The sequence below is a fragment of the Nocardia sp. NPDC003963 genome, assembly GCF_053605105.1.
In genome coordinates, this window is sequence record NZ_JBSGIP010000010.1 from 56,539 (window position 1) to 112,913 (window position 56,375).

Consider the following 56,375-nt stretch of genomic DNA (forward strand, 5'->3'; position numbering starts at 1 on the left):
GATATCCGCGCGCTCGACGCGGCCGATGCCCTCACCGACGATCGCGCGCAGCGGCATCACGCGAACCTGCGAGTCACGGGGTTCTACCCGTCGCTGCACCTGAACCTGGCCGACAACTATCGGCGCCTGGGATCGTGGGACGCCGCCACCGAACGGCTCGCCGCGGCACGGGAACGGCTGGACGCCCTCGCCGACGACGCCTACGGCACGATGATCCGCACCGCGCTCGACGAGGTGGCCGAGGCGGTCGCCCGGCGGTCCACCACGCCGCGGCCGAGCGCACCGGGCCCGCACTCCTGACACCGGCGCCCCGGCGGCTACCGCGTCACCCGGCCGGCACCGATCGGCCGGGTGACGCGATCACTGTGCGATGAGCTCGGCGAAATCGGGGGCGTAGACGGTCGTCCAGTGCGGACGCAGGCGGAAGAACACCACATCGTTGTCCCAGTCGAACGCGTCGTCACCGTAGAAATCCCGGAAGTAGGCGAGCAGTTCCGGCCACTCGGCATCCGGTTCGCCGCTCGCCGGGTTCAAGGTTTCGGCGGTGCCGTGCGTGAACACACCCAATCCCTCGCCGCGCATATGCGCGACACTGGCGGCCGGACGGGCCGCCAGATGCCGGGCCTTGGCGGCGCTGCGCGCGGTACCGAAGTACCACCGGCCGTGCAGGAAATGCCCGTCGACTCCGCTCACCCGCGGCTCGCCCTTGGCGGTCACGGTGGACAGGGTGAGCAGGCACATACCGGTGAGCACCGAGGTGAGCTGCTCGGCGGTCAAGGTGCGATCGGTGGCGATGATCGAGCGGAGATGACCCGTGGCACCCGCGAGCGAGGTGTCGAGCAGGGTCTGCAGTGCCGCCATTTCTTCGGAGGTTTCGCGCATTACTTCACCGTAAGCGCGCCGGACCGGGATCCGGTTGACCGGAATTGCTCTGTATCCGGTGTTCCGAGCAGCCGCCTTCGAGCGCGCGGAAGGCTACGCGAGGTCGTCGGGCAACAGCCGGAACGCCGCGTATCCGGTCAGCGGTCGCAGCGCCCGGAAGTCGCGGCGGTCGAGCGTGAGCACCGCATCGGTATCGAAGGCCTCTGCGAGACATACACACATCGCATCGACCAGATCGAGATTCATTGCCGAATAGCGCGCGCGGACCTCGACAGCCCGGCTGATCACCGATGCGTCGACCTCGGGCAGCACGATTCGCCTGGCCGCGACGCGATCGGCCACCAACCGGAGGATCCCGTCGGCGACGCGGCGGTCCGCACGGATACTCGCCACATGGTGCACCTCCGTGAGGGCGAACGGGCTCACGATGACGGCCCCTGCGGAATCAGCGGCCCGGCGGGCCGCGAAATGCTCGGGGTCGGAACGATTGAAAAGAGCCAGTAGTCCGGAGGTGTCCGCGACGACTATCACGCCGACCGGTTCATGGCATCGCGGATTTCGTCCTTGCCTATAGGCCCACCGAGGTCGAAGGTTTCCTCGTCGGTCAGCAGCGGCGTATCCCATCGCCGATGCCGCAGCAGGTAAGCACGGACCGCATCGCGGGTTATCTCGTGTTTGGAACGCCCCTCGGCATCGGCCTGCGCGTTGAGCGCCTGCTCTTCGTCGTCGGGTAAGCGCATCGTCCAGGCCATACCTCGATGATACCAATCGAGATACCAGCTAGGTCCGCACTCGGACCGAAGCGGCAGGCCATCCCGCTCGGCGCGCCACAGCGACCGTTCAGCGCAATCGTTACAGCGCCGAGTGGCCATCGGTTACGTTCATGTGACCGGCATGTCCGCTCGCTGTACAGGAGTTGCCCGATGGGGACTATCGAATACCTCAAGACCGACCCAGGCCTACCACCCGTGGGTGTGGTCGACCGGTCCCCGATCACGCCCGTGAAGAAAGCGATCTTCGCGGCCATCGGCGTGCTCGGAGCCGTGGCCTGGACAATCCTCGCGATCGCGCGTGGTGAATCGGTGAACGCCGTCTGGATCGTGATCGCGGCGGTGTGTACCTACATCATCGCGTACCGGTTCTACGCGCGGCTCATCGAATACAAGGTCGTGAAGCCCCGCGACGACCTGGCGACTCCGGCCGAGATCCTGGACAACGGCAAAGACTTCATGCCGATGGACCGGCGGGTGCTGTTCGGGCACCATTTCGCGGCCATCGCGGGTGCGGGCCCGCTGGTCGGGCCGGTGCTGGCCGCCCAGATGGGGTACCTGCCGGGCACGATCTGGATCATCGTCGGTGTCGTGTTCGCCGGCGCGGTCCAGGACTACCTGGTGCTGTGGGTGTCGATGAAACGGCGCGGGCGCAGCCTCGGACAGATGGCCCGCGACGAACTCGGCGTGATCGGCGGCGTGGCCGCGATCATCGGCGTGCTGGTGATCATGATGATCCTGCTCGCGGTCCTCGCGCTGGTCGTGGTGAACGCGCTGGCACACAGTCCCTGGGGTGTCTTCTCCATCGCGATGACCATTCCGATCGCCCTCTTCATGGGCGTGTACCTGCGGTATCTGCGGCCGGGCGCGGTCGGCGAGATCTCGGCCATCGGTTTCGTACTGCTGATCCTGGCGATCATCGCGGGCGGCTGGGTATCGCACAACGACACCTGGGCCGGGTGGTTCACCTTCCATCCGGTCACCATCTCCTGGATGCTGATCGGCTACGGCTTCGTGGCCTCGGTGCTGCCGGTCTGGCTGCTGCTGGCCCCGCGCGACTATCTGTCGACGTTCATGAAGATCGGCACCATCGGTCTGCTGGCGGTCGGCATTCTGGTGACCCTGCCGGTCCTGAAGGCGCCCGCGGTCTCGGAGTTCGCGACGTCCGGCACCGGCCCGGCCTTCGCCGGCAGCCTGTTCCCGTTCCTGTTCATCACCATCGCCTGCGGTGCGCTGTCCGGTTTCCACGCCTTGGTGTCGTCGGGTACGACACCGAAACTGCTGGAGAAGGAATCGCACGCCAAGATGATCGGCTACGGCGGCATGCTGATGGAGTCGTTCGTCGCGGTGATGGCGATCATCACCGCCTCGATCATCGATCAGCATCTGTACTTCGCCATGAACGCGCCGGCCGGTGCGACCGGCGGCACCGCGGAGACCGCCGCCGCCTACACCAACAGTCTCGGACTGTCCGGCCCGCCGACCACCGGCGCCGAACTGAGCCAGGCCGCGACCGATGTCGGCGAGGAATCGGTCATCTCCCGTACCGGCGGCGCGCCCACCCTGGCCATCGGTATCTCCGAGGTGTTCTCCGGATTCCTGGGCGGCGCCGGGATGAAGTCGTTCTGGTACCACTTCGCGATCATGTTCGAGGCGCTGTTCATCCTCACCACCATCGACGCGGGTACCCGTGTGGCGCGGTTCATGCTCTCCGATTCGCTCGGCAACCTGCGGGGTCCGGCGCGTAAGTTCGCCGATCCGTCGTGGCGGGTGGGCGCCTGGTTGTGCTCGGCGGTCGTGGTGGCGGCCTGGGGCTCGATCCTGCTGATGGGCGTAACCGATCCGCTGGGTGGTATCAACGCCCTGTTCCCGCTGTTCGGTATCGCCAACCAGCTGCTGGCCGCGATCGCGCTGACGGTGGTGCTGACCATCCTGGTGAAGAAGGGCCTGACGAAATGGGCCTGGATCCCCGGTATCGCGCTCGCGTTCGATCTCGTCGTCACCATGACCGCGTCCTGGCAGAAGATATTCTCCGCCGACCCGAAGGTGGGCTACTGGAAGCAGAACAGCATCTGCCGGGCCGCCCGGGATGCCGGCGAGCTGTGCCTGACGGCGAAAACCCCCGGTGATGTGGACGCGGTGATCCGCAATACCTTCATCCAGGGTGTGCTCTCCATCGTGTTCGCGGTGCTGGTGCTGATCGTGGTGCTGGCAGCGGCACGGGTCTGCTATCGGACCATCAGGTCCGGCGATACCTCGACCACCGAATCCCCGGAGGAACCCTCGAAGATCTTCGCGCCCAGTGGTTTCCTGAGCACTTCGGCCGAGAAGGATCTGCAGCGGCAGTGGGACGAGCGGATCGCCGCGGGTGAGGTCGCGGTGCCCGGCGCCGCGCACGCGGAGGTGCGGAGTTGACCGGGCGGGTCGTGGCCGGACCGGGTTCCCGCCTACCGACCGGGGCACCGGGCCGCTCGGGCCTGCGCGGCGTCCCGGCGGCGCTGGCCCGGGGCGTGCGGGCGGTGCTGTGGTACCTGGATTCCGTCGTCGGCGGGCAGGACTACCGGCGCTATGTGGCGCATATGCACCGGGTGCACCCCGGCCGGCCGGTCGCGAGTGAACGCGCGTACTGGCGCGAACGGTACGCCGACGCGGAACGGAATCCGGGCGCACGCTGCTGCTGAGTGTGTCGTGGATACGGCGGGGCCGGGTGGACCGGCCCCGCCGTCGTATTTCCGCGACCGGCCGCCTGACCTGCGCGGCACGATAAGACGGCCGCCACGCGACATTCGGTGCTGATGTCTGTTTTCCGCTAGCTCGGCGCCGCGTGAGCTGACATCGTGGGTGGGGTGAGCATCACGGCCCTGGATTTCGAACGCTGCTATCGCGCGGTCTCGGCCCGCGACTCCCGTTTCGACGGGCAGTTCTACACCGCCGTGCGCACCACCGGGATCTATTGCCGGCCATCCTGCCCGGCGATCACTCCGAAGCGCACCAATGTCACCTTCCTGCCCACCGCGGCCGCGGCCCAGCAGGCGGGCTACCGCGCCTGCCGCCGCTGCCTGCCCGATGCCGCACCCGGGTCGCCCCTGTGGAACACCCGGGCGGATCTCGCCGCCCGAGCCATGCGGCTCATCGGCGACGGTGTGGTGGAACGCGGCGGCGTACCCGCGCTCGCCTCGGCGCTCGGTTACTCTCAGCGCCAGCTCACCCGGGTACTCACCACCGAACTCGGCGCCGGACCGCTGGCCCTGGCCCGAGCACACCGAGCGCATACCGCGCGACTGCTGATCCAGACCACGGCCATGCCGATGTCGGATATCGCCTTCGCCGCGGGTTTCGCCAGTATCCGGCAGTTCAACGACACCGTGCGTGAGGTGTTCGCGGTCAGCCCGAGCACCATGCGCACCGAAGCGCAACGCACCGGCGATCGCGCCGCCGCGACCAACGGCACCCTCGCCCTGCGCCTGCCCTACCGGGCCCCGCTGGACCGCGACTGGCTGGACTGGTTCCTGTCCGCCCATATCGCACCCGGCCTGGAATCCCGGCAGACCACCGCCGACGGCGAAAACCACTACCTGCGCAATATCCGCACCCCGCACGGCCACGCCGGAGTACGGCTGGCGGTCCGGCCCGGATATGTCCACGCGGAACTGACATTGCGCGATATGCGCGACCTCGCGCCCACCGTGGCCCGCGTCCGGCATCTGCTCGACCTCGACGCCGACCCGGTGGCGATCGACGAAGCGCTCACCAGGACGGGTGCGGCCACCGGCGGGCCGCACGGTCCCGGCAGCCGTTTCGATCCGGGGATACGGGTGCCGGGATGTGTGGACGGCCCGGAATTGCTGCTGCGCACCATGATCGGTCAGCAGATCTCGGTGGCGGCGGCCAATACCCATACCGCGCGACTGGTCGCCGCGCTGGGCGATCCGGTGGACGGGCAACTGAGCCGTCTCTTCCCCGCCTCGGCGGTGATCGCCGAACGCGGCGCCGAAGTACTCACCGGGCCCGATCGTCGGATCCGCTCCATCACCGCCGCCGCGGCGGCACTCGCCTCCGGCGAGCTGGTCCTGCACCAGGGTCGTACCGCGGCCGAACTGCGGCGCGACCTCCTCGCGCTCGACGGGGTCGGTCCGTGGACCGCCGATTACGTCACGATGCGACTGCTCGCCGACCCCGACATCATGCTGCACACCGACCTGGTCATCCGCCGCGGCGCTGTCCGGCACGGTATCGACCTGACCGATACGACCCACTGGTCGCCCTGGCGGTCCTATCTCTGTATGCACCTGTGGCGGACCGAACTGCGCGCCCGGACCGAATCCGGGGACCCCGCCACCCCCACCACCGATTCCGAAGCGAAAGCGAGTACCGACTGATGTCCGCCTCCACCGCAACCCTGCCCGCCCCGGTCACCACCGGCACCGCGGATTTCGCGACCGTCGACACCCCGCTCGGCCCGTTCACCACGATCGTGGCGTCCGACGGCGCGGTCCTGGCATCCGGGTGGACGGCGGTGCCCGAAGAACTCCGCACCCTGGTCCATCCCGATCTACGCCCCGTCGATCTGCGCGCCCGGCATGAGCTCGGGGCAGTGACCGATGCGGTCACCGCCTACCACCAGGGGGACCTGACCGCGATCGATTCGGTGGCGGTGCGTCAACGGTCGGGCGAATTCCTCCAGCACGCATGGGATGTGCTGCGCACCGTCACCGCGGGCGATCCGATCACCTACACCGCCTTCGCCGCGCGGTCCGGTCGTCCGGCGGCCACCCGCGCCGCGGCGAGCGCCTGCGCCCGCAATGCGGCCGCGCTGTTCGTGCCCTGTCACCGGATCGTGCGCACCGACGGCACCCTCGGTGGTTTCCGCTGGGGCCTGGACATCAAGCGGAGACTCCTCGACCTCGAGGGCTGAGACCCGGTCAGGCGATGGTGGCGTGCAACTGGGAGCCGTTGCGGCCGCGCACCACGTGCAGGCGGCTGGGAATGCGCTGCCGCATCTCGTCGACATGGCTGACCAGACCGACCACCCGGCCCCCGGCGCGGAGTTCGTCGAGCACACCCATCACGGCGTCCAGGGTGTCCGCGTCGAGACTTCCGAACCCCTCATCGATGAACAGGGTGTCCAGGATGATGCCGCCGGCTTCGGCCGCGACGGTATCGGCCAGGCCCAGCGCCAAGGACAGGGACGCCATGAATGTCTCACCGCCGGAAAGGGTACGGGCGGGCCGGACGGCACCGGTGTAGTCGTCGCGGATGTCCAGGCCGAGCCCACCGCGCCGGCCGTGCGTACCGGCCCGGTCGGTGTGCACGAATTCGTACCGGCCACCCGACATCCGGCGCAGCCGGGCCGAACCCGCCACCGCGACCTCCTCCAGCCGCGCCGCGAGCACATAGGAACGCAGCGACATCCGCCGGTTGTTCTCGCCGCGACCCGCGACCACTTCGGCCAGCCCGGCCAGCTCCTGATACGCCCGCTGCGCCGGGGCGATCAGGTCCACCGCCGCCCACAACTGCCCGCACAGGGTCTCCAGCTGGGTGACCCGGTGCACGGCGGCCGAATGGGCGGCCACCGCCTCGTCCAGGGCGGTACGGGCGGTCCGCACCGCCGCGGCCAGGGCTTCCGGATCGCCCGGGGCCGCGGCCGCGGCCGCCCGGATATCGGGTTCGTCGAGTACCGCTTGGGCGGCGGCCCGGATCTCCTCCGCCGCGGCGAGGGCCGCGGTCAGCGCATCCTGCCGCTGCGGCGGCCGGGTGGCCGCACCGACGAGCGGGGAGTACACCCGCAGTGTCTCGAGAATCTCCCGCGATCCGGAATCGGGTTCGCCGCCGCGGCCACTCGGATCACCGGCCCCGCTGTCCGGCGCGGTAGCGACGGCACTCGTGGGTGGAACGAGTCCCGCCGATATCGCCAGCCGTTCGACTCGGTGCACACAGGCGGCCACCCGCTCCCACGCCGCCCGCACCGCGGCGTACGTATCCCGGCGATCACCGGCGGCGGCGATCAGCTTGTGCAGGCGCTCTCGACGACTCGCGATGGTCCCGTCCCGTCCGGCGGCGGTACGGAGTTTGCCCTCGATCTCGGTGAGCCGGGCCCCGGCCGCCCGGCTCCGCGCCGCCACGGCCCCGGCGCGCGTCTCGGTATCCCGCAGGGCGTCGTGCAGGCGGGTCTCGTCGGCGCGCAGCCGGGTGACCTCGGCGGCGCAGTCCGCGGCCGATCCGGCCAGTTCCTCCGCGTCACCGCATCTTTCGGTGGATTCCCGCAGGGCCGCCGCGAGTTCTACCCGGTCGGTATCGCCGCCGCGCGCGAGTAGTGCCTCGATCTCCCGCTCCACCTCGGCCAGTGCCGTCCGGGCACGATCGCGGGATGTTTCGGCCGCGTGTTCCGCGGCGGCCGCCGCCGCTTCCTCGTCTTTCGATACCGCACCGGCCGCCTGCCGCGCGGGGCGGGGATGTTCGGCCGACCCGCAGACCGCGCACGCCTGCCCGTCCACCAGGTTCCCGGCCAGTTCGGCCGCCATTCCGGCCAATCGTCGCTCCCGCAGATCCAGGACCCGCTCGCGGGCCTCCAGGTGCCGCGCCCGCGCGGTATCGAGATCCACCCGCAGCCGATCGAGCGAGGACCGTGACCGCGCCAGCTCCACGGCCGCGGTCGCGGCTTCCTGCAATCGCGCTCGCTCGGCCCGCAGGCCGGGCAGCGCCGCTTTCGCGTCGTCGGCCTCGCGCGCCCGAGCCTGCGCGTCGGCGATAACCGCGGGCAACCGGGCCCGGCGGTCGGTGAGTTCGGCCCCGCGTCGTGCGAGTTCTTCCGCCGCGGTGCGCAGTTCGGCCAGTTCGTCACGCAGGGTGCCGGCGGTCGCCGCGTCGGCGCGGATCTCCTCGAGTTTGCCCAGGACCGCACTCCATCCGCGGATCGCGGTGTCCAGGCGGAGGTCTTCGTCGTAGCCGGCGCGCTCGCCGGCCGGGCCGGGTTCGTCCGCGACCGGATCGGCTTCCTCCCGCCGTGGCTCTGCGCCGGAGACGTCGAACAGTGCGAATTCGTCCTGTTCGACGCTCCCCGGCCGGGCTTCGCGGAGTTCCTCGTCCGCGGCCGGGCCGACCCGATCGTCCGAATCCGCCGCGGACAGGCCGCGCACCAGATGGATTCCCGGGATATCGGCGCTGTCGGCTTCGGCGGCGAGCCGGGCCAGCCGTCCGGCCGCGGCCACGGATTCCGCCGCACGGCTACGCGCCGCACGGACCGCCGTCTCCGACTCCTGCAGCGCCGCGGCCACCGGTTCGGCGCGCCGGGCACGATCGAGTTCACCGCGATCCGCGTCGCGCGCCCGGGCATCGGCGGCGTACTGCGTGAGCTGCTGCCGGGCCGACTCCAGCCGGCGCCGCTGTTCGGCGGCCCGCCGTTCCCGTTCCGCCCGCTCGTCCGCATACGCCGACTCCGCGCGCCGCCGGTCGAGTTCGGGCTGCGCGGTCGCCAGCTCGCGACGGGCAGCTGTCAGCAGATCCTGCGACCATTCGACCGCGTCGAGGATATCGATCCGTTCGGTGCGATCGATCCCGGCCGTCACCGCGACCCGGGTGATCAGCTCCTCGACGTTGCGCTGCTGGGCGCCGATCTGTTCCCCGGACGCCTTGCGCTGGGCAGTCAGCCATTGTTCGGCGGATCCGAAACGCCCCGTATCGAAGAGCTTCTCGAGCAGTCGCTCGCGATCCTCGTTCTCCGCACGCAGGAACTTCGCGAAATCGCCCTGCGGTAACAGCACCACCTGGAAGAACTGGTCGGCGCTCATCCCCAGCAACCGGACGATCTCGTCGCCGATCTCGTTGATCCGCGACAGGTTGGTGCCCTGTCCGTCCAGCCATGCCAAGGTGGCCTTGGCGTTCTCCACCCGTGTTCCGCTGCCGCGCAGTTTCGGCCGTTCGAATTCCGGCTGCCGGGCGAGCCGGATCCGCCGCCCACCCAGCGTCGCCTCGAGCACCACCTCGGGGCGGATATTCGCGGCCGCGTGATCGGAATGCAGCCGTTTGTCACCCCGCGCTCCCGGCACCCGCCCGTAGAGCGCGTAGGCGATGGCGTCGAGCACCGTGGTCTTACCGGCGCCGGTCTGCCCGTGCAGCAGGAAGAGTCCGTCCGCGCCGAGTTCGTCGAAATCGACGGTGGCCGTCTCGGCGAACGGACCGAAGGCCGTCATCTCCAGCCGGTGCAACCTCATGCCGTGAGTTCCGTATCGGTATCCGCCGCGGCCGGGGCACCGAGATCGTCGCGGACCACCTCGGTTTCCCGGACGGCCGCCGCCATGGCCCGGGTCAGCCAGTCCAGCTCCGAGGTGCTCGGTTCACCGCGCACATCGGCGAGGAAGGTGCGGGCGATATCGGTATCGTCGCGCCCGCGCACCCGCTCCCGGTAGCGCAGCGCCGGGTCGCCCTGCGGTCGCTCCCATTCCACGTGCACCGCGTACGGGAAGCGCTCGCGCAGGGTGCGCATGGCGTCCACCGGGCGGGCGTAGTCGGTGAGCGTTACCGAGACGTAGTGCTCCTCGGCCGTCGCCCAGGCGGGGTCGGCCAGCAGATCCTCCAGCGTCCCGGTGAGATGGCTCAGCCCGCGGACCGACGGCAGTTCACAACTCCGGACCCGGGCGGCGGTGCCGGTGGCGCCGATATCCACCAGCCAGGCCTGTTTGCGGTGGGTGCTCTCCCCGAACGAATACGGAAGCGGCGACCCCGAATACCGCACCGCCTCGGCCAGGGTCTGCGGCGAATGCAGATGCCCGAGCGCGACATAGTCGAATCCGGGCTCGGTGAACATTCCCAGCGGCACCGTCTCCACCCCACCCACCGAGATGGACCGCTCCGAGCCGGTCGCCGCACCACCCACCACGAAGGCGTGGGCCAGCAGCACCGTCCGGGTATCGGGGCGCTGTTCGCTGTCGGCCCGGATCCGGTCCAGCACCGCCGCCAGTACCTCGGTGTGCGAACGCGCCTGCGGAACGCCGAGCTCGGCCCGGCATATCTCCGGCTCCAGATAGGGGATGCCGTAGAACGCGATCTCGCCGTATTGGTCGGCGAGCAGTACCGGCCGTGCCGAATCGGCCACCGTGGTCCGCAGATACAGTCCACCGGCGGCCGCGAAACTGGCACCCGCCCCGAGCCGGGTCGGCGAATCGTGGTTGCCGGAGGTCGCCACGATGCGCGCCCCCGCCGCGCGGATGGCCTCGAACCCCCTGTTGCACACCGCGATCGCGTCCGCGCTGGGAATGGATCGATCGTAGACGTCGCCGGGGAGCACCACGGTGTCCACGGCTTCGGCGGCGACGAGCTCGGCGATCGCTTCGAGTACCCGCGACTGGTCGGCCAGCAGGTCCACGCCGTGAAAGGTGCGACCGATATGCCAGTCCGACGTATGCAGGATTCGCATGACCGCGAATTTAGGGCAACTCACCGACAGCTTCAATGCCGGTATCGATACCCGGGACGCCACACCGGCAACACGCCGGGAGTCGCCCTACCCATGCCGGTACCGGACCCGCGACCAGCGCCGAATGTGTCTCGATTGCGCCATCGTGTTGCGCGCCACCCATATCCCTTGACGGTATGAATACCGCCGCCGACCACCGTTTCCGCACAATCGTGCGGCCGGACCCGCCGTGCCGTAACGCGGCCGACCCTTCCGGACGATAGTGTTCAATACGTGGCTGCTTCCCAACGAGTGAATTCCCGGGTGCCCGCGCCGCAACGTTCGTTATTGCCGACGGTGCCGGGTGTCCCGGCCTATGCCGCGGTTCTCATCGCTGCGGCCTGCACCTTCCTGGGTTTCCTCATCGATGCCCTCGGCGACGTCACGGACCTGACCGGCACCTTCAGCGCGTTCTACATCCTCGGATGTCTGGCGGCGGTGGCGGCGGTGCGGTTCCGCGGCCTGTTCACCACGATGGTGTTACCGCCGCTACTGCTGTTCGTGGCCGTACCGATCGCTTATCGTCAGCTCACCGGGACCAGCACCGCCTCCCTCAAGGACATCCTGCTGAACCTGGCGATCCCACTGGTGCACCGCTTCCCGCCGATGATGCTGGCCACTGTGCTGGTGCTGATCGTGGCCGGGATCCGGATCGCGCAGTTCCGGTCGGAGAACGCGGCCCGCGAAACCGCCGCCGCCCGACGGGGTACGAGCTGGGGCCGTAGCGAACGGCGCGCGACCCGCGGCGAATCGAAGGAACGGGCAGAGTCCCGGTCCCGTCGCGAAACCGCCAAGCGGCCGAGCCGCAACGGTGCGAAGCGTCCCGCGGGCGGCGAGGCCAAACCGGCCCGCGCGAACAAACTGTCCCGCGCCGAGACCCTGGCGGCCCGTTCGAAGGCCAACGGCAAAACGAAGGCGAAGACGCGGCCGAAGCGTCCCGAACACCCCGAGCCCGATTACACCCACGAATCGTTCGACGAACCCCCACGCCGCGGTGGCCGCGGCCGTCCGCCCGCCGAACCGGCCGCGCGGGGCGCCGCACCGCGTACCCGCGAAATGCGGCAGCACCGGCCCGCCCGCCCGGCGGCGCCGGTTCCGGAAGAGCCGGTACGCGCGAACCCGCGCCGCGGAGAACCGGCCCGGGCCCCGCAGGCCGCCCGCGTCCGGGAACCCATCCCGGAGCGGCGGCGACCCGAACGCAGGTGAGCGCGGCGGGTCAGCGCCGCGCGGCCCGCAGTTCCCGCGGCAGGGCGAAGACGAGCGTCTCGTTCGCCGTGGTCACCGGCTGGACCTCGCCGAATCCGTGTTCGGCGAGCATGTCCAGCACCCCACGCACGAGGATGTCGGGTACCGACGCGCCGGAGGTGATCCCGACCGTGCGCACGCCTTCGAGCCAGGCCGGGTCCACCTCGCGCGCGTAGTCCACCAGGTACGACGCCCGGGCGCCCGCGCCCAGCGCGACCTCCACCAGTCGCACGGAGTTCGACGAGTTGCGCGAGCCGACGACGATCACCAGATCGCATTCCGGCGCCATCGCCTTCACCGCGACCTGCCGGTTCTGGGTGGCGTAGCAGATATCGTCGCTGGGCGGATCCTGCAGCGCCGGGAACTTCTCCCGCAGCCGCGATACCGTCTCCATGGTCTCGTCCACGCTGAGCGTGGTCTGCGACAGCCAGATCACCTTGGCCTCGTCGCGCACGGTCACCTTCGCCACCGCGTCGGGCCCGTCGACCAGTTGTACGTGCTCGGGCGCCTCACCGGCGGTTCCCTCGACCTCCTCGTGCCCCTCGTGGCCGATCAGCAGGATGTCGTAGTCGTCGCGGGCGAAACGTTTGGCTTCCTGGTGGACCTTGGTCACCAGCGGACAGGTGGCGTCGATGGTGCGCAGGTTGCGTTCGGCGGCGGTCGCGTGCACCGCGGGCGAGACCCCGTGCGCGGAGAACACCACGAGTTCGCCCTCGGGCACCTCGTCGGTGGTGTCGACGAATATCACTCCGCGTTCGCGCAGAGTTTCGACCACATGGCGGTTGTGCACGATCTCCTTGCGGACATAGATCGGCGCGCCGTGTTTCTCGAGCGCTTTTTCGACGGTTTCGACCGCGCGGTCCACGCCCGCGCAGTATCCGCGCGGTTCGGCGAGCAGCACTCGTTTTCCTTCGGGGTCGGCGGTCGCGGCGCCGGCCGAGCGAGTGATTCCGACATTCAACGGTATTGCCGAGGACATGCCCCACAGAATACGTGCGTACCTCCGCGCCCGCTCCGGGCGTGCACTCCCGCGCTGCGCGGGAGTCCCACCCACCGTCCGGCCGCTTCTGCGCCGGTCAGCTGCCACCTCCGCCCCCACCACTCCACCCAGTGGACCACCGGGGACGCATCGGACGAGGGTGGGCGGATTCACCCACCGATGTGAATAATTTACGTTTCAATATCGGGGCCGCGTCTCCGGCGCAGGGTCCCCCGCCGACCATCGCGGCCTCCACTGCGCCACCCGCGGCTTGCCGAGTACGCGCACCCTCTTTTGCGGACCACGCCATATCGGGCAGGCTATTACCATGTTTCGACCACCGTTCCTGGCCCGAGTCGCCGCCGGTGCCGCCGTCTACGTCCTGGAGGAGACGCGACGGCTGCCCTCGACCGCGGCGAAATTACCCCTCACCGCGGTAAGCCAATTACTGCAGACGGGAATGCACGTCCAGCAGTTCGTCACCAGTCTCGCGATCAAGGGCGACGCCGTCTTCGACCGGATCGTCAACCGCCCGGAGGAACAGCCCGAATGGGCCACCTTCGACGAGGACGACGACCTGCCGACCCGCGAGCCGGGCACCACCGGCCGCAGCCGCAGCAGCGGTTTCGACCGCTTCGAATCCGATCCGGCCGAGGTGGAGCTGGCCCTGCAGGAAACCCTGGCGGGCCTGCGCGCGATCCAGAACAACGGCAGCACGGTATCCGCCGCGCACACCTTCGATACCGAGGCCACCTTCGATATCGGTGCCGCCCCCCTGAGCGATGAGGTGGTGGCCGAAGCCGCCGCGGTCGACGGCCCCGAATCCGCCGCCTCGGCGAATCCCGAACCCGTCGCCGAACCCGAGCCCGAACTCCCCGAGGTGGGCGTCCGCTACGACTACCCGAATATGACCCTCGCCCAGTTGCGTGGCCGGCTGCGCACACTCACGGTCGCCGATCTGGTCGCCCTGCTGGACTACGAGCAGCGCACCCGGGAGCGTGCGGCGTTCGTGACCATGCTGACCAATCGGATCGCCACCGTGCGAGCCCAGTGACCGAGGCCGATCCCGCGTCCGCGGCCGGCCGGACCGGTTCCGGCCGACCCGGGCAGGCACCCGCCCCCGCCAATTCCGCCGAGCAGCCGTGGCCGGTGCGCTCGGTGTCGATGAAGGTCGCCCAGTGGATCGACCGGCTCGGCAGTATCTGGGTCGAGGGGCAGCTGACCCAGATCAATCTGCGGCCCGGCACCCGCACCGCCTTCCTCGTCCTGCGCGACCCGGCCGCCGATATGTCGCTTTCGGTGACCTGCGATCCCGCGCTGCTGCGTAGCGCTGCCGTTCCGCTGCAGGAAGGCAGCCGGGTGGTGGTGTACGGCAAACTCTCCTTCTTTCCCGGCCGCGGCACGCTGTCCCTGCGGATCTCCGAGATCCGCCCGGTCGGCGTCGGCGAACTGCTGGCCCGGATCGAACGACTCAAGGCGTTACTGGACGCGGAGGGCCTGTTCGATCCGCGGCTCAAACGCCCGGTCCCGTTCCTGCCCGGCACGATCGGACTGATCACCGGGCGCGGTAGCGCCGCCGAACACGATGTACTGAGCGTGGCCCGGGACCGCTGGCCCGCGGTGCGCTTCGCGGTCCGCAACACCGCGGTGCAGGGACCGTCCGCCGTCCCGCAGATCCTGGACGCGCTGACCGCGCTGGATCGCGACCCGGCGGTCGAGGTGATCGTGCTGGCGCGCGGCGGCGGCAGCGTCGAGGATCTGCTGCCGTTCTCCGACGAGACCCTGTGCCGGGCCATCGTCGCCGCGACCACTCCGATCGTCAGCGCCATCGGCCACGAACCCGATTCCCCGATATCCGACCTGGTCGCCGATCTGCGGGCCGCGACGCCCACCGATGCCGCCAAACGGATCGTCCCCGACGCCGCGTCGGAGACCGCGACCGTGCGCGAACTGCGGGCCCGGTCCGCGGCCGCGCTGCGCGGCTGGGTCGAACGGGAGACCGCCGCGCTGAAACAACTGCGCTCACGGCCGGTACTGGCCGATCCACTGCGTGATCTCGGTCACCGGCATGACGAGGTCGAACGGCTGCGCACCGCGGCCCGCCGCAGCGTCGAGAACCTGGTCCGGGCGGAATCGGTGAACTCCGGCCATCTGCGCCGTCAGCTGACCGCGGTCGGTCCGGCCGCGACCCTGGCCCGCGGTTACGCTGTCGTACAGCGGGTGACCGGGCCCGAACGGCATGTGGTGCGCGAGATCGGCGAGGCCCCGGCCGGGAGCCAACTGCGTATCCGGGTCGGCGACGGGGCGATCTCCGCCGCCGTGCTCGGCACCACCCCGCTCGGCGACCACGGCTCCCCCGCCCGCCGGACCACCGGCCGCCCCGACGACTCCGAGAGGACCTGACCGTGTCCGACACCAGCGCCGAAGACCTGGCCGATATCGCGGGTCTCGGCTATGAACGCGCTCGTGACGAGCTGGCCAATGTGGTGAAGATGCTGGAACAGGGCGGGATGGATCTCGACGACGCCCTGGCGCTGTGGGAACGCGGCGAAGCGCTGGCCGACCGCTGCGAGGAACATCTCGCCGGCGCACGGCAGCGGATCGAGAACGCGCTCGCCGAATCCGGCGACAGCGACTGACCGGCGGTCTTCCCCGCGCGGTGCTGCCGGTCGCGGCTACGAGGCCTGCAGCGGCCGCGCCGCCCCCACCGCGGTGGCCAGAGTTTCGAAGGCTTCGGTATTACCGGCGCCCCTGATCAGCACGCGACTGGTACCGAAATCCGCGACCCATGCGGGTTCGGCACCGGGCTCTTCGTAGACGACCCATTTCTGCCCGGCGATATCCCGGGTGCCCGAGGGGTACCGGCCGCCCGCGATATGCCCGGCCAGTACTTCCTCGGTGGCGTCGCTCTGGTCGAGTTCCATATAGGTACCCGCACCGGTGACGTATCCGATGGTGCTCACCGTGCCGCCGCCGCGTTCGGTGATGGTGTCGCGACTACCGGAGTTGGGCTGCCAGTTCGGCGGCAACGCCGGTTCGCGGATCGGGAAATGCAGGTTCTGCGCGTCCGAGCGCAGCGCCGCGGGAGCGTCGAAACTGGGAATCGTGCCCTGTGTCGGGCCGGTCGCGGCGAAACTGCACTGACTGGTCAGTCCGGCGAACACCACGGCGATCAGCACCAACGGGATCAGCGACCAGACCAGATCCCGGTAGTCGTTCATGATGCGTGGCTTCTTGTTCGGCACGGTTCCAGTATCCATCGTGGTGGGGGCGGGGTCCCGCCGCCCCCGGTACTGCCGTACCAGGTGATCACCGGCGCGCATTCCGGCGATGCGACAATTACGGCAAGTTACACAACCTAGGAGGCACCCGCTATGACGGCATCTTCGAACGCTTCGAGCCGCCGCGAGGCACCCGATCGCAACCTCGCGCTCGAACTCGTCCGCGTCACCGAGGCCGGAGCCATGGCAGCGGGCCGCTGGGTGGGCAAGGGTGACAAGGAAGGCGGCGACGGAGCGGCCGTGGATGCCATGCGGCAGCTGGTCAGCTCGGTCTCCATGAGCGGCATCGTGGTGATCGGCGAGGGCGAGAAGGACGAAGCGCCCATGCTGTACAACGGCGAGAACGTGGGTGACGGCACCGGTCCCGAGGTCGATTTCGCCGTCGACCCGATCGACGGCACCACCCTGATGTCGAAGGGTTCGCCCGGCGCCATCTCGGTGCTCGCGGTCGCCGAACGCGGCGCCATGTTCGACCCGTCGGCCGTGTTCTACATGCAGAAGATCGCCGTCGGCCCCGATGCCGCCGATGTCATCGATATCTCGCTGCCGATCCGGGAGAACATCCGCCGGGTGGCCAAGGCCAAGAAGGCGTCGGTCTCCGATATCACCGTATGCGTGCTGGACCGGCCCCGGCACGGCGAGCTGATCCAGGAGATCCGCGACGCCGGCGCCCGCATCCGGCTGATCTCCGACGGTGACGTGGCCGGCGCCATCGCCGCCGCACGACCCGATTCGGGCACCGATATCCTCGTCGGCATCGGCGGCACTCCCGAGGGCATCATCGCCGCCGCCGCGATGCGCTGTATGGGCGGTGCGCTGCAGGGCAAACTGGCCCCCAAGGACGACGAGGAGCGGCAGAAGGCGATCGACGCGGGTCACGATCTGGACCGAGTGCTGAGCACCGAGGATCTGGTGGCCGGGGAGAACGTCTTCTTCTGCGCCACCGGCGTCACCGACGGCGATCTACTGCGCGGGGTCCGGTACTACGGCGGGGGCGCGTCCACCCATTCCATCGTGATGCGGTCCAAGTCGGGCACGGTGCGCATGATCGACGCCTACCACCGGCTCACCAAACTGCGCGAATACTCGTCGGTCGATTTCCACGGCGACGAGCACGCCGCTCCGCCGCTGCCCTGACTCCCCGCGTGGTCCGGGGCCGCCGGTTCCGGACCACGCCCCGGATTCCCCTCCGATCGCGGACGGCGGACCCGTTCGCCACACTCGGCAAATTTTCGGCATCCGGCCATTTCCTGGCCTGTTGCAGGTAATATCCGCGTGGCCACGGAACTGGCAGCGTCGCGGGTCTCGTTCTTGGTAGCCGTTGCGTTGCCGAACCCACAGCCGGAGTGATGAACCACCAGGACCAGTCCTCATCACGCCGGCCTGTCGCGAGAGGATGGACATGCACCACTTCGCTCGACGTTCGGCCGGATTCACCATGGCACTCGCCGCCGCGGGCCTGCTCGTCACCGGCTGCGGTGACGACGACACCTCGGTTTCGGACACAGTCGGCTCCATGACCTCGGCGGTCATGCCGGGCGGCGGCACCGGCGAACCGTCCACCTCTCCCGGCGCCGAGGGCTCGGCCACCGAGACGACGGGCGCCGAGGGTTCGGCGACCCCCGACGAGGACCCCAATGCCGATGCCGGCGAGACCACCGTGCAGACCCCGGACGGCAACGAGGTCACCGTGAAGGGCAGCATCTATCAGAAATACACCGAGGCGGGCGGCCCGACCGGCACCCTCGGGATGCCCGAAGGCGAAGAGCAGGTCGCCGGTGACGGCGGCAGGTACCAGAACTTCGTCGGCGGCACCATCTTCTTCAGTGAAGACACCGGAGCCCATATCGTCTGGGGCGATATCCGTGAAGCCTGGGAGTCCAACGGCGGCGCCGACGGCCAACTCGGCTTCCCGACCTCCGACGAGGAGAACACCCCCGAAGGCAAGCAGAGCCAGTTCGAGGGCGGCACCATCACCTGGAACTCCTCGGACCGTGCCACCACGGTCACCGAGAACTGAGAAACGACAGCGGCGGGGCGGCCACTACGGTAGCCGCCCCGCCGCTGTTCCGGGGTCCGGCGGCCCGCTGCCCGGAATCCGCGTTCACATCAGGTGGGCGGTGCCGATTGTGCGCGACCCCCACCCGGTGCGGCCCGATCGCCCATATCCCCCAACCCGACCCGGCGGCTCACCCCATATTCCGCGCGACCCGCTACCGTGTGTGCGTGCAGAAACTGTTGACCGACCGCGACCTGCTGGAATCACTCGCGGTAGAGGTGGAACTGACCATGCGGCGTCATACCGAGATCGCCGATGAATGGCAGCCGCACGACTTCGTCCCGTGGGACGACGGCCGCAACTTCGCCTTCCTCGGCGGCGAGGACTGGGATTCCTCGCAATCCGAGCTCGGCGATACGGCCCGGCTGGCGCTCACCGTGAGCGTGCTGATCGCCGACAATCTGCCCTCGTATCACCGAGAGGTCGGCAAATACCTGCGCACCGGTGCGTGGTGGCGCTGGGTCGGCCGCTGGACCGCGGAAGAGGCCCGGCACTCCATCCTGATCCGCAACTACCTGATGGTCACCCGCGCCTGCGACCCGGTGGAGCTGGAGCGGCTGCGGATGGGCCATATGACCGACGGTTTCCGGCGCGAGCCGCTACATCTGCTGGATGTGCTGGCCGCGGGCGCGTTCGAGGAGACCGCCGCCGCTATCCGGCACCGCAATACGGCCGCGCTCGGGGAGAACCCGCTGATCACCGCGATCAGCGAGCGGATCGCGACGGACGACGAGCGGCAGGCCGGTGTATTCGCCGACCTCGTCGCCGCCGGTTTCGCCGAAGCCCCCGACCAGGCCATGCGGGCCGTCGCCGACCAGGTCGCCGCGTTCCGGGTCCCGTCGCTCACCCTGCCCGACGGCCGGAGCAGCCACGAGGCGCTGGCCGACGCCGGTATCTACGATCCGGCGAAGCAGGACGAACTGGTTTTCGCGCCCCTGCTGCGGCGCTGGGATGTGTTCGGCCGCACCGATCTCGGCGAGACCGGCGAAGCGGCGCGCGAGGAACTCGCCCGGTTCCGGTCCTGAATCCGCCCGGGGCGGCGCAATCGCTGATCAGCGATCGCGCCGCCCCGGTAGCGGGCAGCGCAATCGGATGGCCGTCGGCGAGCCGTACCGATACCGCAGGCACCACGGACGGGTAGCCGAGCGCCGGCTTCCGGCGTTGCCGCTTCAGTCCTTGTCGATATTCGTCATGGACAGGACGTCCAGGCGGCGATCGAGTTCGGCCTCGCTCAGACCGTCCCCGATCAGCCCACGGTCGATCACCGTCCGCCGGATCGTCTTCTGCTCGCGCAGTGCCTGTTTGGCGACCGCCGCCGCCTCTTCGTAGCCGATCGCCGAGTTCAGCGGGGTCACGATCGACGGGGAGGATTCGGCCAGCGTCCGCAGCCGTTCGACATTCGCGGTGAGCCCGTGCACACACCGGTCGGCGAACAACCGTGACACCGCCGCCAGCAACCGGATCGATTCGAGCACATTACGTGCCATCACCGGGATGTAGACGTTCAGTTCGAAATGCCCGCCCGCACCGGCGAACGTGACCGCGGCATCGTTTCCGATCACCTGCGCCGCCACCTGGGTGACCGCCTCCGGCAGTACCGGATTCACCTTCCCCGGCATGATCGAACTACCCGGCTGCAGATCGGGCAGCTGCAGTTCGCCCAGCCCCGTCAGCGGACCCGACCCCATCCAGCGGATATCGTTGGCGATCTTGGTGAGGCTCACCGCGACCGTCCGCAATGCCCCGGATACCTCCACCAGGCCGTCCCGCGCCGCCTGCGCCTCGAAATGATCCTCGGCCTCGGTGAGCGCGTCGAGCCCGGTGACCCGGACCAGTTCGGCCACCACCTTCCCACCGAACTCGGCGGGTGCGTTCAAGCCGGTCCCGACCGCGGTACCACCGATCGGCAGTTCACCCAGCCGCGGCAGCGTCACCAGCAGGCGTTCCATTCCCGCCGCGATCTGCCGGGTGTAGCCACCGAACTCCTGACCGAGTGTCACCGGCACGGCGTCCATCAGGTGAGTACGCCCCGATTTCACCACCGTGCGCCATTCGGTCGCCTTGTCCAGCAGCGCCAGCCGCAGATGTTCGAGGGCGGGCAGCAGATCCTTGATCACGGCCTCGGTGGCGGCCAGATGCGTCGCGGTCGGGAAGGTGTCGTTCGACGACTGCGACATGTTCACATGGTCGTTCGGATGCACGGTGACCCCGTGGCCGGCCGCGATGGAGGCGATCACCTCGTTGGCGTTCATATTCGAACTGGTCCCCGACCCGGTCTGGAACACATCGATCGGGAACTGCTCGTCGTGGCGGCCCTCCGCGATCTCGGTGGCGGCCGCGACGATCGCCGCCGCCCGCTCCGCGTCGAGCAGTCCCAGGTCGCGGTTGACCACCGCGCAGGCCCCCTTCAACAATCCGAGCGCCCGGATCTGCGCCCGCTCCAGCCCGCGCCCGCTGATCGGAAAGTTCTCCACCGCCCGCTGAGTCTGGGCACGCCACAACGCGTCCACCGGAACGCGGACCTCGCCCATGGTGTCGTGCTCGATGCGGTACTGCTTCTCCTCGCTCATGATTCCGACCCTATGCCGCGTCCGGGCGATGTCGGCGTGCCACGCGTGAGGCATGGGTCACCGGGGCACCCTCCACCTAGTCGCGCCCGGTGGAGACGAGCCGGTCGAGTTCGCGCCCCAGATCGGCGTGCGAGATCGGATCGATATGGAAATCCTGATAGCGGTGCCGGTAGATGTAGCGGCCGTCGTCGACCACGTCGAACCAGCTCAGATAGCGGGGTGGCGGCGGATCCGGCTCCCGCAACCGATGGCGCGCCTCCAGGAAACCGGAGCCCGTCCGCGGCGCCTTCAGCAGCCGGCGCATCCGGTCCGCGGGCTGGGGTCTACCGCCGTTCCAGACCTCGTAGGTGTCCCGCAGCCGATCGATACTCTCCACGAGCGGCGCCCGAGTGCCCCTGGGCAGTTCACCGAGTATCTGCAGGAATATCTTGGGAACGATCGCCGGTGTACCGGTCTGGATCACGAACTTCCCGTCGAAATCCGTTGCGGTACCCGGAAACTGCACAGCGGTGACCGCGATGTTCCCGGCGAACCCACCGTAGGCGCGAATCCGGTGGCGCCGGCTACCGGACAGTGTGAGCGTGTACTCGGGGTCGGCGGCGAGGCGTAACGCGGCGGTGAGATCCGGATCGCCGCCACGCGGATACGCGGTCGCGATCCGCGCCACCAGCCGCTGGAACTCGTCCTCCCAGCGCACCGACGACCGTACTTCCAGCGGGTACGGATACCGGTCCTTACCCGTCTCCTGCCAGACGTGCATGAACTCGTCCGGGGTGAATTCCCATTTCACCGACGATCCCCGCGATCATCGGCCGGCTGCGCGGCGGGCGCGTCCGCACCGAGAACCCCGCCCAGCGCCACGATCCGAGGACCGAACAACTCCTCCTCCCGATCCTTGATCAGATAATCGGGAGTCTTGTGCTCGTCGTCGTCCTCACCACCGCGTTTACCCGCGCCCGGCGACATCATGCCGGGCATCCCGGACATCCCCCGTTTCGCGGCCGCGGCAGCCGCGGCCGGGCCGCCGGTGGAGGTGTTGGGAGTTCCGGGAGCTCCCGGAACGGTTTTGCCGGGGGCCTGGTTCTGCGGGGCGCCACCCGGAGTCCCGGACGGCGAACCCGACGGCACCGACGGCGAACCGGTCGTCGTGGTCGACGGGGTGGTGCGCTGCGGGTCGCCGGTCGGGGTACCGGTGGTGGTGTTCGGCTGCCGGGTGGCCGGATCCTCGGTCGCGCCCGCCGTCGTGGTCTGCGAATCCTCGTCGTCGCCGCCGGTTTCCGTGCTTTCGCCGGGATTCTCGCTCTCTCCGGGCGTTTCGGTACCCGGAGTGTCACCGGAGGCGGTCGTACCGGTTCCGTCCGGACCGGTGGTCGAGGTCCCGCCCGGGACGGGCGAATCCGTTCCGTCACCGGGCGCCTGAACCGGCACGAACGTCGGCACTCCGTCACCGGCCGGTTGATAGGTGGGCTTGTAGGCCAGGTTCATGGCTTCGACGGCGACCAACCGCTGTTCTTCCTTGAACCGGTCGAGCGCGGCGGCAGCGGCAGGGTCCGTAGCACCGACCACTGTCTGGGCGATCTGGGCCGGGTCGACCACGGACGTGGCGATCGCCGGGTTCCCGCTCGGTCCCTGGCCGGGAATGGGCGGGACCGACTTTCGCACAACCTCGGCGCCGTACGCAGCGGATTGGATCCGCAGACCTACAGCGCGGATTACTTCCTGCACGTCGGTTGCTTGGTCGTAGAACTTGCGCGCGGCCTCGTTTGCGGCGTCAGCGAACTGTCCGTCCATACCATCGGATAGTTCACGCTGCACAGCAAGATGAGCACCGAAGAGTGCCCCACCCAGAGAAGTTGCTATCAACTCGTATTTGTCTGCGACATCGTGCATCGCACGCGGCCGCATCTGGTCGACTTTGTCGAAGATCTCTTGATGCGAAAACCCTTCGAACTGTTCCATCCGTGTGATGTATGCCGCATCTTGCCCACCATGAGAGACCTGTGACCCGAAAAGCTGTGCGCCGGTGAAACTCTGCTGACCAGCAATGCGCTGCTGCACCGACTCTGGATTGATACCGAGCGGGGGGCCGAATTGTCCCAGCGGCGGATCGGTGTCGTCTGTGGTCACGCTAGTTACCCCCTCCGATCTCCGGCTCCAGAGCTGTGACGATCTCCAGAACTCCGTCGCATCGTTCGAGGCCCGCCTCGGATCCTTCGAATGTACGCGCGGAACTGAACATCACGAATCCGACCTCGGTACGCACGTGAATACTGCAGACTCTCTGCGCTTGCGGATCCTGTACGAGAAGTGCTTCCCTGCCGTTCACGGTGATCGGCTCGCTGTGCGAAGAATTCTTCTGCAGATCTTCTTCCCAGGAAACATTCCCGGAATTTATTTGCAGATCGCGCAGTGGACCCTTGAAATCACAGGTCAAGAAGGTGTACTCCGCCACAGTGTCATCGCCGCGCCGGCGTGAGACCGGATCGAGTCCCGCCTCACGAACAGCCGCGTCGCCGATCCATGTGCACGGGTCGAATACAACCTCGGGGCGACCTTCTTCGTTTTCCTGGGTCGGGGGCTGCAGTCGAGGTTCGGTCAGCGTGGGTCGGGCAGAAGAAGTCTGCGACGTCGAGGAAACCGGCACTTCGGCAGATGTCGAGACCTGGGATTGCGTCGACCCGGCACCGTCGGAACAACTAGCCAACGCAGCGACGAAAATGCCCGATATCGCTACCGAATTTACTTTCTGACGTTTATTCATACCGCGCCCTCACCGGCCGCCTGTATAGCGCGCCTATTCATGGAATCCGCTTCCTCGAATGCACCACCGGCTTGCAGAAAAGCCGCCGCCATTCGAAGCGCTGCCTCCTTCAGACCGACCAACGCTTCGACAGTCGAACTCCCCTTGCCTGCGAATCCCGCCTGAAGCTCTTGTGATGAGCCGAAACCCCCGAACCCAGCTGTCTCGTACAAACGATCCGCACGTCTGACCTGCTCGTCCAGACATGTATCGACCAACCGGGTGTATACCGCCGCGCACCGCTCCGCAGCCCCCCGCTCCATCCGGAATGTCCCCGCCACAGCTTGCTGATACAGCGCGGTAGCGGTCCCCTGCCCCACATCCATACCGCTCGGCCCGCCCTTCCGTTAACTTCACTCACCCTACTGGACGCAACCGATCCCACCTCGGTTCCGCCGATCCTCCGGAATCGCCGTCACCGCCGACCGAACCGCCGATCGGAGTTCGTCCGGCATCTCCGCACAATCGCTCGCCCGGTCTCGGCAGCCTGCGTCCGAGAACGGTGGCGGCACCGACGGGACATCCGGTGGCGGCCGGTCGAGCACCGCGGTCGCGAACGCTGTCGACCGAGCTCGCGACTCTGCGGGTTCGGTCGACAGCGGCTCCTTCGGCGGGCAACGCGTCGAATTGCCCGGTGATGCCCTCGATAGGTTCTCGATATGACCGGAGTAGCCGTTCAGACCCGGCCGCACTCCGTCCCCGTACGACCGTGCCCCACCGTTCACCGCCGTCAACTCGGGTTTTCCCACCCACCGGTGCGCGTACCTGCCACGATCTTTCCACCCGCGAAATCGGGCCTGCGATTCACCGCGAACGCCGCGTGCCGCCGCCACATAAGCGGCATAGTGAGGTACATCACTCTTTATCCGGCGTGCGTTCAGCGCCCGAGTCGACCGAGGAGTTCGTCATGATGCGATACCTCCGCCTTCGCTTCGGCCTCCGCGTACCGCATGAATCCACTTCGAGGAGTTCGTCATGACCTACGCCAAGCCCGGTGCCGACGGCAGCATCGTCAGCTATGCCGCCCGATACGACAATTTCATCGGCGGCGAGTGGACCGCGCCCGTCGAAGGTAAGTACTTCGACAATCCGTCACCGGTCGACGGCCGGACATTCTGCGAGGTAGCGCGTTCCACCGCGCCGGATGTGGAGTTGGCGCTCGATGCCGCGCATGCGGCCACCGACGGTTGGGGGGCCACCTCCACCACCGAGCGCGCGAATATCCTGAACAAGATCGCGGATCGGATAGAGGAGAATCTCGAGGCGCTCGCCGTCGCCGAGACGTGGGAAAACGGAAAACCGGTCCGGGAGACGAAGGCCGCGGATCTCCCGCTGGCCGTGGACCATTTCCGCTATTTCGCCGGTGCCATTCGCGCCCAGGAGGGCGGGATCAGCGAGATCGACGCCGATACGATCGCCTATCACTTCCACGAACCGCTCGGCGTGGTCGGGCAGATCATTCCGTGGAATTTCCCCATTCTCATGGCCACCTGGAAATTGGCTCCCGCGCTGGCGGCGGGCAATGCGGTGGTGCTGAAACCGGCCGAGCAGACCCCGGCGTCGATCCTGAAGGTGGTGGAGCTGATCGCGGATCTGCTGCCGCCGGGCGTGCTCAATGTGGTGAACGGGTTCGGGGTGGAGACCGGTAAACCGCTGGCGTCGAGTCCGCGGGTGGCGAAAGTGGCGTTCACCGGGGAGACCACCACGGGCCGGTTGATCATGCAGTATGCGAGCGAGAACATCATCCCGGTCACCTTGGAGCTGGGTGGTAAGAGCCCCAATATCTTCTTGCCGGACGTCATGGCCGCCGACGACGATTTCCTGGACAAGGCCGTCGAGGGGTTTGTGATGTTCGCGCTGAACCAGGGCGAGGTCTGCACCTGTCCGTCGCGGGCGCTCATCCATTCGTCGATCTACGACGAGTTCATGGCTCGCTGTGTGGAACGCACCAAGGCGATCGTCAGCGGTGATCCGCTCGACGACGCGACCATGATCGGCGCGCAGGCCAGCAACGACCAGTTCGAGAAGATCATGTCCTATATCGATATCGGCAGGAAGGAAGGCGCCGAGGTATTGACCGGCGGCGGTTCGCGATCGGTCGAGGGCTATCCGGACGGCTTCTATGTGGAGCCGACCATCTTCAAGGGCAGCAACGATATGCGTATCTTCCAGGAGGAGATCTTCGGGCCGGTGGTCTCGGTCGCCACCTTCGATTCCACCGAGGAGGCCCTGAAGATCGCCAACGACACCCTGTACGGTCTGGGCGCCGGGGTGTGGACCCGCGACGGTAATACCGCCTATCGGCTCGGTCGCGGTATCAAAGCCGGGCGGGTGTGGACGAACTGCTATCACGCCTATCCGGCGCATGCGGCGTTCGGCGGCTACAAGAAATCGGGTATCGGCCGCGAGAACCACGCGCAGATGCTGGACCACTATCAGCAGACCAAGAACCTGCTGGTCAGCTATTCACCGCAGAAGCTCGGGTTCTTCTGATGCCGGACCCGAACCGGGTGGAACTCACCGGCGCCGCCGCCGATCTGCTGCACGAGTTGATCGAGCGGCACGGTCCGGTGATGTTCCACCAGTCCGGCGGCTGCTGCGACGGCAGCGCACCCATGTGTTATCCGCGCGGTGAGTTCCGGGTCGGCGCACAGGATGTGCTGCTCGGCCGGGTGGATGTGGACACCCCGTTCTGGATGAGTGCGGATCAGTACGAGTACTGGAAGCACACCCATCTGACGGTGGACGTGGTGCCCGGGCGCGGGAGCGGGTTCTCCCTGGAGGCGCCCGAGGGCGTCCGGTTCCTGATCCGGTCGCGGTTGCTCACCGACGAGGAGTTCCTCCGCCTCGAAGCCGCCCGGCCACCGCTGACGGGCGCGGATATCTCCGACTGACGAGCCCAGCCGGGCCCTGATCGCGATCGACCGGGCCCGGCGGGTCGGGCCGTATGCGCCGGGCCGGTACCGGATCATCGATCGGATCCCGCCGGAGCCGATCAATTCCCGCTCCGGGTTCCGTCGTCAGTGCAACCAGCCGTTCGCCGAGGAGGTTCGCCATGCAGAAGATCGTCACCAATCTCTGGTACGACACCCAGGCCGAGGAGGCCGCGGAATTCTATTGTTCGTTGTTCCCGGACGGGAAGATCACCACGGTCCAGCGCTATACCGAGGCGGGGATGCGGGAGGCGGGAACGGTGATGCTGGTCGATTTCGAACTCGCCGGCCAGCAGTTCACCGCGATAAACGGGGGTGGTGACTACCACTACACACATGCGATGTCGCTGCTGGTCAACTGCGACGATCAGGCCGAGGTGGACCGGTTGTGGGAGGCATTGCTCGCCGACGGCGGCGCCGAGGTCCAGTGCGGCTGGCTCAACGACAAATACGGTGTGCCGTGGCAGATCTGGCCCAGTGAGGCCAACGAGTTGCTCTCCGGTGACGATCCGGCGGCCGTCGACCGCGCACTGGCCGCCATGTACCAGATGAAGAAGATCGATCTGCGAGTGATGCGGGCGGCCTACGCCGGCGAACAGCGCGGCTGATCCGATCCCCCACCGGGCCGGGTGACGTTCAGGCGCGTTTCTTCCAGCGCCAGGCGAATTCACCCGGTCGCGGTGGTGGACCGGGCAGATCGCCGTCCGCGGTCAATCCGTCGATCAGCACGGCCAGTACCCGGCGACGTAATTGCGCGGCGCGCTCCTTGTCCGGCAGGGCGACGGCGGCGCACGCCTCCAGGACGAGACCGATGTCCTGCGGTGTCACACCCTCCCGCAGCCTGCCGGTTTCGTGCGCACGGCGCACCAGCTCGGTATTCACCGTGTCGGCATGCTCGGCGTCGGGCCGCATTCCGGGGTCGGGCGTGAAGGTGCCGGCCAGATGGACCGTCAACGAGTGCACATCGGCGTCCACGACCCGCTCCAGGAATCCCACCAGCGCCTGCCAGCCGTCCGGTTCGGCCAGCGCGGCGTCGGCCTCCGCGTTGTAGCGGCGCAGCCCTTCGTGGCAGAGGGTGCGCAGTAGGGCCTCCTTGCTGGGGTAGCGCCGGTAGAGCGCACTGATCCCGACCCCCGCCCGTTCCGCGACGGCCGCGATCGGCGCTTTCGGTTCGGCCAGGAACACCTCCCGGGCCGCCTCGAGAACGAGGCTGTCGTTACGCGCGGCCTGCGCCCTGCGGCCGGACAGAGGCTTGTGAGCTGGTGTTTCCGTGGATCTCGGCATGTACCGAGCATAGCACTTGAAACGGAATGTTCCGTTCTGCTACTCTTCAAACAGAACAAAACATTCCGTTCCAATGACAGGATTCGATATGGCCACCATCCAGCCCTTCCGCATCGAGGTCCCGCAGGCCGATATCGACGATCTGCACGACCGGCTCCGGCGCACTCGCTGGACTGATCAGATCGCGGGTTCCGGCGACGAATACGGCGTCGGCGTCGACCGGGTACGCGCACTGGCCGACTACTGGCTGCAACTCGATTGGCGGAAGTTGGAGGACCGGCTCAATACCCATCCCCAGTTCGTCACCGAGATCGACGGACAGCGGATCCATTTCCTGCAGGTACGCGCACAGCGGGGAGCCGGCTTCCCGCTCGTCCTGACCCACGGCTGGCCCGGGACCTTCCTCGAGTTCGTGGATCTGATCGACCCACTGACCGCCGCGGGTTTCGATCTCGTGATCCCCTCGGTACCCGGTTACGGCTTCTCCGGACCCACGACCGAGAAGGGCTGGAACGATCAGCGGATCGCCCGGGCGTGGGCGGAACTCATGAGTCGGCTGGGCTATGAACGCTTCGGCGCGGTGGGCAACGACGGTGGCTCGTCGATCTCGGTCGAACTGGGCCGGGTCGCACCCGACCGGGTAGTGGGTATGCATGTGGCACAGGTGTATTCGTTCCCGTCGGGTGACCCTTCCGAAATGGCGGACCTGGATGCCGACGAGCAGCAGTCGCTGGCGACGCTGAACTGGTTCGTCGAGAACAAGATGGGATTCAATGTGCTGCAGTCACAGCAACCGCAAACGCTCGCGCACGCGCTGGCGGATTCGCCGGCGGGCCTGTTGGGCTGGAACAGCCAGTTGCTGGGCCCGGATCTGGACGACGAGTTCGTGATCGCCAATATCGCGGTGCACTGGTTCACCGGCACCGCGGGTTCGGCTATCCGGCACTACTTCGAGAAGAGCAGGGCCGCCGCTCCGGGCGAACCGTCGACCGTACCGCTGGCACTGTGCGGATCCACCGGCGATTTCCACGGAATCCGCCGGTTCGCCGAACGCGACCACAACATCGTGTCCTGGCGGACACACGAGGTGCACAGCCATTACCTGCATCATGTCGCGGCGGATCTCATGGCCACCGAGATCACCGAGTTCTTCGGCGAGCAGCGGGGCGCGTGATCCGTCCGATCGATGGGTGGCGAGCACACGGTGTTCGCCACCCATCGGCGTGGGCGAACCCCGGCCCGCCGCGAACATGTCAGGAATGCTGGTTCAGATACTCCAGATAGAACCCGCGCAGTGCTTCGGCGAGTTCACCTTCGCCGGCGTGCGCGTAGTCGTCGAGCATGGGCACCACCCATTTGATATCGGCTTCGCTCTCCCCCGTCCGTCCCGCGGTGGCCTCCGCGGCCGGGATACGGGTCAGCAGGTCCCAGAGGAAGCGGATATCACCGTGACGCACCGCGAGCTTGACCGCGCGGTCGTGCAACTCCTTCGACGAGAGCTTGTCCAACTCCTCGTGCTGGGTCATATCGCCGACTCTAATCCCGAAACGGCGTCCCGGCCCGTTTTCGGTGCGAGATGCCGGGACGACGCCGCGTGGCGCACCCACATCCGCCGGCCACCGTGCTGCGATGACCGGATGACCGACGAAACCCCGACCCCACCGCCCGGCTTCCAGGTCAAACGTGTCTACGAAGCGCCCGAACCGGGCGACGGATACCGGGTGCTCGTCGACCGCCTGTGGCCGCGTGGGGTTGCCAAGGCCGCGGCGCGGATCGACGAATGGGCCAAGGACATCACCCCCTCCACCGAGCTGCGCCGGTGGTTCCACGAGGATCCCGAGCACCGCCGCGCCGAATTCACCGAACGCTATCGCGATGAACTCGCCGCCCCGGCGGCCCGCGACATCCTGGACCGATTGCGGGAGCGTGTCGCGGCCGACCCACCGGTCACTCTGCTGACCGCGGTCAAGGAGCCGGGTCACAGCCATGTTCCGGTGCTCGTGGAGCAGCTGCGCGACTGACCGGCGCGCGACACGAAGGCGAATCCGGAGCGAACACGCCGTCTCCGTGAGCGAACCGGACGAATTGGACCCATACCCGATCCGAATCGATCGAGGGCCGCCGATACCCGACTTGACCTGCGCGAAACCGGTGGAACCGGGCAGCGTTCACAGCGAATTCATCAAAGCCTCCCGCATTTCTGCGAGCGCTCAGGGGTGGTGAGGAGGTAGCTTCGGAGTGGCGGGTCGCACGTTGCGGCTCGCTCGGGAGGTCCAGACCGTGACTGAGAAACTCAGTACGAGGGGGCCGGCACCCGGTCCTCGTGGCCGCTGACGCACTCCGTCGGCAGCCATCCGGACCTACCGGCCCAGCGAGACTGTCTGTGTGGGTGCCGCGCAGACCCTAGGAGCCTACCGTGACTGATAATCGCTCCGTATCCGCCCCATCGGCGAATTCTCGCTTCGTTCAGAAAGGTTTGAAAACCTTCGTCATCGATACCTCGGTACTGCTGTCCGATCCCTGGGCAGTGACCCGGTTCGGCGAACACCATGTGGTGTTACCGCTGGTCGTGATCAGCGAACTCGAAGGTAAACGGCACCACCACGAACTCGGCTGGTTCGCCCGCGAGGCCCTGCGCATGCTCGACGATCTGCGGGTGGCCCACGGACGACTCGACGAGCCGCTGCCGATAGGCACCGAGGGCGGCACGTTGCAGGTGGAACTGAACCACACCGACCCCTCGGTGCTACCGGTCGGTTTCCGCACCGAGAGCAACGATTCCCGCATCCTGGCCTGTGCGCTGAACTTCGCGGCCGAGGGATCCCAGGTGGTGCTGGTGTCCAAGGACATCCCGATGCGGGTGAAGGCCAGCGCGGTAGGTCTGACGGCGGAGGGGTACCACGCACAGGATGTGGTGACCTCCGGCTGGACCGGCATGGTCGAAATAGATACCGCCTCCGAAATCGTCGACCGGCTCTACAGCGAATCGGTCGTGGATCTCGACGAGGCACGAGAACTGCCCTGCCACACCGGAATCCGGCTGTTGGGCAGTAGTTCCAGCGCGCTCGGCCGGATCACCCCGGACAAGCGGGTACAGCTGGTACGGGAACGGGAGGCGTTCGGCCTGCACGGCCGCTCCGCGGAACAGCGGGTGGCGCTGGATCTGCTGCTCGACGAGAGTGTCGGGATCGTTTCGCTGGGTGGCCGGGCCGGTACCGGTAAATCGGCACTGGCGCTCACCGCCGGTCTGGAAGCGGTGCTGGAGAAGCGCACTCAACGCAAGGTCGTCGTGTTCCGGCCGCTCTACGCGGTGGGCGGACAGGAACTCGGCTACCTGCCCGGCACCGAGAACGAGAAGATGGGCCCGTGGGCGCAGGCCGTCTTCGACACGCTGGACGGTCTGGCCAGCCGGGAGGTGATGGAGGAGGTACTCAGCCGTGGGATGCTCGAAGTCCTTCCGCTGACCCATATCCGGGGTCGTTCACTGCACGATTCGTTCGTGATCGTCGACGAGGCCCAGTCACTGGAACGCAATGTTCTGCTGACAGTGCTGAGCCGGCTCGGCGGGGGCTCCCGGGTGGTCCTCACCCACGATGTGGCCCAGCGCGACAATCTGCGGGTCGGCCGGCACGACGGTGTCGCCGCGGTGATCGAAAAGCTCAAGGGACACCCCTTGTTCGCGCATATCACCCTGACCCGCAGCGAACGGTCGCCGATCGCCGCACTGGTCACCGAGATGCTGGAGGAGTACGGGCCCAACGCCTAGGGTCCGGCGCACGACCCGGCCGTTCGGGAGCGTTTCGCGGCGCTCCCGAACGGCCTGCGCCGTACAGCGATATGACGGGTCAGCGGCCGAAGAGCGCTTTCAGCACCCCGACCGCGGTACCGCGCACGAAGTTCTCCCAGCTGAAATGGTCGTGCCACAGCACGATTCGGCCGTCACGCAGTTCGAACGTCCCCATCACCCAGAACGAGATGTTCACCGGCCCGAACCGCAGCACATCGGTGCGATCGGTGAGTACCACCGAACCCTCCGCCGCGATATGGTGCATCTCCGCGGAGAACCCGAACTGCTCCCGGTCCAGACCGCGCAGCAGCTTCCCGACCCGGCGCGCCCCGCGCACATCGGGCAGCGAGGTGTTCTTCCAGACGATATCGGGATGCACCAGTTCCAGCGCCTCGTCGAGCGCGCCGATCTCCATCGCGTCGAAGAACTCGCGGACGGTGGTGACCGCGTCCTGATTCAGGTCGGTATCCATGTTCCGAGCCTAGAGCCGGCACCCGGCCGGGGCCAGGGTGAGCATCGAATCCACGAACCCGGTTCCGATCCAGATCGGAACCGAGCCGTTCAGAACCCTGCGGGGTGGTCGGCCACAGGACCACCACAGGACCACCACCGGACCCACTCCTCCTCCGAACTGCAAACCGCCAAGGCGGGGCCCGCCCCGGTTCTGGAGCGACAGAGCGAAGGAACGCAGCGACTGAGCGGCGGAGTGAAGAACCGGGGTCGATAGGGCCCCGCCCCGCCGAAGGCGGGGCCGGAATTACAGCAGGTTCCAGTCCTCCAGGCCCTGGTACAGCGGGAGGTCGTTGGCCAGTTTCTTGACCCGGCCGCGCAGGGCGTCCAGGTCGGCGCCGCCGGCCAGCGCCGTTGCGATGATATCGGCGACCTCGGTGAATTCGGTATCGCCGAAACCACGGGTGGCCAGTGCGGCGGTACCGATACGCAGACCGGAGGTGACCATCGGCGGGCGGGGGTCGAAGGGAACCGCGTTGCGGTTGACCGTGATACCGACCTCGTGCAGCAGATCTTCGCCCTGCTGACCGTCGAGATCGGAATTACGCAGATCCACCAGGACCAGATGTACATCGGTGCCGCCGGTCAGCACGCTGATGCCCTTACCCGCGACATCGGCGCCGGTGAGGCGTTCGGCGAGAATCTTCGCGCCGGTCAGCGTGCGCTGCTGACGTTCGGCGAACTCGGGCGTTCCAGCGATCTTGAACGCGACCGCTTTCGCCGCGATGACATGCATCAGCGGCCCGCCCTGCTGACCCGGGAACACCGAGCTGTTGAGCTTCTTCGCGTAGTCCTGCTTGGCCAGGATCAGGCCCGAACGAGGACCACCGAGAGTCTTGTGGACCGTCGAGGACACGACATCGGCGTGCGGTACCGGCGAGGGATGCAGACCGGCGGCGACCAAGCCGGCGAAATGCGCCATATCCACCCACAGGTAGGCGCCCACCTCGTCGGCGATCTCGCGGAACGCCGCGAAATCCTGCTGCCGCGGATACGCCGACCACCCGGCGACGATCACCTTCGGCCGCGACTCCCGCGCGATGGCCCGCACATTGTCCATATCCACCCGGTGGTCTTCTTTGGAGACACCGTAGGAGTGGACTTCGTAGAGCTTGCCGGAGAAGTTCAGCCGCATACCGTGGGTGAGGTGGCCGCCGTGGGCCAGATCGAGGCCGAGCAGACGATCGCCCGGATCGAGCAGCGACATGAGCACCGCGGCATTGGCCTGGGCTCCGGAATGCGGCTGCACATTCGCGAAATCGGCACCGAACAGCGCCTTGGCGCGCTCCCGGGCGAGGTTCTCGACGACATCGACGTGTTCACAACCGCCGTAGTAGCGACGGCCGGGATAACCCTCGGCGTACTTGTTGGTGAGCACACTGCCCTGCGCCTGCAGCACCGCACGCGGCACGAAGTTCTCCGACGCGATCATTTCCAGGGTGTCGCGTTCGCGGGCGAGCTCGCCCGCCATCGCGGCGGCGAGTTCCGGATCGAGCTCACCGAGAGACTGGGTATTGACAGAGGCGGTCGTCTGCGTCACCAGGTCAGTGTATGAGCCGTACCCGCGCTGTGTTTATCTGCCCCGCCTTCGGCGGGGCGGGCGGGGCCCGCCTGCGAATGCCGACCGGCTGGGGAAGTGGAGGAGGGACTTCGCGAGTTCGGGACCTTCTCGGATGGGTCACGACACAATGCGCGGTGGGCAGTCGCCGGTCCTGGCGGCTTAACTCATGCGCTCGGCGTCGCATTTCTCCCACTTTCAGAGCTCGTTCGCGAAGGCGGTGGGCACGAGATGTGGTCTCTCGAGCCCGCGGCCGAACCCGCCGTCTATTCGTCCGGGGTGTTGAGGTGCCGGGCGAAGAAACGCTCGATCGCGTGGTACATCTCGATCTGGTTGCCGGGGTTCACGAAGCCGTGGCCTTCGTCTTCTTTGACCATGTACTCGACCTCGACCCCACGGGCCCGGAGCGCCGCGACGAGGTTGTCGGACTCCGCGCGGACGACGCGGACGTCGTTGGCGCCCTGGATCACCAGCAGCGGTGTACGGATCCGGTCGGCGTAGGTGACCGGTGAGCGGGCGAGCATATCGGCTTCCTGTTCGGGATCGTCGGGGTTACCGACGAACAGGTGCCAGTTGTTGGCCACGTGGTGCGCGGAGAACGGGGGGATGGTGCGCGGGAAGTTCGCCGGGTCGGAGATACCGACGTAGTCGACGGCCGCGGCGAAGACATCCGGGTGAAGGTGACACCGACGAGGGATGCGTATCCGCCGTAGGAGCCGCCGAAGATCGCCACCGGCGTAGCCCGCGGCGACGGCCCAGCGCACACCGTCGATGACATCGTCGTGCATCTCGCCGGCGAATTCACCGATGGCGGCCTCGACGAAGGCCTTCCCGTAACCGGTGGACCCACGGAAGTTGATCTGCAACACCGCGTATCCACGGTTGGCCATGAGCTGCGCGGCGGGGACGAAACTCCAGCGGACGATCTCCAGATCGCCGTCCGGAGTGACGCGCGCGCGTACACCTCGCCGCCGGGGCGATCACGACCCCGCGGAACAGCCGCGATCCGGGATCCGGTCAGGCAGCCGCGCGGAGTGTGGACGGGATGAGGGGTTCGTCGAGCAGGCGGCGGAAGCGGTCAGCGCGTTCGTCCTCGTCCACGGCACGGTCCAGCCAGCCGCCCAGCAGTTTGTATCCCTCCACGTAGGTGCTGACATAGGCCCGCCACAGCGGCGAGGACAGGAAGCGCAGCGATTGCCGCGCCCGGTCGGCGGTGGTGAGCGACCAGCGCTCCAGGAAGGCCGCTACTTCGTCGGCGTCCCGGCCCTGGTCGTGCAGCATCAGCGCGGCATCCTGCCGGACGCCGAGTAGCTGCCCGGAGGCTTCGGAGAGCCGTTCGGCGCGTTCGCCGTCGAACCGCAACCCAAGATCGGCATAGATCTCCTGCGCCCACCGGCCCCAGCCGGGTCCGACGATCGAGCGCAACGCCAGATCGGCCAGTCCCTCGGCCATCAGGCACTGCGGGGTGTTCACCAGGAAGATGGTCTGCTCGGCCTGACCGGCGGCGACCAACCCGGATTCTTTACGGCAGTGTTCGGTGTGGTGGCCGGGGTAGGACTCGTGCGAGATGAGCCGCGGGAGATTCGCCATGTGCTGGCGCAGATCGGAGTTGATCGCGACCGTGGACCGGTAGTTGCCGAGGTAGTAGTTGAATCCGGACCACGGCTTGTCGCCGACCACCTCGTAGGTGACGTGTTCGTGATCGGGCAGCGGATACCGGGCGCGCACCAGTTCGCGGAGCGCACCGGAGAACGCCTCGACGCAGGCCGCCAGCCGGTCCGGCGGGATCTCGTCGGCCTTGCGGTGGGCGGCCATCCGTTCGATCAGCGGTCCCGACCCGCCCAGGACCTCGTCGATCTTGCGGTGCGCGTCCTGATAGTCCGCGGGGTCGCCGGGCGCGATCTCGACATCGAAGTAGGCGCTGACCTCGTCGACGAACCCGATCTCGTCGCCGGCGAATTTGCGGCCCGAACACTCCAGTGCCCGCAGATGCGCGTCGATGAACTCGGTCCGTTCCGGGGACAGTCCGGCGTTCGGCAGTTCCGCGCGCAGGCGCGCGGCCGTCCGCGCCAGCTCCCGCGGTTCGGGTTTCGGCGCGTTCTCGATCTCCTGCCGCAACCGGGGATCGGCGGTGTAGGCGTCGACGAATCCCTCTTCGATCCGGTCGAAGGCCAGACCGAGCCGCAGATAATCGATCACCAAGGGATGGGCTTCCATGGCACCGACCCTAATGCGCGCGACCGGACTACGGCGGCCCGCTGCGCGGGTCGGCCACCGTTTGTCGGCCCTACCTCCCGGTCCCCGCCGGACACCCGCGCCGGGACACCCGGTAATGGACCCCCTCGCTCACCCGCTCCCCTATGAGGGGCAGAATTCAGCCATGAGGGCACAGCCAGAGCGCCGGACCTGCCGGGGTCGCGACAGCCGCAGCGGCGGCGTCCCACGAGAGCGGCACCGTGAACACGAGTGTCCGGCAGAGTGGAGCGCTGAGTAGATGGCCAAGGCGAGCGAGCCGAGTCCGTATGTGGAATTCGACCGGAAACGGTGGCGGGAACTGCGCAAATCGACTCCGCTGGTGCTCACCGAAGAGGAACTGATCGGGCTGCGGGGTCTGGGCGAACAGATCGATCTGGAAGAAGTGGCCGAGGTCTACCTGCCCTTGGCCCGACTGATCCATCTGCAGGTGGCGGCGAGACAGCGGCTGTTCGCGGCCACCGCCACCTTCCTCGGGGAATCCCATCCGGACAAACAGGTGCCCTTCGTGATCGGGGTCGCCGGCAGTGTGGCGGTGGGTAAATCCACCACGGCCCGCGTGCTGCAGGCGCTGCTGGCCCGCTGGGATCACCACCCTCGCGTCGACCTGGTGACCACCGACGGATTCCTCTATCCCACGGCGGAACTCACCCGGCGCGGCATCATGCACCGTAAGGGGTTCCCGGAGAGTTACGACCGCCGCAAACTGCTGCGATTCGTCACCGAGGTGAAATCGGGCGCCGAAGAAGTATGCGCACCGGTCTATTCACATATCTCCTACGATATCGTCCCGGGCGAATTCCACTGTGTACGCCAGCCGGATATCCTCATCGTCGAGGGCCTCAATGTATTGCAGACGGGCCCCCGGCTGATGGTCTCCGATCTCTTCGACTTCTCGATCTATGTCGACGCCCGGATCGAGGATATCGAAACCTGGTATGTACGAAGGTTCCTCAGCCTGCGGGCCACGGGATTCGCGGACCCGAAAGCTCATTTCCACCACTACGCCAAGTTCACCGACGTCGAAGCGACGGCCGCGGCGAAGGATATCTGGAACTCCACGAACCGCCCCAACCTGGTGGACAACATCCTGCCCACGCGGCCCCGGGCCACGCTGGTCCTTCGCAAGGACTCCGACCACACGATCAACCGGTTGCGATTGCGGAAGCTGTGACCCCCGTCGCCGAGCACACCTCTCGCCCCCGGATCGCGAAACACGACATGGGCGGGCGGTGCCCCTTTGGCGCCGAGCCCTACGAGGCCCACAAAGGTCGAGGCCCGTCCGGCCCCTTGGCCGAAGGTGCTCAGAGGTCACATTCCGCGGACGGCCGACCGCACATCGCATGAGCCGAAGGCTCGAGTCCCGAGGGCTGAACGGCGGGACCTCAGGGGCCTCGACCCGCGGCGCCGCAGGCGCCGCCGAACAACCACAGTTCAGGTGCCGTAGCGGCGGTGGCGGGCGGCGTAGTCGCGGAGGGCGCGGAGGAAGTCGACGCGGCGGAATTCGGGCCAGTAGACCTCGGTGAACCAGATCTCGGAGTAGGCGCTCTGCCAGAGCAGGAAGCCGGAGAGGCGCTGTTCGCCGGAGGTGCGGATCACCAGGTCGGGGTCGGGTTGGCCGGAGGTGTAGAGATGCTGGCCGATGGCGCTGACCGTAATGGATTGGACCAGGTCTTCGCCGGTTTCCCCGGCCGATATCTCCTGGCGGACCAGTTGGCGGACCGCGTCGGCGATCTCCTGCCGGCCGCCGTAGCCGATGGCGACATTGACGTGGGTGCCGGTGCGTTCACGGGTACGTTCGGTGGCGGTGCGCATACGTTTTGCGACCAGGTCGGGGAGGCCGTCGAGGGTACCGACGATCCGGACCCGCCAGTTCTGTTCCGGTGCGGCCAGTTCTTCCACGACGTCGGTGATGACTTCGAAGAGGGTTTCCAGCTCCTCTTGGCCACGGCTGAGGTTCTCGGTGGAGAGCAGGTAGACGGTGACGAGCTCGATTCCTTCGGCTTCGCACCAGCTGACCAGTTCGGCGACTTTCAGGGCACCGACGCGATGCCCGTGCGTGATATCGGTGAACCCGTTCTCCCGGGCCCAGCGGCGATTGCCGTCACACACCACCGCCACATGCCGCGGATGCTGTTTATCCGCAAGCTGCTTGGCCAGACGGGCCTCGTAGATGCGATACGGAAAGCCCCGCAGCCGACTCGGAAATTCCACGACGACCTACAGTACGCCTTTTCCGTTCCAGGTCCCTAGTTGTCGCGGAATGCGGTGGCGCCCATGCCAGGGGCGACACCGCCCGCGTCCGGGGCCGAGCCGGTACAGTAGCCGGAGAGAGAAACCTACGCCGCCGTAGGTTACCCACGGGTTGCGTTCCGCTCGCAGACCGGGCCGCTACTGCCCGCGGACCGGCCCGGCGGCCGGACCCGCCGCGCTGTCGTCGACGGCGGCCCAGCCCAGAACCGACCAGGAGGTCACGTGCCCGACCAGTCCCCCGGCGGTCTCCCGGACCCCGGCGATCTCGATCCGCCCGGCACCGTTCTGGAAACCGGGGTCGATCAGCGGACCGGCCCGGACGGCGACGATCCCGTCCCCAATCCGGCCGATTCCCTGGTCGCGCTGGTCAAACCCCGGATGCGCGGCTGGATCCACACCTGGGCCACCGGGTTCGCCGCGCTGGCCGTGATCGCCCTGGTCGCGGTGGCGGCCACGGTATCGGCGACGGCGGTGGTGGCGACGGCGATCTACGGGCTCACCATCTGCGCGCTGTTCGGGGTCAGCGCGGTGTACCACCGCATCACCTGGCCAACCGTCCAGGCGCGCACCCGGATGAAACGCGCCGACCACTCGATGATCTTCCTCTTCATCGCGGGCACCTACACCCCGTTCGCACTGCTCGGCCTGCCCGCCCCGACCGGCCCGATCCTGCTCGCCGTGGTGTGGACGGGCGCGCTGGCCGGGGTGGCGTTGAAGGTGCTGTGGCCCCATGCCCCGCGGTGGGTGGGCGTCCCGCTGTATCTGCTGCTGGGCTGGGCGGTGGTACCGGTGGGCGGCGAACTCTATCGGTCGGTCGGCCTGCCCGCGGTCCTGTTGCTGGTCGCCGGTGGACTGGCCTACAGCGGCGGCGCGATCCTCTACGCGACCCGCTGGCCGAATCCGTGGCCGAGCACCTTCGGCCACCACGAGTTCTTCCACGCCGCCACCGTGGTGGCCGCGCTCTGCCACTACGCGGCGGTCTGGCTGGTGCTGCTCGGATGACCGGATCGCGACAGCCGGGAGAGGTCGTTCACGGGCATCTGCCCAGCTGCGTCGATTAGGCTCCTGATTCGTGTCCTTCGATACCGGCCGCCGGTACTCCAGCGGCCACCGCGGGTAGCTCGACGATGGCCTACAGTCTCGGATCCCGGCCCCGGTCCAGGGTGATCACCCGGCTGATGCAGTGGACCGTCCGGGCCCGCTGGGGCCTGGCGTCGGTTGTCATCGCCGCGCATCTGAGCGGCCTCGCGGTGATCGTCACCGAACTGGTGCTCATCGGCTTCCCCGGTCGCGTCGGCTCCGACCAGCTGACCGGGCTGATCATGGTCGCCGTCTACCCGGCCATCGCGTCACTGTTCGGGATCGCGCTCGCCATCCGGGACCGGATGAGCTATTTCGCCTGGCTGGACGGCTCCCGTAAACCGACCCCGGAGGAGGCGCGGCGGATACTGCATCTGCCCCTCGCGATCACCATCCGCTCGCTGTTGATGTGGGCCCCCGGGGTGGTGCTGTCGGCGATCCTGCTCGCCCGGCTCACCACCGAGAACGATGTCACCGTCCTGCTGGCGATGTTCTCCATCGGCGGGCTCGAATCCGCCGGTATCACCTATCTGGTCGTGGATCGCGTGATCCGGCCCGTGGTACCGATCGTCGCCGGAGTACTCGGCGCGACCATGCACTGGAGTTCCTCGGTATTCATCCGGGTGGCCCTGGCCTGGGCCGTCTCGGGTGCTATGCCGCTCAGTGCGCTGATCGTGGTACTGGCCGACCCCGCCACCACCATGGAACATCGCATCCGGACCGGTATCTATCTCGCGGCCATCAGCCTCCTCGTCGGTGTCCTGGCGACCTGGGCGCTGGCCCGCGCCGTGGCCGCGCCGCTGCGGACCCTGCGAATCGCCGTGGACCGGATCACCCGGGGCGATCTCGATGTCCGGGTCTCGGTCGGCAGCGCCAGCGAGATCGGGCGGCTCGAACATTCGGTCAACGAGATGTCGGCGAATCTGCGCGAGCGGCTGCGCATGCGCGATGTGTTCGGGCGTCATGTGGGCGAGGAGGTGGCCGAACGGGCGCTGGCCGGTGGTATCGATCTCACCGGTGATGTGCGGGAGGTTTCGGCGCTGTTCGTGGATGTCACCGGCTCGGTGGCGATCTCCACCGGACTGCCACCGCAGGAGTTCGTGGCCATGCTCAACCGGTTGATGACTACCGTGGTCGCCGCGACCGAGGAGAACGACGGCCTGGTGAACAAGTTCGAGGGTGACGCGGCGCTGTGTATCTTCGGCGCCCCGATCGCGTTGGCCGACAATGCGACTCCCGCCCTGCGCGCGGCTCGCCGGATCCGGGACGAGATCCTGGCGGCGGGCGAGCTCGATATCGGGATCGGCGTGGCCCGCGGCCGGGTGTTCGCCGGGGATATCGGGACCGACACCCGCCGCGAGTACACGGTGATCGGGGACGCGGTGAACGCGGCGGCGCGGCTCACCACCCGGGCCAAGGAGGTCCCCCGGCGCATCCTGGTCTCCCAGAGTGTGATCGACGCCGCCGATACCGCCGAACGCGCCGAATGGGTGAAGTACGGCTCCGTCGCACTGCGCGGTATCGACGCCCCGACCCCCTCCTGGACCGACCGCGAGAGCACCGCACCGCACTGACGCACGGGCAAGAGACGGCCGGACCAATCCGGAGCGGGACCACCGGGCCACCCTGCCCACCCGGCGGACACCGAACCGCCCGACTCCTACGTCGAGGCCACCGGTCCGGTCAGCGCGGCCCGCAACGCGGCGGCGGTGGTCACCGGCAGATCGCAGACCGAACCCCGGCATACATAAGCCGCCGCCGTACCCTCGATCGAGGGCCGGTCGGCGAGCAGCGGGACGGTATCCACATCGGCCCGGATGACGACGGCCCCGCCGGGCGCGCATTCCCGGGCGACCTCCAGCAGCTCCGTGTCACCCACCGGCCGGTAGCCCGTGGTGGAGATGGCGATCTGCAGCGGACCCTGGAGTGCCGCCTCGGCCACCGTCAGCCACTGCCCCGCCGACCGAGGTGCCTTCGCCAGCACCACCGCCCCGCGCGCCAGGGTGTGTTCGGCCAGTTCGCGGTAGCGGCCGGCGCGGTCGGGTTCGGCAACAGCCGATGCGGTCAGCAGCGCTTCGGCCAGTACCGATGCCCCGGCGGGGGTGGCGCCGTCGACCGGATCCCGGGGGCGCGCGATGAGCGTTTCGGCATCGTCGGCGGTATCGAACCAGCTACCGGGCTCGTCCGGATCGGCGAAATGCGTAACGGCCGCATCCAGGATCCGGTGGATATCCGGTAGCCAGCCGGCCGAACCGGAGTACTGGTGCAGGGCCAGCAGCGCGGTGGCCAGCCAGGCGTAGTCCTCGAGGACGCCCGGTGCGCTACCGGCGACGCCCCCCAGCGCAGCGCGCAACACCCGGCCGTCGACGACGTGCCGGTCGAGGATCACCCGGGCGAGATCGTAGGCGGCGTCGAACCAGTCGCGCCGGTCGAGTGCGCGGGCGGCCTCGCAGAGCGCGGTGATCGCCATACAGTTCCAGGCGGTGACCGCCTTGTCGTCGCGGTCGGGCTGCGGGCGGCGTCCCCGGGCGGCGCGCAACGCGGTGCGGGCCCGTTCGAACCGTGTACTGTCGTCCGGATCGGCGCGCAGGGTGAGCACCGAACAGCCCTGCTCGAAATTCCCCGCCGTCGTGACCCCGAAAACCTCCCCGGCCCACGCGCCGTCGATCGGACCGAGCGCCCCGGCCAACTCGGCGGGGTTCCAGACGTAGGTCGCGCCCTCCACGCCGGGCTCGCCCGGCTCCACATGGGTGTCGGCGTCCAGCGCGGAGGCGAGACCGTGCGCCGTGGACAGGTCGTCCAGCAGGAAACCCACCACTTCCTCGGTGATCCGGCGTGGCAGCCGGTCGCCGGGACTCCGGCGGGCGAGATGCGCGTAGAAACGCAGCAGTTGCGCGTTGTCGTAGAGCATCTTCTCGAAATGCGGGACCACCCAGGCCGCATCCACCGAATAGCGGGCGAAACCACCGCGCAACTGGTCGTAGATACCGCCGCGGGCCATGGCCTCGGCCGTCCGGTCCACCACCGCTCGCACCGCGGGGTCACCGGTCCGTTCCCAGTTGCGCAACAGGCCCTCCAGCAGCGCGGCCGGTGGGAATTTCGGTGCGCCGCCGAAACCACCGTTGGTCTCGTCGAAATCGCGCAGGACAGCGGCGACCGCATGGTCCAGTAGTTCGGCGGTAACGGTGAGTTCGGTTTTCGGGATCCCGCCCGCCTGCTCGCGCAATGCCGCGGCCACCTGTTCGGACGCGGTATCGACATCGGCCCGGCGGTTACGCCAGGTGTCGGTGATCGCGGTGAGCAACTGGGTGAACGACGGCATTCCACCGCGCGGCACCTTCGGGTAGTAGGTCCCGCAGTAGAACGGTTCACCCGCCGGGGTCAGGAAACAGGTCATCGGCCAGCCGCCCTGCCCGGTCATCGCGACCGTGGCGTTCATATAGACGGCGTCCAGGTCCGGGCGCTCCTCGCGGTCGACCTTGATACAGACGAATTCGTCGTTCATCTGCGCGGCGGTGGTTTCGTCGGCGAACGATTCGTGGGCCATCACATGACACCAGTGACAGGACGCGTACCCGATGGACAGCAGGATCGGTACATCGCGCGCCGCGGCTTCGGCGAGCGCGTCGGCATCCCATTCCCGCCAGTGCACGGGATTGTCCGCGTGCTGACGCAGATACGGTGAGGTCGCGCGTCCCAGACGATTCACACTTCCACCCTCTCACGGCCGTCACCGCCCTGCCGAGCCCCGCGCCTCCACCGGCTCCTACGGTGGACCCGTGATCAGAACCGCCGCCCTGGCCCATATCCGTGACCGCCGCCTGATCCAGACCCGCTCGACCGGAAAAACCGTCTTCTACATGGCCGGCGGGAAGATCGATGCCGGGGAGAGCGCACTACAGGCGCTGCACCGGGAGGTCCGTGAGGAACTCGGCGTCGGTGTCGCCGAGGTGAGCGAACTGGGAGTTTTCGAAGCGGAGGCATACGGGCACACCGCCGGCACGCGGCTGCATATGACCTGTTTCCTGGCCGAGGTCACCGCCGAACCCAGCGCCCTCGGCGAGATCGCCGAATTCCGCTATTTCACCGGCGCTGAATACGCCGCCATGGCCGAGGTCGCGCCGGGTTCACTACTGGTCTTCGAACATCTGCACCGGCTGGACCTGATCGACTGGTAACCCACGTGACCACCGGCTCGCCGGTCATCCGATCGATAACGCTCCGGCCGGCCGCGACAGCCACCGCGGAAAGCCGATGGCCCCACCGGGAAGCCCGGTTCCCGGTGGCCGCCGCTACGAAGGACGGTCGCGGTCGTCGCCGCCACCGTTCGTGCTCGGCTCCGCACGCCGTGCCACCCCGTGTTCGGTGCCCTCGTCGGCCTCCTGATCCGGTTCCGGATGTTCGGGCTCGAAGGTCTCCGGCAGATTCTTCAGATGTTTGTTCATCGAGCGGACCAGCAGGAAGGTACCGGCCAGCAGGATCAGCACGATCGCCAAGCCGAGCGGCGACGCCTTCCCGAACTCCGGACCGGTCGGCGTACCGGGTGTCTGCGCGAGCAGCGTGGTCGCGAATACGGAGAGCTGCGCGGTCGCCATCAGCGGTTCTCGTCGGTGATACCGGCGAACAGATCGGTCTCCGGAATATCGGTGCTCACCCGGGTACGCGCCAGCTCGAATTCCTCGGTCGGCCACAGCCGCTGCTGCATCTCCAGCGGAATGGCGAAGAACGCGCCGTTCGGGTCCACCTGGGTGGCGTGCGCGCGCAGCGCGTCGTCGCGGCGCGGAAAGTATTTACCGCATTCGACCTGGGTGGTGACCCGAGCCATGATGTCACCGCGTTCCACCGCGTACTTCCGGGACCGGTCCAGCCACTCCTGCAACGGAAAGGGTTCGCCCAGCTTCTCGTACTCCTCGGCGAACACCTCCATCCGCCGGATCGAGAAGCCGTGGTCGTAGTACAACTTCAGCGGTGTCCACGGCGCACCCGCATCCGGGAACTTCTCCGGATCGCCCGCGGCCTCGTAGGCGGCCACCGAGACTTCGTGGCAGCGGATATGGTCCGGGTGCGGATAGCCACCCATCTCGTCGTAGGTGGTGATGACATGCGGTTTGAACTCGCGGACCACCCGAACCAGCGCCTCGGTGGCCTCCTCGAGCGGGACCAGCGCGAACGACCCCTCCGGCACCGGCGGCAGCGGATCACCCTCGGGCAATCCCGAGTCCACGAAACCCAGCCAGGTCTGCCGGACCCCCAGCGCGGCGGCCGCGGCCGCCATCTCCTCGCGCCGGATCTCGTCCATCCGTTCCAGCACCCCGGGGGTGTCCATGGCCGGGTTGAGGATGCTGCCACGTTCCCCTCCGGTCAGCGTGACGACGAGGACATCGTGTCCTTCGTCGGCATAGCGGGCCGTGGTCGCACCACCCTTGCTGGATTCGTCGTCGGGGTGGGCGTGCACCGCCATGAGGCGAAGGCCACTCACTTCTCGTTCACCGTCGCTCTCGGTCGCGGGTGTTCGGACTTCATTACCTATAGTTCCATCTGGACCGATTCTGTTCCGACCTACCCCCCGGGAGCGCGAAATCATGACCGAGCCCACGCCGGACCCCGGGCACGCCGACTCCACCGGCTCCCCCGCCACGACTTCCCCGGAAGCCGGCGATTCCGCGCGGGACCGGTACGCCGACCGCTACGGCCGACGCGGCGCGCGGCCGAATCGCCGCATGATCGGCGCGCTGCTCACGGGCCTGGTGGTCCTGGCCGGGGTCGGTATCGCCTACCTGGGCTGGGCGCAGTTCGGTCCGAAGGACATCGAATCCGAAGAACTCGGCTACACCGTGCTCGACGATTCGTCGGTCGAGGTACAGATCCGGCTCACCCGCGACGACCCGTCGAAACCGGTGGTGTGCCTGGTGCGCGCCATGTCCCGGGATCTCCAGGAGGTGGGCCGGCGGGAAGTGCTGGTCCAGCCGACCGAGCGCGACAAGACGGTCAAGGTGAGCACGGTCGTCGAAGCCTCCGAACGCCCGGCCTCCGCGGCCGTCTACACCTGCACCGACCAAGTCCCCGGGTACCTGCGCACCGAATGAGCTGTGTTTATGGCGGCGCCTCCGGCGCCGCAGGGGCGGGGCCCTATCAACCCCGGTTCTTCACTCCGCCGCTCAGTCGCTGCGCTCCTTCGCTCTGTCGCTCCAGAACCGGGGCGCCGTTGGGGTGGACCATCCGGAAGATGAGGGGTTGGGTTTGTGGTCCGCCTCGGTCGGGCGGGGATTGCGGATTCGGCGGGAGGTGCCGGGTTCAGGCCGGGCGGTAAGGGGTGGTGCTTGGCGCCTGCAGCGGGCCCGAATAGCTGACCCGCCGGTAAAAGCTTCCCCGACCTGCATCTTTGTGAATCATGCTAAAATGGCCTGACACACGGTTCCGGGGCTCGGAGCCGTGTTTGCTGCATTGGCGGCCAGCGCGATAGATATCGGGGAGGGTCCCGGCATCAGACCTGTCGGGGTTTTTCGAACCCGCAGATCGCGATAGCCGTCTGCTGAAGCATGCCTGCCTGCGGGTGGGACTGCCGCAGTGATCAGGGAATCCCGGCCTGCCGGGGACAACTACTAGGGAGTGATCGAGATGACTGAGACCCAAGTGACCTGGCTGACCCCGGAGTCGCACGACAGGCTCAAGAGCGAACTCGACGCGCTCATCGCCAATCGTCCGGTCATCGCCGCCGAGATCAACGAGCGTCGCGAAGAAGGCGACCTCAAGGAGAACGGTGGCTACCACGCGGCGCGCGAGGAACAGGGCCAGCAGGAAGCCCGGATCCGGCAGCTGCAGGAACTGCTGAACAACGCCAAGGTCGGCGTGGCCCCCACCAAGTCCGGTGTCGCGCTGCCCGGGTCCGTGGTGAAGGTCTACTACGACGGTGACGAATCCGATACCGAGACCTTCCTCATCGCGACCCGCGAAGAAGGTCTGGGCAACCCGGACCTGGAGACCTACTCCCCCAGCTCCCCGCTCGGCGGTGCGCTGATCGACGCGAAGGTCGGCGAGACCCGCGAGTACAACCTGCCCAACGGCAACCTCATGAAGGTGACGCTGGTCAGCGCCGAGCCGTACCACAGCTGAGACCACCGGCCGGCTCGCGGTACGTACCGCGGGCCGGCCGTATGACGACGCGAGCGGCCGTATCCGAATTCCCGGATACGGCCGCTCGTTCATATCCCGCGTGTTCTCCCGGCTGCTCGGTGGCGCCCCGGCGGGTTCAGCTCAGGGCTTGTTCGAGGTCGGCCAGCAGGTCGCTGATGTCCTCGATTCCTACAGACAGCCTTACCAGATCGGCCGGAACCTCGAGATCCGACCCCTCCGTGGAGGCGTGGGTCATGGCCGCCGGATGTTCGATCAGCGATTCCACCCCGCCCAGCGATTCGGCGAGTGTGAACACCTTCGTACGCGAGCACAGATCCCGGGCCGCCTCGACACCGCCGGCCAGCCGCACCGAGATCATTCCGCCGAAACGGCGCATCTGCTTGTCGGCGACGGCGTGACCGGGATGTTCGGGCAGACCCGGATAGATCACATGACTGATGGCGGGGCTGCGGGACAGGAATTCGGCCAGCGTCTCGGCATTGTCGCAGTGCCGGTCCATCCGCAGCGCCAGAGTTTTGGTGCCGCGCAGGGTGAGGAAGGCATCGAAGGGACCCGGCACCGCGCCGGCACCGTTCTGCAGGAACGCGAACGCGGAGTCGAGTTCGGCGTCGTCGGTGACGAGCGCGCCACCGATGACGTCGGAGTGCCCGCCCAGGTATTTCGTCGTCGAATGCACCACGACATCGGCGCCGAGCAGCAGCGGCTGTTGCAGGTACGGGGTGGCGAAGGTGTTGTCGACGACCAATTTGGCGCCCGAGGTGTGCGCGATATCGGCCAGTGCCGGGATATCACCGATATTGAGCAGCGGGTTGGTGGGCGATTCCACCCAGATGAGTTTCGTATTCGGCCGGATGGCGGCGCGCATGGCGTCGATATCGGTGACCGCGGCCGGGGAATGTTCGATACCCCACCGAGTGAACACCTTGTCGATCAACCGGAAAGTGCCGCCGTAGGCGTCGTCGGGAATGACGATATGGTCGCCGGGCCGCAGCATGGCGCGCAGCGCACAATCGGTGGCGGCCATTCCGGAGGCGAATGCCCGGCCGTAGCGGCCGGACTCCAGGGCCGCCAGATTGGCCTCCAGCACCGTGCGGGTCGGGTTGCCGGTACGGGCGTATTCGTAGCCGTCCCGCAGTCCACCCACCCCGTCCTGGGCGAAGGTGGAACTGGCATAGATGGGCACGTTCACCGCGCCGGTACGGGGGTCGGGATCGTAACCGGCGTGCACAGCCCTGGTGGTGAATCCCAGTTCGCTCATACCACCACCCTAAACGGACGGTGCCGGGTACCCGTACGCCGGTGGGCCTTCGGGTGAAGCATTTCACGTGCTGGTCCGCGCCGGCTGCGCGGCGGCCGTCCCGGTTACCCTTGCCCCATGCCGACCGTCGCCGAACTGTTCGCCACAGATTCACTGCTGACCGGGGAGGAACGGGAGATCCGCGATACCGTCGCGGCCTTCACCGAACGCCATATCCGGCCGAATATCGCGCAGTGGTTCGAAGCGGGTGAATTCCCGGTCCGCGATATCGCACCGGAGCTCGGAAAGCTGGGCGTACTCGGGATGCATCTCGAGGGTTACGGGTGCGCCGGCCTCCCGGCGACCGGCTACGGACTGGCCTGCCAGGAATTGGAGGCGGCCGACTCCGGGCTCCGGTCGCTGGTTTCGGTACAGGGCTCGCTGGCGATGACGGCGGTGCACAGGTTCGGCTCCGAGGAACAGAAACAACAGTGGCTACCCGAGCTGGCGGCGGGCCGGAAACTGGGTTGTTTCGGTCTCACCGAACCGGATTTCGGTTCCGACCCCGGCGGGATGCGCACACGTGCCCGGCGTGACGGCAGCGATTGGGTACTCGACGGCTCGAAGATGTGGATCACCAATGGGTCGGTGGCCGATATCGCCGTGGTGTGGGCGCGGACCGAATCCGACGGAAAGAACGCTGTGCGTGGTTTCCTGGTGCCCGCGGATACTCCCGGATTCACGGCGCGGGAAATGAAGGGGAAGCTCTCCCTGCGGGCCTCGATCACGGCCGAACTGGATCTCGACGGGGTACGCCTGCCCGCCGATGCGGCACTACCCGGCGCATCCGGCCTGTCGAGTCCGCTGTCCTGCCTGAACGAGGCCCGGTTCGGCATAATCTTCGGCGCACTCGGCGCGGCTCGGGACTGTCTGAGTACCGCGATCGAATATTCGCGCACCCGAGAGGTTTTCGAGAAACCGCTGGCGGCCTATCAACTCACCCAGGCCAAATTGGCCGATATGGCATTGGAATTGGGTAAGGGTCAGCTGCTGGCATTGCACCTGGGCAGGCTCAAGGATCGTGGTGAACTGACTCCGGAGCAGGTGAGCGCCGGCAAACTCAACAGCTCCCGCGAAGCCATCGCGATCGCCCGGGAATGCCGCACCATATTGGGCGCCAACGGAATCACGCTGGACTATCCGGTGCTGCGGCACGCGAACAACCTCGAATCGGTCCTCACCTACGAGGGCACCGCGGAGGTCCACCAACTGGTGCTCGGCAAGGCACTGACCGACGTATCCGCCTTTCGCTGAGTCAGCCGAGCACTCGGGTCCACTAGCCCTTTCGTGGGCACAAACTCCGTTATCGGCGAATACACTGCCTCACAACGTCTCCCGCGCCGACGGAGGATATTGTTACCAACCGTCATCGGCGAGCCATCTCCCTGTCACCCACGAGCCCGACCGGGGGCGCACCCTGATATTCGCACCCGGAGCGGATTCGAGAACGCCCGGTGTGAAGTACACGGAGGTGCGTTATGAACTCGCAGTCGCCCGGACCGGGCAATCGGCGACCGTCCACCACAGCGAAATCGGCGTTCGGCGTCAAAGCCGTACGGAATTCGCGCGAACGCATTCCCGCACACCGACTACCCGATCAGCGTGAGCTGGTGGCCGCGTTCGCCGGCGGCGGCGAACGCGAATCCGGGCGACCACTGCTCGCCTGGGCGAACACCCTCGCCGATCTGCATCGGCGCCGCCACGGAGATCCGCTCGCGACAGCCGGGATAGATTGCCGGCGGGCCGAGCTCGTCGCGGTGATCGACCGCTGGATCGAGGCCGAGCTGACCGGTCGCCGAGCCCACCGGCCGCGAGCCGATTCCCTCGGCGCCACCATCGACCGGATGGCCGCCGCGCATGTCCACGCCAACCATCTGCTGCACAGCGCCGAATGCGTCTCCGACGATCGGGTGCACGCCGCGTGGTACCGGCTCGCGCTGCTGGCCGACGAATGGACCGATCTGGTGACCGGCGCCGAGCCTGTGCGGCGCCGGATCTGATCCAGTTACCCACAGCCACCTGCGAGGATGCGTAAAAAATCACAATACGATAAAAGACGGCGCGTTGTTACCATCGAGTTATGTTCGCCCTGGGTCCCCGTCTGTTCGAAGTTTCCGCCCGCCGTTATCTGGAGGGTATCCACCGGACCCACGGGGCGCCCGCGTTCGCCGCGGCCGCCGCGCTCCCCGGTCTGTCCGCGGAGCTGGATCAGCACGCGGCGGCAGTGCGCGACATTCTCGATCTCGGCGTGGATAGGCCGGCCGGGGTCGCGCCGACCGTACTGCTGGCCGGTTATATGCGCGGATTGCTCGACGACCGGACCACGCCGGTCACCGAACCCGCGGACTGGGCATGCGCCGAATGGCTGCATCTGCGCCTGGCCGGCGCCTGCCTGCAGGCGGATCTGCCGGCCCGCTGAACGACTTCTGCCGTGGACCGGAGATCCGGTCCACGGCAGAAACGAGTCGATGAGACGCTCAGCGCAGGTGGCGCGGTTCGCCGCCACCGTAGGGTGACCGACCGCCTTCCCCATAGGGCGGCTGTCCGCCGTCGCCGTAGTTCGTGGACTGACCGTACGGCGTCTGGGGACCGCCGTAGGGCGACTGCCCGCCCCGGTAGGGGTTGCCGAACTGGCGGTACTCACCACCGGACATCTGCTGTCCGTAACCGCTGCCTTCCTCCGGCTCGCCCCGGTAACCGCCGCCCCGCGCGGGCTGGGGCTCATCCCACTGCTCCGGCTCACGGCTGCCCGGCGCCTGTCCACGCCCCGCCTGCTGCGCGCCCGTCCGCTGCCGCTCCCGCGACGCGTCCTCCCGGCCGCGCTGATAGGCCTCGGCGTGGCCACGCACCGCCGGCATCTCCTCCTCGAACCCGGTCAGCCACGATTCCCAGCGCTGCTGCATCGGCCGCACCAGACCGCCACCGACACCGACGACCAGGATGCCGCCCAGGGTCGCCAGCACCGCGATGAGGACCGGCGTGGTGACCGTGGTGGCGACGCCGATCTGGTTCAGCGCGGCGATGATGCCGATACCCCAGATGAAGACCGCGGCGATCCGGCCGAGCATCGGGCCGTAGCTCAGGCCGCCTAGCGCGTTGCGCACCAGATCGTTGACCGCGTGCGCGATGGCGCCCGCGACCACGATGATCAGGATGGCCACGGCCGCCCGCGGCAGCCAGGCGACGATCCCGTTGATCAGATTGCTGACCGGGTTGGGCCCGAAGACCCCGAAACCCATCTGCAGCGCGATCAGCAGAATCGCGTAGAAGGCCAGCCGTCCCAGGAGATCGGACGCGTCGTATTTGCTGCGCGACAGCATCCGCTGGATTCCGCCCCGCTCGACGAGCCGATCGAAACCTACTCGCTCGAGAACTTTGTCGACGATCTTCTCGACCACTTTGGCGATGACCCAGCCGACGAGCAGGATGACCAGGAAGCCGAGGAGCTTGGGTACGAATGTCGCGATCGAACTCCACGCGTCAGAGAAACCCTGCTGGAAATCGATTGCCAAACTTGAGGTTTGCACAAGCCCTTCCCTTCGCTCTCCGATCGGACGCAGCGTTTGCCACGAACGGCACTACGCCACGTTATACCCCGGTGGAGCTGGTTGGACCTGTGATTGCGGAATAATTGCTAATGCGCCGTGCGGCCGGTGCTCACGAACCCCAGCAAATCGTGCCGGGTGATGACCCCGACGGGTTTGCCGTCTTCGACGACCATCAGCGCGTCGGTATCCGAAAGTGCCTTGGTGGCCGCCGAGATCGGCTCACCCGAACCGATCAGTGGAAACGATTCGCTCATATGCTGCGCCACCGAATCGGTGAGATTCGCCCGGCCGGAGAACACCGCCGAGAGCAGATCCCGCTCCGAGACACTGCCGGCCACTTCACCGGCCATCACCGGCGGTTCGGCCCCGACGACCGGCATCTGCGAGACACCGTATTCGCGCAGGATCTCGATCGCGTCGCGCAGTGTCTCGGAGGGATGGGTGTGCACCAGATCGGGCAGTTCCCCGGACTTACCGCGCAACACATCGCCGACCAGGGTTTCCGCGGTCGACCCGTCGAGCGGGGTGCGCAGGAATCCGTAGGAGCTCATCCAGCGGTCGTTGAAGATCTTGGACAGGTACCCGCGCCCACCATCGGGCAGCAGCACCACCACCACGGCCTCCGGATCGCGCCGGGCCACCTCGAGCGCCGCCACCACGGCCATCCCGCACGAACCGCCGACCAGCAGGCCCTCTTCGCGTGCCAGACGGCGGGTCATATCGAAGGAATCCGCGTCGGAGACGGCGATGATCTCGTCGGGAATCGCCGGATCGTAGGCCGACGGCCAGAAATCCTCACCGACACCCTCGACCAGGTAGGGCCGGCCGGTCCCGCCGGAATACACCGACCCCTCGGGATCGGCGCCGACGACCTTCACCTTCCCGCCGGACACCTCTTTCAGGTAGCGGCCGACGCCGGTGATGGTGCCGCCGGTGCCGACACCGGCGACGAAATGGGTCACCGTACCGTCGGTATCACGCCAGATCTCGGGGCCGGTGGTCTCGTAGTGACTGTCCGGACCGCCGGGATTGGAGTACTGGTCCGGCTTCCAGGCGCCGTCGATCTCCTGCACCAGCCGGTCGGAGACGCTGTAGTAGCTGTCGGGGTGCTCCGGGGGCACCGCGGTCGGGCAGACCACCACTTCGGCACCGTAGGCACGCAGCACATTGCGCTTGTCCTCGCTGACCTTGTCCGGGCAGACGAAGACACAGTGGTAGCCGCGCTGCTGCGCCACCAGTGCGAGGCCGACACCGGTATTACCCGAGGTCGGCTCCACGATCGTCCCACCGGGGCGCAACTGTCCGGACTTCTCCGCGGCCTCGATCATCTTCACCGCGATACGGTCCTTGGCGCTCCCGCCCGGGTTCAGGTACTCGATCTTGGCGGCCACCAGCCCGGCACCCGAGGGAACCACCGAGTTCAATCGGACCAGTGGGGTGTTGCCGATGAGGTCCACGACATGATCCGCGATGCGCATACCCCCATCGTTGCAGAGGCGTTGCCGGGGGCTTCGGTGCGGTCCGCCGCGTCGGCACTTCCGCACCGCGCAAATCCGGCGGGGCCGGTGCCGAGCCTTTACTATCTGGGACCTATGAGGCTGCCGAAGCGCGCACGCGCCACCGTGTTTCTGGCCGGATCCGCCTTAGCGCTGATCGCCGGGCCGGGAGCGACGGCCGGTGCCGCCACCATCGCGTTCCCCGATGTCCCGACGCTGGCCTACGGCGGCCTGTGCGGGACCAGCATCCGCACCTGGGCCGATACCGATCCACAGTGGCCCGGTCGCGCGGTGATCAATGTCCGCGCGAACCCGGTCGCCGGGATCGGGCCCGGGGCCTACCCGCTCGCACCGTTGTGCGAAGTTCTGACCACCGTGACCTGGCGCAATCTCGATACCGGGGCCACCGGTAGCTATGTCAACAATGTGGTGACCGGTATCTACGGCAGCATCCAGTACTCGCTGTTCCAGGACACCGGCCCCGGCCGGGTGGACGTCGTCGTCACCACCAACCACGCGAGCATCCCGGCGCACGGCAGTTTCGTCGTCCCGGCCTGACGCCGGACACGCCCGGCCGCGACGGCTCGCACGTTCGCACGAGATCCTTCCCGCTCGTAAAATCCCTGCCCATGGGCGAAACTCGGATCGGATGGCGCACCGCCGCGGTGGCCGGTGCCGCCACGGCTCTGCTCGGCTCCGGTGCCGGAACCGCGTCATGGGCGGCCTATCGGCTGCTCACCACCCAGGCGGGCACGGCGCGCGGCATGATCGGCCGCGATACCTCCAAACCCCCGGAAGCCGACGGTATCTACACACCGCACGGGTACGAACGCTGGCGCTCCGGCGCACCCGCCGACCTGCACCTGATGATCTTCGGCGACTCCACCGCCGCCGGCCTGGGGTGCGGTAGTGCCGCCGAGGTGCCCGGCGTCCGTATCGCGCACGGCCTGGCCGACGCCACCGGGCAGCGGATCCGGTTGAGCACCAAAGCCATCTCCGGCGCCACTTCGAAGGGTCTGGCCGGGCAGGTGGACGCGATGTTCGTGGCGGGCGGGCCGCCGGACGCCGCCGTCGTACTGGTCGGCGCGAACGACGTCACCAAGAAACATTCGATCGCCCGGTCCGCCGAACGTCTCGGCTCGGCGGTCAGCCGGTTGCACGGCGCGGGCAGTGTCGTCGTGGTCGGCACCTGTCCCGATCTGGGCAGCGTCACCGCGATCCCGGAACCCCTGCGCTCGGTGGTGCACCGCTGGAGTGTCCGGCTGGCCCGCGCGCAGACGGCGGCCACCAGGGCGGCCGGTGGCCGCACGGTCGCGATGGGCGATCTGCTGAGCAAGGATTTCCGGTCGGCTCCGGAGCAGTTGTTCTCCGCCGACGGTTTCCATCCCTCGGCCGCGGGTTACGCGTTGGCCGCCACCCATCTGCTGCCCGAATTGACGAGAGCGCTCGCTGAACGGGATATGGCCACGGCGGATATTTCCTCGTAGCCGGACGCGACGTAGATTCGAGGGGATCGTACCCGCGAGTAGTGTTCGGTTCGGCCGTTTCGGCCGAGCACGCTCCCCGACAAAGGAGTCCTCATGCCAGAGGCCGTCATCGTTTCCGTTGCTCGCTCCCCCATCGGCCGGGCCAACAAGGGGTCGCTGGTGAGCATGCGGCCCGACGACCTGGCCGCGCAGATGGTGCGCGCCGCACTGGACAAGGTCCCCGCCCTGTCACCCGCCGATATCGATGATCTGATGCTCGGCTGCGGCCAGCCCGCCGGTGAGTCCGGGTTCAACATGGCCAAGGTCGTCGCCACCCAGCTGGGTTACGACTACATGCCCGGCACCACTGTGAACCGGTACTGTTCCTCCTCGTTGCAGACCACCCGGATGGCATTCCACGCCATCAAGGCGGGCGAGGGTCACGCGTTCGTCTCCGCCGGTGTGGAGACCGTCTCCCGGTTCCCGAAGGGCACCGCCGACGGCTGGCCCGATACCCACAACCCGCTGTTCGGCAGCGCCGAGGAGCGCACCGCCACCTCCGCGCAGGGCGGCGTCGAATGGCACGACCCGCGCAACGACGACACCATCCCCGACGTCTACATCGCGATGGGCCAGACCGCGGAGAACGTCGCCTCGTTCACCGGGATCTCCCGAGAGGACCAGGACCACTGGGGCGTGCGGTCGCAGAACCGCGCCGAAGAGGCCATCGCATCGGGCTTCTTCGAACGGGAGATCACCCCGGTGACCCTGCCCGACGGCACTGTCGTCTCCACCGACGACGGCCCCCGCGCCGGGACCACCTACGAGAAGATCTCCCAGCTCAAGCCGGTCTTCCGCCCCGACGGCACGGTGACCGCCGGTAACGCCTGCCCGCTCAACGACGGTGCCGCCGCCCTGGTGGTCATGAGCGATACCAAGGCCAAGGAACTCGGCCTCACCCCGCTGGCGCGGATCGTTTCCACGGGTGTCTCCGGGCTCTCCCCCGAGATCATGGGCCTGGGCCCGATCGAAGCGGTACGCAAAGCGCTGAAGCTGGCCGGTAAGACCATCGGCGATATCGACCTCTACGAGATCAACGAGGCCTTCGCCGTACAGGTGCTGGGTTCGGCCCGGGAACTGGGCATGGACGAGGACCGGCTGAACGTCTCCGGTGGAGCCATCGCCCTCGGCCACCCGTTCGGGATGACCGGTGCCCGCATCACCGCGACCCTCATCAACAACCTCCAGACCCACGACAAGCAGTTCGGTCTGGAGACGATGTGCGTCGGCGGTGGCCAGGGCATGGCGATGATCATCGAGCGCTTGAGCTGAGTCCTCGGTGTGCCCCACGGTATCGAGGTCTTCGTAGGCGGGGCCGGAAACCTGTTGTCCGACCCGAGTAAGCGTCGACCCGCACCGTGGCCGATACGGATAGCTTCATCGGCCCTTCCGCAGGCTTCCGCCGTCTGCGGAAGGGCCGCGCTTCGCCGGATCGAGGGCGTCCGCTGTGCGCGATCTCTACGGCGTGGTGCGAACGAGTGATTCCAGGATTTCGTGAGCGTGGGTCCACAACAGCGCGGCGCCGCTGTCGGGCAGATAGTGCCGTGTAGCGTTCGGAATCCGTAGTGTGCGCCCCGGCAACGCGGTGGACAGACCCGAACCGGGCCGCTCCACCGAGATCAGTCGAACGCCCAACTCGGCCAGTACTCCGGAACCGAATCCGAGTCCGCGCCCCCAGC

The 56,375-nt window shown here is 67.8% G+C and carries 55 protein-coding genes (1 of these 55 running past the window's edge); 31 read left to right on the plus strand and 24 right to left on the minus strand.

The window, feature by feature from the left end; all coding sequences use genetic code 11:
* A protein-coding gene (locus ACWEWT_RS18940; RefSeq protein WP_452560565.1) for a hypothetical protein crosses the window boundary here: on the plus strand, positions 1–300 show its 3' portion. Its footprint begins 213 nt before the window's first position; the window shows 300 of its 513 coding nt (coding positions 214–513); the start codon falls outside the window, past its left edge; it ends in the stop codon at positions 298–300.
* Positions 301–360: 60 nt separating this feature from the next.
* Here ACWEWT_RS18940 and ACWEWT_RS18945 read toward each other — a convergent pair whose 3' ends face one another.
* The 3 genes from ACWEWT_RS18945 to ACWEWT_RS18955 all read right to left on the minus strand — a co-directional run bounded on the left by ACWEWT_RS18945 (position 361) and on the right by ACWEWT_RS18955 (position 1,634).
* Positions 361–882, minus strand: a complete 522-nt coding sequence (locus ACWEWT_RS18945; RefSeq protein ID WP_452560567.1) for a pyridoxamine 5'-phosphate oxidase family protein — start codon at positions 880–882, stop codon at positions 361–363.
* Between the two features lie 93 nt (positions 883–975).
* Positions 976–1,413, minus strand: coding sequence for a type II toxin-antitoxin system VapC family toxin (locus ACWEWT_RS18950; protein ID WP_452560569.1), 438 nt, complete (start codon positions 1,411–1,413; stop codon positions 976–978).
* Complete coding sequence (locus ACWEWT_RS18955; RefSeq protein ID WP_051714659.1) at positions 1,410–1,634, minus strand: ribbon-helix-helix domain-containing protein; 225 nt, start codon at positions 1,632–1,634, stop codon at positions 1,410–1,412. The genes ACWEWT_RS18950 and ACWEWT_RS18955 overlap by 4 nt, the downstream gene beginning before the upstream one ends.
* Positions 1,635–1,805: 171 nt before the next feature.
* Between ACWEWT_RS18955 and ACWEWT_RS18960 the strand changes: the two genes are divergently transcribed.
* The 4 genes from ACWEWT_RS18960 (at position 1,806) to ACWEWT_RS18975 (ending at position 6,567) form a co-directional block, all read left to right on the plus strand.
* Positions 1,806–4,067, plus strand: a complete 2,262-nt coding sequence (locus tag ACWEWT_RS18960) for a carbon starvation CstA family protein (protein ID WP_452560571.1) — start codon at positions 1,806–1,808, stop codon at positions 4,065–4,067.
* A complete protein-coding gene (locus ACWEWT_RS18965) occupies positions 4,064–4,333 on the plus strand; it encodes a YbdD/YjiX family protein (RefSeq protein ID WP_452560573.1) in 270 nt (89 codons plus the stop codon). Before ACWEWT_RS18960 ends, ACWEWT_RS18965 begins: the two co-directional genes overlap by 4 nt.
* Positions 4,334–4,489: 156 nt before the next feature.
* Positions 4,490–6,031, plus strand: a complete 1,542-nt coding sequence (locus ACWEWT_RS18970) for a DNA-3-methyladenine glycosylase 2 family protein (protein WP_452560575.1) — start codon at positions 4,490–4,492, stop codon at positions 6,029–6,031.
* Complete coding sequence (locus tag ACWEWT_RS18975; protein WP_452560577.1) at positions 6,031–6,567, plus strand: methylated-DNA--[protein]-cysteine S-methyltransferase; 537 nt, start codon at positions 6,031–6,033, stop codon at positions 6,565–6,567. The genes ACWEWT_RS18970 and ACWEWT_RS18975 overlap by 1 nt, the downstream gene beginning before the upstream one ends.
* 7 nt (positions 6,568–6,574) lie before the next feature.
* On the opposite strand, the gene ACWEWT_RS18980 is transcribed toward ACWEWT_RS18975, so the two are convergent.
* Positions 6,575–9,862, minus strand: a complete 3,288-nt coding sequence (locus ACWEWT_RS18980; RefSeq protein WP_452560579.1) for an AAA family ATPase — start codon at positions 9,860–9,862, stop codon at positions 6,575–6,577.
* The gene (locus ACWEWT_RS18985) at positions 9,859–11,064 is read right to left on the minus strand and encodes an exonuclease SbcCD subunit D (protein ID WP_452560581.1); all 1,206 of its coding nucleotides are present in this window, start codon (positions 11,062–11,064) and stop codon (positions 9,859–9,861) included. Before ACWEWT_RS18985 ends, ACWEWT_RS18980 begins: the two co-directional genes overlap by 4 nt.
* Here ACWEWT_RS18985 and ACWEWT_RS18990 point away from each other — a divergent pair.
* Positions 11,063–11,236, plus strand: a complete 174-nt coding sequence (locus ACWEWT_RS18990) for a hypothetical protein (RefSeq protein ID WP_452560583.1) — start codon at positions 11,063–11,065, stop codon at positions 11,234–11,236. The genes ACWEWT_RS18985 and ACWEWT_RS18990 overlap by 2 nt on opposite strands.
* 101 nt (positions 11,237–11,337) lie before the next feature.
* Positions 11,338–12,309, plus strand: a complete 972-nt coding sequence (locus tag ACWEWT_RS18995; protein ID WP_452560585.1) for a DUF6542 domain-containing protein — start codon at positions 11,338–11,340, stop codon at positions 12,307–12,309.
* Positions 12,310–12,319: 10 nt separating this feature from the next.
* On the opposite strand, the gene ACWEWT_RS19000 is transcribed toward ACWEWT_RS18995, so the two are convergent.
* Positions 12,320–13,327, minus strand: coding sequence for a 4-hydroxy-3-methylbut-2-enyl diphosphate reductase (locus ACWEWT_RS19000; RefSeq protein WP_452560587.1), 1,008 nt, complete (start codon positions 13,325–13,327; stop codon positions 12,320–12,322).
* A 328-nt stretch (positions 13,328–13,655) separates the two neighbouring features.
* Here ACWEWT_RS19000 and ACWEWT_RS19005 point away from each other — a divergent pair, with 328 nt between their 5' ends.
* From ACWEWT_RS19005 to ACWEWT_RS19015, 3 genes are read left to right on the plus strand one after another with little or no spacing between them, the layout of a single operon-like run.
* Positions 13,656–14,381 (plus strand): lipid droplet-associated protein, encoded by a 726-nt coding sequence (locus tag ACWEWT_RS19005; protein WP_452560589.1) that lies wholly within the window; start codon positions 13,656–13,658, stop codon positions 14,379–14,381.
* Entirely contained in the window at positions 14,378–15,730 is a 1,353-nt protein-coding gene (xseA, locus tag ACWEWT_RS19010; protein ID WP_452560591.1) for an exodeoxyribonuclease VII large subunit, read from the plus strand. The genes ACWEWT_RS19005 and xseA overlap by 4 nt, the downstream gene beginning before the upstream one ends.
* Before the next feature lie 2 nt (positions 15,731–15,732).
* Positions 15,733–15,966 carry an exodeoxyribonuclease VII small subunit gene (locus ACWEWT_RS19015; protein ID WP_452560593.1) on the plus strand — a complete coding sequence of 78 codons (234 nt, stop codon included), beginning with the start codon at positions 15,733–15,735 and terminating at the stop codon, positions 15,964–15,966.
* 36 nt (positions 15,967–16,002) lie between these two features.
* Here the strand turns inward: ACWEWT_RS19015 and ACWEWT_RS19020 are convergent, their stop codons facing one another.
* Positions 16,003–16,572: a DUF4245 domain-containing protein gene (locus ACWEWT_RS19020; protein WP_452560595.1), complete on the minus strand. Its 570-nt coding sequence runs from the start codon at positions 16,570–16,572 to the stop codon at positions 16,003–16,005.
* Between the two features lie 129 nt (positions 16,573–16,701).
* Between ACWEWT_RS19020 and glpX the strand changes: the two genes are divergently transcribed.
* From glpX to ACWEWT_RS19035, 3 genes are all read left to right on the plus strand, one after another.
* Positions 16,702–17,745, plus strand: coding sequence for a class II fructose-bisphosphatase (gene glpX, locus ACWEWT_RS19025; protein ID WP_452560597.1), 1,044 nt, complete (start codon positions 16,702–16,704; stop codon positions 17,743–17,745).
* A 265-nt stretch (positions 17,746–18,010) separates the two neighbouring features.
* Positions 18,011–18,628 (plus strand): LGFP repeat-containing protein, encoded by a 618-nt coding sequence (locus tag ACWEWT_RS19030; RefSeq protein WP_452560599.1) that lies wholly within the window; start codon positions 18,011–18,013, stop codon positions 18,626–18,628.
* A gap of 206 nt (positions 18,629–18,834) precedes the next feature.
* Positions 18,835–19,692 (plus strand): acyl-ACP desaturase, encoded by an 858-nt coding sequence (locus ACWEWT_RS19035; protein ID WP_452560601.1) that lies wholly within the window; start codon positions 18,835–18,837, stop codon positions 19,690–19,692.
* 144 nt (positions 19,693–19,836) lie between these two features.
* Here the strand turns inward: ACWEWT_RS19035 and ACWEWT_RS19040 are convergent, their stop codons facing one another.
* From ACWEWT_RS19040 to ACWEWT_RS19055, 4 genes are all read right to left on the minus strand, one after another.
* On the minus strand, positions 19,837–21,237 hold the full coding sequence (locus ACWEWT_RS19040) for a class II fumarate hydratase (RefSeq protein ID WP_452560603.1): 1,401 nt from the start codon (positions 21,235–21,237) through the stop codon (positions 19,837–19,839).
* A gap of 76 nt (positions 21,238–21,313) precedes the next feature.
* The gene (locus tag ACWEWT_RS19045) at positions 21,314–22,027 is read right to left on the minus strand and encodes an ESX secretion-associated protein EspG (protein WP_452560604.1); all 714 of its coding nucleotides are present in this window, start codon (positions 22,025–22,027) and stop codon (positions 21,314–21,316) included.
* Complete coding sequence (locus ACWEWT_RS19050; RefSeq protein ID WP_452560606.1) at positions 22,024–23,364, minus strand: hypothetical protein; 1,341 nt, start codon at positions 23,362–23,364, stop codon at positions 22,024–22,026. Before ACWEWT_RS19050 ends, ACWEWT_RS19045 begins: the two co-directional genes overlap by 4 nt.
* A gap of 1 nt (position 23,365) precedes the next feature.
* Positions 23,366–23,998, minus strand: coding sequence for a DUF3558 domain-containing protein (locus tag ACWEWT_RS19055; RefSeq protein ID WP_452560608.1), 633 nt, complete (start codon positions 23,996–23,998; stop codon positions 23,366–23,368).
* Between the two features lie 1,014 nt (positions 23,999–25,012).
* Here ACWEWT_RS19055 and adh point away from each other — a divergent pair.
* From adh to ACWEWT_RS19070, 3 genes are all read left to right on the plus strand, one after another.
* Positions 25,013–26,530, plus strand: a complete 1,518-nt coding sequence (gene adh, locus ACWEWT_RS19060; RefSeq protein ID WP_452560610.1) for an aldehyde dehydrogenase — start codon at positions 25,013–25,015, stop codon at positions 26,528–26,530.
* Positions 26,530–26,931 carry a DUF779 domain-containing protein gene (locus tag ACWEWT_RS19065; protein WP_452560612.1) on the plus strand — a complete coding sequence of 134 codons (402 nt, stop codon included), beginning with the start codon at positions 26,530–26,532 and terminating at the stop codon, positions 26,929–26,931. The genes adh and ACWEWT_RS19065 overlap by 1 nt, the downstream gene beginning before the upstream one ends.
* Positions 26,932–27,092: 161 nt before the next feature.
* Positions 27,093–27,578: a VOC family protein gene (locus ACWEWT_RS19070; RefSeq protein ID WP_452560614.1), complete on the plus strand. Its 486-nt coding sequence runs from the start codon at positions 27,093–27,095 to the stop codon at positions 27,576–27,578.
* A 28-nt stretch (positions 27,579–27,606) separates the two neighbouring features.
* Here ACWEWT_RS19070 and ACWEWT_RS19075 read toward each other — a convergent pair whose 3' ends face one another.
* Positions 27,607–28,254, minus strand: a complete 648-nt coding sequence (locus ACWEWT_RS19075; RefSeq protein WP_452560615.1) for a TetR/AcrR family transcriptional regulator — start codon at positions 28,252–28,254, stop codon at positions 27,607–27,609.
* 88 nt (positions 28,255–28,342) lie between these two features.
* On the opposite strand from ACWEWT_RS19075, the gene ACWEWT_RS19080 reads away from it, so the two are divergent.
* On the plus strand, positions 28,343–29,428 hold the full coding sequence (locus ACWEWT_RS19080) for an epoxide hydrolase family protein (RefSeq protein WP_452560617.1): 1,086 nt from the start codon (positions 28,343–28,345) through the stop codon (positions 29,426–29,428).
* A 79-nt stretch (positions 29,429–29,507) separates the two neighbouring features.
* On the opposite strand, the gene ACWEWT_RS19085 is transcribed toward ACWEWT_RS19080, so the two are convergent.
* A complete protein-coding gene (locus ACWEWT_RS19085) occupies positions 29,508–29,780 on the minus strand; it encodes a hypothetical protein (protein ID WP_452560619.1) in 273 nt (90 codons plus the stop codon).
* 111 nt (positions 29,781–29,891) lie between these two features.
* Here ACWEWT_RS19085 and ACWEWT_RS19090 point away from each other — a divergent pair, with 111 nt between their 5' ends.
* Together ACWEWT_RS19090 and ACWEWT_RS19095 are read left to right on the plus strand one after the other, a co-directional pair.
* On the plus strand, positions 29,892–30,275 hold the full coding sequence (locus ACWEWT_RS19090; RefSeq protein ID WP_452560621.1) for a DUF488 domain-containing protein: 384 nt from the start codon (positions 29,892–29,894) through the stop codon (positions 30,273–30,275).
* A gap of 395 nt (positions 30,276–30,670) precedes the next feature.
* Positions 30,671–32,020 (plus strand): PhoH family protein, encoded by a 1,350-nt coding sequence (locus tag ACWEWT_RS19095; protein ID WP_452560623.1) that lies wholly within the window; start codon positions 30,671–30,673, stop codon positions 32,018–32,020.
* Positions 32,021–32,099: 79 nt separating this feature from the next.
* On the opposite strand, the gene ACWEWT_RS19100 is transcribed toward ACWEWT_RS19095, so the two are convergent.
* The 4 genes from ACWEWT_RS19100 to ACWEWT_RS19115 all read right to left on the minus strand — a co-directional run bounded on the left by ACWEWT_RS19100 (position 32,100) and on the right by ACWEWT_RS19115 (position 36,326).
* Positions 32,100–32,513, minus strand: coding sequence for a limonene-1,2-epoxide hydrolase family protein (locus ACWEWT_RS19100; RefSeq protein WP_452560625.1), 414 nt, complete (start codon positions 32,511–32,513; stop codon positions 32,100–32,102).
* Positions 32,514–32,798: 285 nt separating this feature from the next.
* Positions 32,799–34,091 carry a serine hydroxymethyltransferase gene (glyA, locus tag ACWEWT_RS19105; RefSeq protein ID WP_452560627.1) on the minus strand — a complete coding sequence of 431 codons (1,293 nt, stop codon included), beginning with the start codon at positions 34,089–34,091 and terminating at the stop codon, positions 32,799–32,801.
* Positions 34,092–34,375: 284 nt separating this feature from the next.
* A complete protein-coding gene (locus ACWEWT_RS19110) occupies positions 34,376–35,041 on the minus strand; it encodes an alpha/beta hydrolase family protein (RefSeq protein WP_452560753.1) in 666 nt (221 codons plus the stop codon).
* A gap of 85 nt (positions 35,042–35,126) precedes the next feature.
* The gene (locus ACWEWT_RS19115; RefSeq protein WP_452560629.1) at positions 35,127–36,326 is read right to left on the minus strand and encodes a DUF885 domain-containing protein; all 1,200 of its coding nucleotides are present in this window, start codon (positions 36,324–36,326) and stop codon (positions 35,127–35,129) included.
* 277 nt (positions 36,327–36,603) lie between these two features.
* Between ACWEWT_RS19115 and coaA the strand changes: the two genes are divergently transcribed.
* A complete protein-coding gene (gene coaA, locus ACWEWT_RS19120) occupies positions 36,604–37,536 on the plus strand; it encodes a type I pantothenate kinase (RefSeq protein ID WP_452560630.1) in 933 nt (310 codons plus the stop codon).
* Positions 37,537–37,796: 260 nt separating this feature from the next.
* On the opposite strand, the gene ACWEWT_RS19125 is transcribed toward coaA, so the two are convergent.
* On the minus strand, positions 37,797–38,576 hold the full coding sequence (locus tag ACWEWT_RS19125) for an isoprenyl transferase (protein ID WP_058854738.1): 780 nt from the start codon (positions 38,574–38,576) through the stop codon (positions 37,797–37,799).
* A 393-nt stretch (positions 38,577–38,969) separates the two neighbouring features.
* Between ACWEWT_RS19125 and trhA the strand changes: the two genes are divergently transcribed.
* Together trhA and ACWEWT_RS19135 are read left to right on the plus strand one after the other, a co-directional pair.
* Positions 38,970–39,617, plus strand: coding sequence for a PAQR family membrane homeostasis protein TrhA (gene trhA / locus ACWEWT_RS19130; protein ID WP_452560755.1), 648 nt, complete (start codon positions 38,970–38,972; stop codon positions 39,615–39,617).
* Positions 39,618–39,742: 125 nt separating this feature from the next.
* Complete coding sequence (locus ACWEWT_RS19135) at positions 39,743–41,269, plus strand: adenylate/guanylate cyclase domain-containing protein (protein ID WP_452560631.1); 1,527 nt, start codon at positions 39,743–39,745, stop codon at positions 41,267–41,269.
* A gap of 86 nt (positions 41,270–41,355) precedes the next feature.
* Here ACWEWT_RS19135 and ACWEWT_RS19140 read toward each other — a convergent pair whose 3' ends face one another.
* Positions 41,356–43,404, minus strand: a complete 2,049-nt coding sequence (locus ACWEWT_RS19140; protein ID WP_452560632.1) for a thioredoxin domain-containing protein — start codon at positions 43,402–43,404, stop codon at positions 41,356–41,358.
* A gap of 70 nt (positions 43,405–43,474) precedes the next feature.
* Here ACWEWT_RS19140 and ACWEWT_RS19145 point away from each other — a divergent pair, with 70 nt between their 5' ends.
* A complete protein-coding gene (locus ACWEWT_RS19145) occupies positions 43,475–43,873 on the plus strand; it encodes an NUDIX hydrolase (protein ID WP_452560633.1) in 399 nt (132 codons plus the stop codon).
* A 114-nt stretch (positions 43,874–43,987) separates the two neighbouring features.
* Here the strand turns inward: ACWEWT_RS19145 and ACWEWT_RS19150 are convergent, their stop codons facing one another.
* Both ACWEWT_RS19150 and mca read right to left on the minus strand, forming a co-directional pair.
* On the minus strand, positions 43,988–44,290 hold the full coding sequence (locus tag ACWEWT_RS19150) for a hypothetical protein (RefSeq protein WP_452560635.1): 303 nt from the start codon (positions 44,288–44,290) through the stop codon (positions 43,988–43,990).
* Positions 44,290–45,156, minus strand: coding sequence for a mycothiol conjugate amidase Mca (gene mca / locus ACWEWT_RS19155; RefSeq protein WP_452560757.1), 867 nt, complete (start codon positions 45,154–45,156; stop codon positions 44,290–44,292). Before mca ends, ACWEWT_RS19150 begins: the two co-directional genes overlap by 1 nt.
* Positions 45,157–45,277: 121 nt before the next feature.
* Here mca and ACWEWT_RS19160 point away from each other — a divergent pair, with 121 nt between their 5' ends.
* Both ACWEWT_RS19160 and greA read left to right on the plus strand, forming a co-directional pair.
* On the plus strand, positions 45,278–45,781 hold the full coding sequence (locus ACWEWT_RS19160; protein WP_452560636.1) for a DUF4307 domain-containing protein: 504 nt from the start codon (positions 45,278–45,280) through the stop codon (positions 45,779–45,781).
* A 532-nt stretch (positions 45,782–46,313) separates the two neighbouring features.
* Entirely contained in the window at positions 46,314–46,808 is a 495-nt protein-coding gene (greA, locus tag ACWEWT_RS19165) for a transcription elongation factor GreA (RefSeq protein ID WP_058854743.1), read from the plus strand.
* Between the two features lie 136 nt (positions 46,809–46,944).
* Here greA and ACWEWT_RS19170 read toward each other — a convergent pair whose 3' ends face one another.
* Positions 46,945–48,087 (minus strand): cystathionine gamma-synthase, encoded by a 1,143-nt coding sequence (locus ACWEWT_RS19170; RefSeq protein WP_452560637.1) that lies wholly within the window; start codon positions 48,085–48,087, stop codon positions 46,945–46,947.
* Between the two features lie 117 nt (positions 48,088–48,204).
* On the opposite strand from ACWEWT_RS19170, the gene ACWEWT_RS19175 reads away from it, so the two are divergent.
* From ACWEWT_RS19175 to ACWEWT_RS19185, 3 genes are all read left to right on the plus strand, one after another.
* On the plus strand, positions 48,205–49,380 hold the full coding sequence (locus tag ACWEWT_RS19175) for an acyl-CoA dehydrogenase family protein (protein WP_452560638.1): 1,176 nt from the start codon (positions 48,205–48,207) through the stop codon (positions 49,378–49,380).
* 224 nt (positions 49,381–49,604) lie between these two features.
* Entirely contained in the window at positions 49,605–50,126 is a 522-nt protein-coding gene (locus ACWEWT_RS19180) for a DUF4254 domain-containing protein (protein WP_452560639.1), read from the plus strand.
* An 80-nt stretch (positions 50,127–50,206) separates the two neighbouring features.
* Complete coding sequence (locus ACWEWT_RS19185; RefSeq protein WP_452560641.1) at positions 50,207–50,545, plus strand: DUF6401 family natural product biosynthesis protein; 339 nt, start codon at positions 50,207–50,209, stop codon at positions 50,543–50,545.
* Between the two features lie 58 nt (positions 50,546–50,603).
* Here ACWEWT_RS19185 and ACWEWT_RS19190 read toward each other — a convergent pair whose 3' ends face one another.
* Together ACWEWT_RS19190 and ACWEWT_RS19195 are read right to left on the minus strand one after the other, a co-directional pair.
* Positions 50,604–51,638: a mechanosensitive ion channel family protein gene (locus ACWEWT_RS19190; RefSeq protein WP_452560642.1), complete on the minus strand. Its 1,035-nt coding sequence runs from the start codon at positions 51,636–51,638 to the stop codon at positions 50,604–50,606.
* Between the two features lie 122 nt (positions 51,639–51,760).
* Complete coding sequence (locus ACWEWT_RS19195) at positions 51,761–53,152, minus strand: cystathionine beta-synthase (RefSeq protein ID WP_452560644.1); 1,392 nt, start codon at positions 53,150–53,152, stop codon at positions 51,761–51,763.
* Between the two features lie 114 nt (positions 53,153–53,266).
* On the opposite strand from ACWEWT_RS19195, the gene ACWEWT_RS19200 reads away from it, so the two are divergent.
* The 3 genes from ACWEWT_RS19200 (at position 53,267) to ACWEWT_RS19210 (ending at position 55,968) form a co-directional block, all read left to right on the plus strand.
* Positions 53,267–53,728: a hypothetical protein gene (locus tag ACWEWT_RS19200; protein ID WP_452560645.1), complete on the plus strand. Its 462-nt coding sequence runs from the start codon at positions 53,267–53,269 to the stop codon at positions 53,726–53,728.
* Between the two features lie 71 nt (positions 53,729–53,799).
* Entirely contained in the window at positions 53,800–54,657 is an 858-nt protein-coding gene (locus tag ACWEWT_RS19205; protein WP_452560646.1) for an SGNH/GDSL hydrolase family protein, read from the plus strand.
* Positions 54,658–54,750: 93 nt separating this feature from the next.
* Positions 54,751–55,968 carry an acetyl-CoA C-acetyltransferase gene (locus tag ACWEWT_RS19210; RefSeq protein WP_452560647.1) on the plus strand — a complete coding sequence of 406 codons (1,218 nt, stop codon included), beginning with the start codon at positions 54,751–54,753 and terminating at the stop codon, positions 55,966–55,968.
* Positions 55,969–56,375 lie beyond the last annotated feature (407 nt).

Coding starts and splice junctions, on each gene's coding strand:
- ACWEWT_RS19200 (WP_452560645.1), top strand. CDS start 53,267: ATGAGGCTGCCGAAGCGCGCACGCGCCACCGTGTTTCTGGCCGGATCC.
- ACWEWT_RS18975 (WP_452560577.1), top strand. CDS start 6,031: ATGTCCGCCTCCACCGCAACCCTGCCCGCCCCGGTCACCACCGGCACC.
- ACWEWT_RS19070 (WP_452560614.1), top strand. CDS start 27,093: ATGCAGAAGATCGTCACCAATCTCTGGTACGACACCCAGGCCGAGGAG.
- ACWEWT_RS19195 (WP_452560644.1), bottom strand. CDS start 53,152: ATGCGCATCGCGGATCATGTCGTGGACCTCATCGGCAACACCCCACTG.
- adh (WP_452560610.1), top strand. CDS start 25,013: ATGACCTACGCCAAGCCCGGTGCCGACGGCAGCATCGTCAGCTATGCC.
- ACWEWT_RS19075 (WP_452560615.1), bottom strand. CDS start 28,254: ATGCCGAGATCCACGGAAACACCAGCTCACAAGCCTCTGTCCGGCCGC.
- ACWEWT_RS19185 (WP_452560641.1), top strand. CDS start 50,207: ATGTTCGCCCTGGGTCCCCGTCTGTTCGAAGTTTCCGCCCGCCGTTAT.
- ACWEWT_RS19170 (WP_452560637.1), bottom strand. CDS start 48,087: ATGAGCGAACTGGGATTCACCACCAGGGCTGTGCACGCCGGTTACGAT.
- ACWEWT_RS19000 (WP_452560587.1), bottom strand. CDS start 13,327: ATGTCCTCGGCAATACCGTTGAATGTCGGAATCACTCGCTCGGCCGGC.
- ACWEWT_RS19065 (WP_452560612.1), top strand. CDS start 26,530: ATGCCGGACCCGAACCGGGTGGAACTCACCGGCGCCGCCGCCGATCTG.
- ACWEWT_RS19160 (WP_452560636.1), top strand. CDS start 45,278: ATGACCGAGCCCACGCCGGACCCCGGGCACGCCGACTCCACCGGCTCC.
- glpX (WP_452560597.1), top strand. CDS start 16,702: ATGACGGCATCTTCGAACGCTTCGAGCCGCCGCGAGGCACCCGATCGC.
- coaA (WP_452560630.1), top strand. CDS start 36,604: ATGGCCAAGGCGAGCGAGCCGAGTCCGTATGTGGAATTCGACCGGAAA.
- ACWEWT_RS19085 (WP_452560619.1), bottom strand. CDS start 29,780: ATGACCCAGCACGAGGAGTTGGACAAGCTCTCGTCGAAGGAGTTGCAC.
- ACWEWT_RS19055 (WP_452560608.1), bottom strand. CDS start 23,998: ATGAATAAACGTCAGAAAGTAAATTCGGTAGCGATATCGGGCATTTTC.
- ACWEWT_RS19115 (WP_452560629.1), bottom strand. CDS start 36,326: ATGGAAGCCCATCCCTTGGTGATCGATTATCTGCGGCTCGGTCTGGCC.
- ACWEWT_RS19180 (WP_452560639.1), top strand. CDS start 49,605: ATGAACTCGCAGTCGCCCGGACCGGGCAATCGGCGACCGTCCACCACA.
- ACWEWT_RS18980 (WP_452560579.1), bottom strand. CDS start 9,862: ATGAGGTTGCACCGGCTGGAGATGACGGCCTTCGGTCCGTTCGCCGAG.
- ACWEWT_RS19210 (WP_452560647.1), top strand. CDS start 54,751: ATGCCAGAGGCCGTCATCGTTTCCGTTGCTCGCTCCCCCATCGGCCGG.
- ACWEWT_RS18955 (WP_051714659.1), bottom strand. CDS start 1,634: ATGGCCTGGACGATGCGCTTACCCGACGACGAAGAGCAGGCGCTCAAC.
- greA (WP_058854743.1), top strand. CDS start 46,314: ATGACTGAGACCCAAGTGACCTGGCTGACCCCGGAGTCGCACGACAGG.
- ACWEWT_RS18960 (WP_452560571.1), top strand. CDS start 1,806: ATGGGGACTATCGAATACCTCAAGACCGACCCAGGCCTACCACCCGTG.
- ACWEWT_RS19080 (WP_452560617.1), top strand. CDS start 28,343: ATGGCCACCATCCAGCCCTTCCGCATCGAGGTCCCGCAGGCCGATATC.
- ACWEWT_RS18990 (WP_452560583.1), top strand. CDS start 11,063: ATGACCGCGAATTTAGGGCAACTCACCGACAGCTTCAATGCCGGTATC.
- ACWEWT_RS19100 (WP_452560625.1), bottom strand. CDS start 32,513: ATGGATACCGACCTGAATCAGGACGCGGTCACCACCGTCCGCGAGTTC.
- ACWEWT_RS19150 (WP_452560635.1), bottom strand. CDS start 44,290: ATGGCGACCGCGCAGCTCTCCGTATTCGCGACCACGCTGCTCGCGCAG.
- ACWEWT_RS19175 (WP_452560638.1), top strand. CDS start 48,205: ATGCCGACCGTCGCCGAACTGTTCGCCACAGATTCACTGCTGACCGGG.
- mca (WP_452560757.1), bottom strand. CDS start 45,156: ATGGCGGTGCACGCCCACCCCGACGACGAATCCAGCAAGGGTGGTGCG.
- ACWEWT_RS19030 (WP_452560599.1), top strand. CDS start 18,011: ATGCACCACTTCGCTCGACGTTCGGCCGGATTCACCATGGCACTCGCC.
- ACWEWT_RS19090 (WP_452560621.1), top strand. CDS start 29,892: ATGACCGACGAAACCCCGACCCCACCGCCCGGCTTCCAGGTCAAACGT.
- ACWEWT_RS19205 (WP_452560646.1), top strand. CDS start 53,800: ATGGGCGAAACTCGGATCGGATGGCGCACCGCCGCGGTGGCCGGTGCC.
- ACWEWT_RS18945 (WP_452560567.1), bottom strand. CDS start 882: ATGCGCGAAACCTCCGAAGAAATGGCGGCACTGCAGACCCTGCTCGAC.
- ACWEWT_RS19040 (WP_452560603.1), bottom strand. CDS start 21,237: ATGAGCGAGGAGAAGCAGTACCGCATCGAGCACGACACCATGGGCGAG.
- ACWEWT_RS19005 (WP_452560589.1), top strand. CDS start 13,656: ATGTTTCGACCACCGTTCCTGGCCCGAGTCGCCGCCGGTGCCGCCGTC.
- ACWEWT_RS18985 (WP_452560581.1), bottom strand. CDS start 11,064: ATGCGAATCCTGCATACGTCGGACTGGCATATCGGTCGCACCTTTCAC.
- ACWEWT_RS19135 (WP_452560631.1), top strand. CDS start 39,743: ATGGCCTACAGTCTCGGATCCCGGCCCCGGTCCAGGGTGATCACCCGG.